Raw genomic sequence first — 57267 nt, forward strand, 5'->3', positions numbered from 1 at the left:
GTCGAGGTTCACGTACAGGGTCGAGGTTCACGTACAGGCCTTCGACCTTGAGCGTGACGGCCGAGGAACGGAAGAAGTTCAGGAACGAGTCGGTGGGGAGCGCGTACTCGATGCCACCACCAGCGGCCCAGCCGGTGCGGAAGTCGTCGTTGCCGCGGAAGCCGCCGAACGAACGCTCGTTGCTGCCGGCGCCGTAGGCGAAGCCGCCGGTGCCGTACACGAGGGTGCGGTCGAAGGCGTAGCCGAGGCGGCCGCGGACGGTGCCGAAGTAGTCGAGGCTGGCGGTGCCGCGCGGATCGACGAAGGTGACGCCGGGGACGGCGGTGAAGCCGGGGGTCAGGATCGAGTTGTTGCGGCTGCGGCCGAAGTCGACGTACTGGGCGTCAGCTTCGATACCGACGACCACGCCCGAACCCGGGGTGAACTGGTAGTTGTAGCCGATCTGACCGCCGCCCGTGAAACCCTCGTTGGAGTTGTTCGAGTAGGCGACCTGCGACGGACCGCCGGCGCCGACGAGGCCGTTCGGGCCACGCACGAGGCCGAACGAACGCTCGTTGCTGCCGGCGCCGTAGGCGAAGCCGCCGGTGCCGTACACGAGGGTGCGGTCGAAGGCGTAGCCGAGGCGRCCGCGGACGGTGCCGAAGTAGTCGAGGCTGGCGGTGCCGCGCGGATCGACGAAGGTGACGCCGGGGACGGCGGTGAAGCCGGGGGTCAGGATYGAGTTGTTGCGGCTGCGGCCGAAGTCGACGTACTGGGCGTCAGCTTCGATACCGACGACCACGCCCGAACCCGGGGTGAACTGGTAGTTGTAGCCGATCTGACCACCGCCCGTGAAACCCTCGTTGGAGTTGTTCGAGTAGGCGACCTGCGACGGACCGCCGGCGCCGACGAGGCCGTTCGGGCCACGCACGAGGTTCGGGAACACGTTGTTGTAGACGTTGGTGTCGCGGCTGGAGGCGTCGAAGCCGTAACCGGCGTTGAAACCGGCGTAGAAGCCCGTCCAGGTGAACACCGGCACCGGCACGAATACCGGCGGCGGAGCCTGGCGACGCGGCAGGTCGGCAGCGAAAGCGGAACCGGCGAGTGCGATGCCGGCGAGCGCGGTGGCGCCGCGAAGGAAGGATTTCATGGTCTGGTCCTCTAACCGTTGGACAACGGCACCACTTTTGCTGGTGGCGTCCGCTGCAGTTCCCCGTCTTTAATCCAGCAGCGTGCAAGAAGCTGTTGCGTTACGAACACGCCAGCCGCCGTGAACGCGGCCCCTTTGTGGCGATGCTCGTCTTATTCTTACCCACTCCGTGAACACCGAACGTCCGCGAATGGCCAAGGTTCATCTGCGGCCACGCTTTTCCGCGTTAACGACCCTGACAGATTGTCGCGGGGGGCTGGTCGGATCCGTCGGCGAGGGCGACGGCCGAGATCAGGCGGCCGTAATCCGGTTCCCGGCGGTGGGTGGTCCGGCGATAGCTGTAGAACAGCTCCGGGTCCGCGTAGGTGCAGCGCCCGAGATCGCCGGCCGTGCCGATTCCGCTCTCGGCGAGGCGCGCGGCGATGAAGCCGGGAAGGTCGAACTGCGCGTGCTCCGCGCGCAGCCCCGGCCTCAGGAAGCGCTCGAAACCCGGGGCTTCCGCATGGAAGCGCGCGATGAAATCCGGGCCGACCTCGTACGAAGCCTGACCGATCGTCGGACCCAGCACCGCGACGATGCGGCTGCGCTCGGCGCCGAGGCGCACCATGGCGTCGACCGTGGCACCGATCACCCCGGTGAGTGCACCCTTCCAGCCCGCATGGGCGGCGCCGACCACGCGGTTCTGCGCGTCGGCGAACAGGATCGGGCCGCAATCGGCCGTGGCGATTCCGAGCGCCAGGCCGGGCACGCGCGTCACCATCGCGTCCGCTTTCGGGCGCTGATCCAGGGGTATCGGCCCTTCGACCACCACCACCTCGGCGGAATGAACCTGATACAGGCTGATCAGCCGATCTTCCGCCACGCCGAGGCGGGCGCACATCCGGCGCCGGTTCTCGGCCACATGCGCGGGCGCATCATCGGAGCCGAGCCCGCCATTGAGCCCCGCATAGAGTCCCTCGGACACCCCGCCGCGCCGGGTGAAGAAGGCGTGGCGGATCCCCGGCAGGCCGGCGAGAGCGGAGGATTCGAGCGCGGAGGATTCGAGGACGGAGGAGTCGAGGGCATCGGCGGTGTCACGCGTCATGGCGTCTTCGGTCCTGAAGAGGGAAGGGGACGGGGCGCCGGAGCCGAGACCTGGGCGCTCAGACAGGAGCGGGGTGAAATCAGCTTCGGCACACCCTGACGGCGGCGTTCTTTACGCTTCGTTAAGCATGTTTTGATCGGATGATTCTCAAGAGTCGAGGACCAGCCGATGTCGGAAGCCGCCCGTCACCCATCCCCGTACGACCCGGCCGCCCGGCCTCAACCCGGGCCGCTGCGTGACTGGCTCGCGGCCATGAAGGCGGTCACCGAGACGCCCGCCGCCGCGACGCCCGTCCGCGAGGCTGCCCGCCTCGCTGAAACGGCCCCGGAAACCCGGGCGCCCGAGACTAACAAGTCGTGGACCCCACGGGTGGTGACGCCGGCACCGGCCAGTGCCGAAGATGCGGACGTCTCGGACCTGATGGCGGAGAACATCATGCTGAAGGCGAAGCTCAAGGTCGAGACCGACCGCTACGACGCGCTCCAGGGCGTCATCGCCCGCGAGCTGCGTAGCCTGCGCGCCCATGTCGAGGAGGAGATGCGCGATCTGGAGACGGTCCGGGGCGAGCGCGACCATCTCGTCGCGCTTCAGGCCGAGTTCGAGCAGGAAATCCGCGATCTGCGCGTCCGGATCACCGCCGATGCGGCGAATTTCAGCGAGATGCGCAGCGAGCGCGACCTGTGGGCGGCGCGGGCCGAGGCTCTGGCCCAGCCGATCTTCCAGCACCGCAGCGCGGTCTGAGACCACCCGTTTCGGGGGCCTGAAACACCGAAGGGCCGCCCCTCGCAGGGCGGCCCTTCCATTGCCGAACCACTCGTGTCCGGCCGAAACTGTCTCGTTCGCGTCGAGCGCTAGAAGGCTGCGCCGGAGGCGACGGTCCAGGTCCGGGGGGCCGGGGTGAGCGGCTGATGACAATGAGACACTGGATCACCTCCTTTCGTTCGTTGCGGGTGAGCCAAAGCTAGTGAGCCCCGGCGGGTTTGAAAAGGGGGTCGGCCGCGCCCATCCGCCGCTCCCCTCCCGACCCAGTCCGGGTCGGGCGAGCACTGCGCTGGCCTCGGCTTCACCGGAGGTCTAAAGCGTCAGGCCTTCTCCCCAGGGTGGAGCGGCCCCGTGTGTCGCCCACCGGCCACGGACCGACCCCACCCCATGTCCACAGCCCTGCGGATGCCGGCGCCCGACGAGGCGGCGCTCGACCCGGACGCCATCCACTCGGACGCCATCCACTCGGACGCCATCCACTCGGACGCCTTGCATCCGGATGCCATGCGTCAGCCGCTGCCCGACGCCTGGTACTGCGTCGGCCGCTCGGATGCCCTGAAGGCGGGTGCGTTGCGCGCCGTCGAGCTGAACGGGGAGCAGATCGTCCTCGGCCGTGAGGCCTCCGGCGCGCCCTTCGCGCTACGCGACCGCTGCCCCCATCGCGGCATGGCCCTGTCGAAGGGCCGCTTCGACGGCGACGCCCTGACCTGCCCGTTCCACGGCTGGCGCTTCGGCACCGACGGGCGCTGCCGCGACGTCCCGACGCTGTCGGCCCGCGACAACGCCGATTTTTCGCGCATCGCCGTGCAGCGCTTCCCGATCCGGGAGAGCGCGGGCTTCGCCTGGGTCAATCCCTATCTCGGGCCGCCGACCGGCTCACCCGCGGCCGCCCTGCCGGAACTCGGCTTCGCGCCGGCTGGCTGCGTGGTGGTGGAACTGGTGGTCGAAGCCTCGTTCGACCTGACGACGCTGAGCCTCGTCGATCCCGGCCACGTCGCCTTCGTCCACGATTCCTGGTGGTTCCGGCCCTCGAAGGAGCTGCGCGAGAAGGTCAAGACCTTCACGCCGACCCCGCACGGCTTCACCATGACGAGCCACGCCACCACCACGAGTTCCCCGGTCTACCGGCTGCTCGGCGGCGCGCCCTCCGTCGAGATCGAGTTCCGCCTGCCGGGGGTGCGCCTGGAGCGGATCGAGGCGGGCACCAAGCGGGTCGCGAACTACACCTTCGCCACGCCCCTGACCCAGAACCGCACGATGCTCACCAACGCGCTGTACTGGAACATGCCGGCCCTGAACCTGCTGAAGCCCATCGCCCGGCCGCTGATGCGCCAGTTCCTGACGCAGGACCAGCAGGTGCTCCAGCACGCCCAGGCCGGCCTCGATCGCAAACCCACCATGGTGCTGTTCGGCCAGGGCGACCTGCCGTCGCAATGGTATTTCCGCCTGAAGCGCGAGGCCCTGCAGGCCGCCCGTGAGGGCCGCGATTTCGTCACCCCGCTCGCCACGCAGGAACTGCGCTGGCGCTCGTGATCGAGCCGCGACGTTCCCCTGAATCTGCGATGCTCGGCCGCGCCGCTTGATCGCGGCGCCGCAGCCGCCATCTCGGGGGAATGAAACGGCATAGTTTGATCAAGGCGTTGAGCGCCGCCACCGTGATGACGCTCGGCGGGGTCGGCTATGCCGCGCACCGGCGGGGCCGCAATCCCTATTACCGGGGCCCCCGCAGCGACCATTTCGACGGTCTGCGCTTCCACGGCGTCGACCAGCCGGCCGATGCCAGCCTCGGTGATCTCGCCCGCTGGCGCACGCGGCGCGGCATCGACAGCCCGCCGCGCCAGACATGGCCGTCCTACCACCCGAGCCCCTTCGCGACGGACGTCCCGCCCGAGCGGCATGCAGGCCTGCGCGTCACCCTGATCGGGCACGCCAGCTACCTGTTCCAGGTGGCGGGCCGGAACATCCTGGTCGATCCCGTCTATGCCCGGCGCGCCAGTCCGGTGCGCTTCGCCGGACCGAAGCGGGTCAATCCGCCGGGGATCGCCTATGCCGACCTGCCTCCGATCGACGCGGTGCTGCTCACCCACAACCATTACGACCATCTCGACGGGCCGACGGTGGCGCGGCTCTGGCAGGCCCATCAGCCGCTGATCCTCGCACCGCTCGGCAACGACGCGATCCTGCGCGGCTACGACGACACCATGCATGTGGAGACGCGCGACTGGGGCGAGTCGGTCGATCTCGGCGGCGGTCTCACGGTTCACCTCACCCCCGCCAACCACTGGTCGGCGCGCGGGGTGAACGACCGGCGCATGGCCCTGTGGTGCTCCTTCGTCCTCACCACGCCGGTGGGCGTCCACTACCATTCGGGCGATACCGGCCTGCGCGACGGGGCGAGTTTTCGCGAGGCCCGGGCTCGGTTCGGCCCGCCGCGGCTCGCCACCCTGCCGATCGGCGCCTACGAGCCGCGCTGGTTCATGAAGGACCAGCACATGAACCCGGCCGAGGCGGTCGAGGCCGGGCTGCTCCTCGGCGCCGACCAGATGCTCGGCCACCATTGGGGCACCTTCCAGCTCACCGACGAGGGGATCGAGCAGCCGGTCGAGGCCCTCGCGGCCGCCTGCGCCGAGACCGGCCTCGCGCCGGAAAGGTTCCTCGCGATGCGGCCGGGGCAGGTCTGGCAGGCCTGAACGGCGCAGGCTCCCGACCTCCGCCCGGAATGCCGCGTCGTGACGGCTTTCCGCGAGCCTGCCGCTACAGAATAAACCGGCTCAGATCCGCGTTCGCCGCCAGGCTCTCCACCCGCGACCGCACGTACTCGGCATCGATCGGCACGGTCTCGCCGGAGCGGTCGGTGGCCGTGAAGGAGATCTCGTCGATGACGCGCTCCAGCACGGTCTGGAGGCGGCGGGCGCCGATATTCTCCACCGAGTTGTTCACGTCGACGGCGACGCGGGCGAGCGCATCCACCGCGTCCTCGCTGAATTCGAGGGTGACGCCCTCGGTCTGCATCAGCGCCACGGTCTGCTTCAGCAGGCTCGCCTCCGTCGAGGTCAGGATCTGGCGGAAATCCTCCACCGTCAGCGGTTGCAGCTCGACCCGGATCGGCAGGCGGCCCTGCAACTCCGGCAAAAGGTCGGACGGCTTGGAGACGTGGAACGCGCCGCTGGCGATGAACAGGATGTGGTCGGTCTTCACCGGTCCGTGCTTCGTCGCGACCGTGGTGCCCTCGATGAGAGGCAGCAGATCGCGCTGCACCCCCTCGCGGGAGACGTCGGCCGAGGAGCGCCCTTCCTTGGCGCAGATCTTGTCGATCTCGTCGAGGAAGACGATGCCGTTGTCCTCGACTTCGCGGATCGCTTCCTGGGTGAGGGATTCGGCATCCACGAGCTTGTCGGACTCCTCGGCCAGCAGCGGGGCGTAGGCGTCCTTCACCGTCATCCGGCGCGGCTTGCCCTTCTGGCCGCCGAGCGCCTTGCCGAGCATGTCTCCGAGATTGACCGCGCCCATGGAGGCCCCCGGCATGCCGGGAATCTCGAACATCGGCAGGCCGCCCGGCGATCCGCCGGCCAGTTCGATCTCGACCTCCTTGTCGTCCAGCTCGCTCGCTCGGAGCTTCTTGCGGAAGCTGTCGCGGGTGGCCTGGCTCGCGGTCGGGCCGACCAGGGCGTCGAGGATGCGGGCCTCGGCGGCCGCCTCGGCCTTGGCCTTCACCGAGCGGCGCTTCTCCTCGCGCTTGAGGCCGATGCCGACCTCCACGAGGTCGCGTACGATCTGCTCCACGTCGCGGCCGACATAGCCGACTTCGGTGAACTTGGTGGCCTCGATCTTGAGGAAGGGCGCGCCGGCGAGGCGCGCGAGGCGTCGGGCGATCTCGGTCTTGCCGCAGCCCGTGGGGCCGATCATCAGGATGTTCTTCGGCGCGACCTCCTCGCGCAGGGGGCCGGTGAGCTGCTGCCGGCGCCAGCGGTTGCGCAGCGCGATGGCGACGGCGCGCTTGGCGTCGCCCTGTCCGACGATGAAACGGTCGAGTTCCGAGACGATCTCGCGGGGAGAGAAGGTGGTCATCACGCTCCGATCGGATGAGGCAGCCGGACTGCCAGGGGGCGGGGGAGGGCGCGCAGCACGAGGGCGCGCAAGGGGTGCCATCCGGCGCTGAGCGCCAGGATGAAGGCCCCCAGCGTGAGCAGGCTCAGCGGGATCGTGCTGCCGGCGAACCCGGCGTCCCGCACCAGCGACCCGAGGGCGATCCCGGCATAGACGAGGCCGGAGACCAGCAGCGCGCGCCGGTCTACCGCGAGGGCGATGCCGGCGAGGCCGAGCACGATCGCCAGCACGCCGAGGGTCGCCGCCTGTCCGCCGCCGGCGGTCAGGTTGCCCAGGATCGGATGCACGATCAGGGGCGCGGCCAGGAGGTGGAGCCAGAAGGCGATATCGGTGCGGCGGGTGACGCGGGCCGGGTCGGACAGGTCGAACCGCATGGCCAGGGCGAAGACGCCGAGGCCGGCAGCGATGAACACGCCATTGTGCGCCGCAAGGGTCAGATCCGGCGCAACGGCGAGCAGAACTCCGAAGAGAAGGGCGCCGAGCGACGCCGCACCCGCCGCCACGGTGATCGGCACGGCGAAGCGCCGATAATGCAGGGTCACCAGCGCGAGGGTCGCGAGCCCGCTGCCGATCAGCGGGGCCGGGCCGAGGCGGTCCGCCGTCATCAGGTCGAACAGCGTCGGCCAGCTCGACCCGGCAAGGCCGGAACCGGCGAGCCCGAAGGCCACCGACGATTGTACCGCCAGGGCGAACAGGACCAGCAGCACGATGCTGGGCAGGGCCATGCGGCGACGGAGGGTGAAGAATTCGGCAAGGCCCCAGGCCAGGACGGCGATCAGGGCATAGCCCGCGGCCGGACCCAGCGCCGACAGTCCGAAATGCGCGCAGGCGCCGAGGAACAGGAACAGCCCGAGGGTGACGAAGATGTCGGCGAAGCCCGAGACGAAGCGCAGGCGCTCGTCGTCGCGCGGCTCTTCGAGGCCGGGTGGGAGCATCGCACCCGCCCGGGCCAAGCGATCGAGAGCGTTCGCCTGCACATCGGTGATGATGCCCTCGGCCACGGCGCGGCGGAGGTGGTCGATGGTGATCACGACGGAACCTCGCGGAGGGTCGCCCGGCGATGAGCAAGGGCGATGCCGCGTCGGGCAGGAAAGGGGTCGGGCTGGCGCACGGTCCGGACTTAAGCGCCCGGCGCCGTGCTTTCCAGTCGTGCCCGCCCCCTCATCGCGGTTCGATCGTCCGAGTCCGGTTGTTCCGGCGTCTCACGCGGCGCGGATCGACCCGACGAAGTGCGTGACCTCGGCGTCGAGGGTGTTCGAACGGCGGGCGAGTTCGGCCGCCGAGGCAAGGACCTGGGCGGCCCCGGCTCCGACCTCCACCGCCGCGCCCTGGACCTCCGCCATGGTCTGGGTCACGTCCTGGGTGCCCCGCGCGGCGTCGCTGACGCTGCGGGCGATCTCCTGGGTGGCGACCTGCTGCTCCTCCACCGCTGCCGCGACGCCGACCGCGATGCTGTGCACGCTGCCGATGGTGGTGCCGATCTCGCGGATCGCCTCCACGGTTTCGCGGGTGGCGGCCTGGATCATGGTGATCTGGGCGGTGATCTCGTCGGTGGCCTTGGCGGTCTGAGCCGCCAGTGTCTTCACCTCGGAGGCGACCACGGCGAAGCCACGGCCCGACTCGCCCGCGCGGGCGGCCTCGATGGTGGCGTTCAGCGCCAGCAGATTGGTCTGGCCGGCAATGCTGGAGATCAGCGCCACCACGTCGCCGATGCGGGCGGCGCCCTGGGCCAGGGCCTCGACCCGGGTGTTGGTCAGACGAGTGCTCTCGACGGCGTTGGCCGCGGCGGCGGAGGTCTGGCTCACCTGATGGCCGATCTCGTTGGCGGTGGCGGCCAGTTCCTCGGTAGCGGCGGCGACCGCCTGAACGTTCTGCGCGGTGTCCTCGGCGGCCTGCATCACCGCCGCCGACTGGCGGTTGGTGCGCTCGGCATTGGCCGACATGGCCCGGGCGGTCTCCTCCATCTCGGCGGCGGCGTTCGAGAGGTTGCCCACCAGGGCGCCGACGCTGCCCTGGAACCGGTCGGCGAGTTCGCTGCGCTCGGCGCGGCGGCGGGTGGAGGCGAGGCCGGCCGCTTCGTCCCGGGTCTGGCGCAGGGCCTCGGCCTCGCGCATCGAGTGGGCGAAGACCTGCATGCTCGACCAGATCGCGCCGATCTCGTCCCGGCTCGGCTTGACCGACGGCAGATCGAGGTCGCCCCCGGACAGGCGCCGGATCGCCGCCGTGACGCTGGCGAGCGGCGCTGCGATCTGGCGATGTCCGATCAGGCCGCCGAGCACGAGGCTCGCCAGGGTGCCGCCGATGGCCAGCGCGAACAGGAGGGTCAGGCGGTTGGCGTAGAGGGCGTCGGTGGCGGCGTCGATGGCCGTGACCTGCGCCTGGCCGCTCGCCACCAGCACGTCGATCGAATCCTGGAAGGCCTGCCGGTTGGCCCGGTTGGCCTCGTTGAAGCCCTGCTCGGCCGCAGCCGCAGGGGCGACCTCGGTGCCGAGGCGGGCGATCTCCTGGCGCAGGGTCGTGAAGGTGGCGGCGCCCTGGACGACGCGCTCGAACTGCGCCCGCTCCTCCGCCGGAATGCGGCCGCCCCACTCGGTGAGCAGGCGGTTCATGGCCGTCAGATTCTGGCGCAGCCGATCGGCGTATTTCCGTGCATCGGCCGTATCCTTGGCGGCGTAGACGCCCCGGGATTCGAGAACGACGTTGGTGACGAGGCGGTTGACGTTCGCGGCGTCAAGGGCGCGGCGGGCCGCCATCCGGGACGCCTCCATCGACCCGTTGAAGGCCGAGAGGGTGCTGATCCCGATCCCGGCGACCAGCAGGGTGATCGCCCCGCAAGAGAGAACGAACAACAGAATCTTCGTCTTGATCGTCATTTTCAAGAACCTGCCCCAACCTTGCACCCAAGGTGCTAGGCAGGTTCCTGAAAACTTCCGTTAACGTGTGGCGCTTGGTTAGTTTTCAGACGTTTCCAGCGTCTCGATCACGAGACTCCCATTGGTATAGACACAGATTTCAGCCGCGATCCGCATGGCGCGGCGCACAATTTCTTCGGCGTCGTGGCTGCTGTCTTCGAGCGCGCGCGCGGCGGACAGGGCGTAATTGCCACCCGAGCCGATCGCCATGACACCGCTCTCCGGCTCCAGCACGTCGCCGGCGCCCGAGAGCAGCAGGCTGACCTCCTTGTCGGCGACCAGCATCATGGCCTCGAGGCGGCGCAGGTAGCGGTCGGTGCGCCAGTCCTTGGTCAGCTCGACGCAGGCCCGGGTGAGCTGGCCGGGATATTGTTCCAGCTTGGCCTCCAGCCGCTCGAACAGGGTGAAGGCGTCGGCGGTCGCGCCCGCGAAGCCACCGATCACCGCGCCCTTGGCCAGCCGCCGGACCTTGCGGGCGTTGCCCTTGACGATGGTCTGGCCGAGGCTGACCTGCCCGTCGCCGCCGATCACCACCCGGCCGCCCTTGCGGACCATGAGGATCGTGGTGGCATGCATCTGCGGCGGGCCGTTCTGATCGTGCGCCAAGGCGGGCTCCTGAATTCGGTTGTGTGGGGAGGCAGGTAGGCGCGCCCGGGCCCGAATGCCACCGGGCCTACATCACCACGGTGATGCGCCGCGCCGCCCGGGTCAGCCCGGTATAGAGCCAGCGCGCCCGGTGCTCGCGGAAGGCGAAGGATTCGTCGAAGAGGACCACGTCGTCCCATTGCGAGCCCTGCGCCTTGTGGACCGTGAGGGCGTAGCCGTAGGTGAACTCGTCGGTCTCGCGCTTCAGGAAGGCCGGGATCTCCTCCTCGGAGCCCGACATCACGGCCTTGAGGACCTTGATGTCGACCGGGCGGCGCCGCAGGGCCGGATCGTCCTCCGGCACCACGTCGAGGCGCACCGTGTCGGAGCGTGGCGAGGAACGCTGGGCATGCACCGTCCAGGTCGAGCCGTTGAGCAGGCCCTTGGTGCGGTCGTTGCGCAGGCAGACCAGCTTTTCGCCCACCGCCGGCATCGGGTCGGTGTGGCCGGCCAGCTCGCGCAGACGGTTGTTGTAGAGCCGCCGGGTCTTGTTCATGCCCACCAGCACCTGGTCGGCCTGCAACACCACGGCCGGATCGATCGACCGGCGCGAGACGATGCGGCTCTCGCCGTAATCGCCGAGGCTGAGGCGCCCGCCCTCGCGCACCGTCATGGCCATGCGGACGATCGGGTCGTCGGCGGCCTGCCGGTGGACGTCGGTGAGCATCACGTCGGGCTCGGCTTCCGTGAAGAAGCCGCCGCCGCGCACCGGTGGCAGCTGGGCCGGGTCGCCGAGCACCAGCACCGGCTTGTCGAAGGACAGGAGGTCGTTGCCGAGGTCGGAATCCACCATCGAGCACTCGTCGATGATGATGAGTTCGGCCTTCGAGACCGGCCCGGTGCGGTTCAGGGTGAAGGCGGGGCCGCCCTCCTCGGTTTCCTTGGTGCGATAGATCAGGCTGTGGATCGTCGCCGCGTCGTGGCAGCCCTTCTGGCGCATCACGGAGGCGGCCTTGCCGGTGAAGGCCCCGAACACCACCGTGCCCTCGACATCGTCGGCGATGCGCCGGGCCAGGGTGGTCTTGCCGGTGCCGGCATAGCCGAACAGGCGAAACACCTGCTGGCCAATCGATTTGCGCCACTCCGCGATCGCCTTCAGGGCGGCGTCCTGCTGGGGGGCGAAGCGGGTCGGCAGATCGGTCTCGGCCATCAGAACACCGAGGCCCGGCCAAGGTCGAACAGATCGGTGCCGCGTCCGTCGAACACGTCCTCCAGGGCATCGCCGCCGGATTCCTGCGCGAAGGCGTACTCGGCTTCCGAGATCGGTACCGCCTGGAGAAAGGCGAGGGCCGTGTCGAACGCGGGAGGCGCCTGCAGTCGGGCCTCGAACGCCACCGGCGGCACGAACAGCACATGCGCGAGGGGGGTCGACAGGCCGGTGCCCGCGAGGACGCCCGGGAAGACGATGCCGGGGGCGAGGAACCAGCGCCCGTTGATCACCTGGAAGGCGCAGGCCGCCAGGATGCGCGCGAAATCCGGGTCGGTGCCGACGCCGAGGATCTCGCAGCGCCCGGGAAACTCCGCGCCGTCCTGGTAGAGCGGGTGATTGGCCAGGGTCACCGTCGCGCCGGCGGTGAGGCCGGGGCGGGGCGCCTCGCGGCAGATCAGGATGTCGACGTGGCTGCGCCCGGCCTCGTCGGCGTGGCGGGCGACGGAGGGGCGCCCCCCGAAGGCCCCAGCCAGCATCCGGGCCACGGCGCGGTTGGTCTCCGTGATGTCCGCCGGAGGGGCGCTCACGGCCAGCGCACCGTCGGGGGCAGCGACGACAGGATCGAGGCGACGTTGCCGCCGGTCTTCAGGCCGAAGATCGTACCGCGGTCGTAGAGCAGGTTGAACTCGACGTAGCGCCCGCGTCGGACCTGCTGCTCCAGCCGGTCCTGCTCGGTCCAGGGCGTCCCCATATTGGCGCGCACGATGGCCGGGTAGGCCTTCAGGAAGGCGCCGCCGACGTCGCGGGTGAAGGCGAGATCGGCCTGGGGGTCGCCGGTCCAGTGGTAATCGTAGAAGATGCCGCCGATGCCCCGCGGCTCGTTGCGGTGCTTGAGGTGGAAGTACTCCTCGCACCAGGCCTTGTAGCGGGCGTAGTCGGCGGCGGGCGCATGCGCGTCGCAGGCTTCCTTCATGGCCGCGTGGAAGGTGACCGAATCGGGATCGTCCTGTGTCCGTCGCCGATCGAGCACCGGGGTCAGGTCGGCGCCGCCGCCGAACCACGTCTTGGTGGTCACCACGAAGCGGGTGTTCATGTGCACGGTCGGAACGTTCGGGTTCCACGGATGCGCGATCAGCGAGATGCCGGTGGCGAAGAAGCGCGGGTCCTCGGCCGCGCCCGGCATCTGGGCACGGAACTCCGGAGCGAACTCCCCGTGCACGGCCGAGACGTGGACGCCGGCCTTCTCGAACACGCGGCCCTTGATCATCGCCATGGTGCCGCCGCCACCCGGCGCGCCGGTGTGGTCGGTGCGCTGCCAGGGGGTCTTCTCGAAGCGTCCCGGCGCGGTCGGGGCATCGGGATGAAACGGCCCGGTCGCCTCGGCTTCGATCGCCTCGAGCGCGGTCACGATCCGGTCGCGCAGGGTGGTGAACCAGGCCGTCGCCGCGCCCTTGAGGGCGTCGCGCTCAGCCTCGGGCAGGGGCGGGACGTTGGAATCTGGCATCGACATGCGGGGGATGTCCCATCCCGCCGCCCGCCCGTCAATTCGCCAGATCGCCATCAATCCTTGACGGACATCAGCAGCCGCTCCGTCTTGGCGTCTTCGATGCGGTTGACCATGCGCCGGCCCTCGTGGACGTCGCGGAGGGTCTTGGTGGCGGTGATGCAGGACTGCACCAGCATGATCGTGCCCATGGCGAGGTAGCCCTTGATCCAGATGTCGATGGGCATGAACAGGATGCCGAGGCTCACCATCGCGGCGGAGCCGATGAACGACGCGTAGGTGAAGGCAACCCAGGCGCCGGAATGCTGCGTGGTCTCGTTGGTCATGATGATGTTCCTTGGAGAGGGTGTCGTTTCGGGGAGCGGGAAAAGCGGATTTCGGGTTGGGTACGACGAAGGTCGCCGCGCTTCCTATTTCTTGCTGTGCCGGGCGATTCTCGCGGTGCCGGATGTTTTTGCGGTGCCGGAGGTTTTTGCGGTGCCGAGCGACCGCAGCAGACGTTTGGGGGCGTCGACCATCCCGGCACGCTTTGTCGTTCGGGAACCGCGCTGCGGAGCCCGAGATCGAGAAACACGGGTGGTGCCAGACAAAGCGCTGTCGGAGGACGTCAGCCCGCGTGGGCTCGGGCCGCCTCGGCCCTCGAGCGCAGGCGGTCGAGGATCGCCGACGAGCTCGGGCGGGTGCTCGGGCCAAAGCCCGCGCGCTCCATCCGTGCGGCCATGTCGATCCCGGGCTCGACCGCGCGTAAGGCCGCCTCGGTGTCCTCGGCCTCCGCCTGGAGGGTGCGCAGGCGCGCCAGCGTCGCCTCCGCTTCGGTCAGTGTGGCGCGGTCCTGCGGCGCGGAGGCGACCCGCAGGCGCCGGGCGGTCTCGGCCGCGGCGGCGAGGCGCCGGCCTCGTTCCAACTCCGCCTGCCGCCGCGTGGCGTCGGCCACCACGGCGCGGATGCGGGCCATTTCGACGGCGAACCGGGTCCGGGCTGCGCGGATGGCGTCGCGCTCCGATTCGAGTTCGGCGATCGCCTCGGCGGCTTCCCCCGCGAGGTCGTCGCGTCCCGCATGGAGCGCCGCCACCGCGCGGGTTTCCAGGTCGGCGGCGCGGGTCTCGACCGCGACGAGGCGACGTTCCTCGGCCCGATCCCCGGCCATCGAGGCCGCCAGGGCCTGCCGGCTGCGTTCCAGGGCCGCCCGGGTCTCACGGATCTGCTGGTCCAGGATCAGGAGGGCGTTGCGGTCGAAGAGGTCCTCTTCGGCCTTGGCGGCGGCGCCGCGGGCGAGGGTGCGAAACAGTCTGAGCATGATGGCCTCCGGGTGCGGGGACGCTGTCCACCACCCGGATGTCGCACGGTTTGAACAGCGTTCAAGTGCGATATTGCACGCCGTTCAATATGCCGTCGGAAAGCCGCCGGTCTGGCGCAGGGCCTCCCCGAGGATCATGGCGGCGCACACCGCGACGTTGAGCGAGCGCAGGTCCGGACGGATCGGCACCACGACCCGTGCGTCGGCGGCCGCGTGGACCGCATCGGGCACCCCCGCCGATTCCCGGCCCATCAGCAGGCAGTCGCCGGGCCGGTAGGCGAAGTCGGTATAGGGCAGGGCCCCCTGGGTCGTGGCGAGAACGAGCCGGATGTTCTCGGCCCGGCGCCAATCCGAAAACGCCTGCCACGAGCGGTGGCGGGTCACCGCCACGTGGTCGAGGTAGTCCAGCCCCGAGCGGCGCAGGTGCCGATCGGAGACGTCGAAGCCGGCCGGCTCGATGATCTCGACGGCGGCCCCGAGGCAGGCGGCCATGCGCAGGAGGGTGCCGGTGTTCTGCGGGATGTCGGGTTGGTACAGGGCGAGGCGGAGCATGGTGGCGGACACATCGAGCGGATTGGGCCGTGCGGCATCGCCCCCCGGTTGGCAGGCGGTCAAGACGGCTTAGCTAAGGAGCGCTGCAACGACCGGATGATCTCATGTTCCTCGATTGGCTCGAACGCCGAATCGACACCTTCGCGCCGTTCGACGACGGGCGCATGCCGCCGAAGACGGTGATGGGCTTCGCCGGGTTCTACCTGCGCCCGGTCCGGTCGGCGCTGATCGTCCTATTCGTGGTGGCGATCGTGGCCGGGACCGTCGAGGCCTCGCTCTACATCTTGATGGGCTGGTTCATCGACCTCCTGAACAAGGCGGATCGCGCCACCCTCTGGCAGGAGCACGGCACTGCTCTGATGCTGGCGGCCGGTCTTCTGATCGTGGTCCGGCCGATCACCATCTGGCTGCACGAGATCCTGTCGAACCAGCTTCTGGTGCCGCAATCCACCAACCAGATTCGCTGGCGCACCCACCTCTACACCCTCGGGCACTCGCTCTCGTATTTCCAGGCGGATTTCGCCGGGCGCCTCGCCAACCGAGTGGTGCAGGTCGGACCGGCGGTCCGCGAACTCGCCGTCGTGTTCATCGACACGCTGCTCTACGTGGCGATCTACGCTGTCACGGCGGTCGGCCTGTTCGGCTCGATCTCCCTGTGGCTCGCGCTCCCGGTGGTGGTGTGGATCGCCGCCTACGCCCTGCTGACCCGCTGGTTCGTGCCCCGCGCCCGCGCCCGATCGCTGGTCACCGCCGACACCCGCTCGGCCCTGATCGGGCGCATCGTCGACAGCTACACCAACATCCTGACGGTCAAGCTCTTCGCCCGCGATCGCGAGGAGCGGGCGGCGGTGCGCGACGCCGTCGACATCCACACCAAGGCCTACCTGCACCAGTTCCGGTTGGTGAGCAGCACCACGACCCTGCTCGGCCTCCTCAACAGCCTGTTGATCCTGTCGACGGCCGCCGTCTGCGTGGTCCTGTGGCAGCGCGGCGGCATGACCACCGGCGAGGCCTCGGCCGGCCTCGCCCTGGTGCTGCGCCTGATGGCGATGTCGGGCTGGGTCATGCAGACCGTGCGCGGCATCTTCGAGAATGTCGGCGTGATCCAGGAGAGCATGCAGACCATCGCGCGTCCGCACGCCATCACCGACCGGCCCGATGCCGGGACCCTGGCGGTCGCCGGCGGCGATATCCGCTTCGACAAGGTCGGCTTCCACTACGGCCGCGACGATGCCTCGATCATCGAGAACCTGAACCTGCATATCCGGGCGGGCGAGAAGGTCGGGCTCGTCGGCGTCAGCGGCGCCGGCAAGACCACCATCACCTCCCTGCTCCTGCGCCTGCACGACCTGGAGAGCGGCCGCATCCTGGTGGACGGGCAGGACATCGCAGGCGTCACGCAAGCCTCTCTGCGCAGCGCCATCGCGATGGTGACCCAGGATACATCGCTGCTGCACCGCTCCATCCGCGACAATATCGCGTATGGCCGCCCCGATGCCACGATGGCGGAGGTGGAGCGCGCCGCGCGGCTGGCCCAGGCCGACGGCTTCATCCGCGACCTCGTCGATCACAAGGGTCGCACCGGCTACGACGCCCAGGTTGGAGAGCGTGGCGTCAAGCTCTCGGGCGGCCAGCGTCAGCGCATCGCCATCGCCCGGGTGATCCTGAAGGACGCCCCGATCCTGATTCTCGACGAGGCGACCTCCGCCCTCGACTCGCAGGTGGAGGCGGCGATTCAGGAAAGCCTCGACACCCTGATGCAGGGCAAGACGGTGCTGGCCATCGCCCACCGGCTCTCGACCATCGCGGCCCTGGACCGGCTGATCGTCCTCGATGCCGGCCGCATCATCGAGGAAGGCACCCATGCCGAATTGATCGCCAGCGGCGGTCTCTATGCCCGCCTGTGGGAGCGCCAGTCCGGCGGTTTCCTCGGTGACGGTGCGACGGCTCGGACCTACGAGGCCGCTGCGGAATAGGGTTGCGGTTTGGCAGGCGCCCCATTGGAATCAGGTCTCGAGGCCGGCGTGCTGCGTCGCACATCGGTTCAGCCCTGAATGGCGCCGCATTTCGCTTTTCCGTTCAAGTGGGCGGCATCGGGGCGGAAATAACGCGTGTGCGTGGAGAGGGTTAGCGGAGATATGCTCAGAGGTTAATCAAACGCTGCCTGTTTCATGCCCACTCTGCATGGCAGCCCATCCGCATCCTCCCTCGTGCTGCGCTGCGGCAAAGCCTACATTCCGGTCATGGCGACGGGATCACACAGACCCGCCGCATCGACACGTTTGGACGTTCTCTCTCATGGTACACGCAATCCTCACCCATCTCCTGTCCTCCTGGAAGGAGAGCGCATCTGTTCGTCAGATCGCCGATCTCACCGACCAGCAATTCGCCGATATCGGCGGTGAGCGCCTCGATAGCCGCCTGCTCGACAAGGCCCGCCGTCATCGGGCGCGCGAGACCGGACACTTCCACAAGTCGGTGGGTGTGTTCTCCTACCCGACCGCCTAAACTGCCTCGCTGCCGCATCCTCCCGGTGCGGCAACGGGCAGGGGCGGGGGCGGCGATTGAGATCCTGGTGGCGACATGGCGCCGGTCTTCCTCGTCGTCGATGGGCGCTGCTGGCGATCGTCGGCTCCTTCCTGCTCTCGTCGTCCAGCCTCGTCTCGCCGGCCTGTGCTGCCGATCCCCTCGTCATCACGGTCGACCCTCAGGCCGTCGGAACGCCGCCGAAGCGAGCAGTCGACCAGGTCCGGGTCGCCAGTCTTCCCGAGGCACTGGCCTTGCGCCGACGCTGGCGCCGCGCCGATCCGCGTCAAGCGATTTCGATCGCGCTCGCTCCGGGCGTTCATCGTCTGTCCGAGCCGGTCCGGTTCGGCCGCGAAGATAGCGGCACAGCCGCGATTCCCCTGGTGGTATACGGAGCCGCAGACGGTTCGACGCGCCTCGTCGGATCCGTTCCGCTCGTGCCTGCGCCGGACGGAATTCCTCGTGACCTCGACGCGACCCTCTTGGTCGACCGAGGCGCGAAATTGCGTGTCTATCGCCTGCCCGCCTCGGTCACCGGCCAGCGCATCCAGGAGCCCCGCACCCTCGCGCGGCGCGATGCCCCGGTCCACCTCGCGCTGTTCGATCGCGCCGGTGCCCTGTGGCCGGCGCGCTGGCCGAACACCGGCTGGGCCAGGACCGCGTCCGGTTTAAGCGTCTCATCTCACAGCGAAACTAAGGCCCACTTCGCCCTGGCGGACGGCCGCTCCGCGCGCTGGCGGCGCGAGCCGGAACTCTGGGCCGAGGGCTACTGGCGCTGGAACTGGCTGTTCGAAACCTTTCCGGTCGCCGCCGTGGCACCCGACCACCTCACCCTGGAGGCCACACCCTACGAGGGCATCGCCTCGGGCGCCCGCTTCCGGATCGTCCACGCCCTCAGCGAACTCGACGCGCCCGGCGAGTGGTGGCGCGACGCCGGCTGGGGCGTCGTCCTTCTCTGGCCGCGCGATCCCTCCGACGCCGTCGAGGTGGCCGTTACCGACACCCTGCTGAGCGTGGAAGGCGCGTCACATCTCCGTATCCAGACCCTGACCCTGGAACAGGCTCAGGGCGATCTGGTTCGGATCAGCGAGGCGGCCGATGTGGTCATTTCCGGCTCACGGTTGCGGCGGACCGCCGGTCGGGCCCTGTCAATCGAGCGATCGACCGCCAGTGGCCTCGAACGCAGCACCGTTGCGGAAACTGGAATTGGCGGCGTGCGTCTGTCGGGTGGCGATCGACCCAGCCTGATTCCGGCCGGGCTCTTCGTCCGGGATTGTCGCATCAGCGATTACGCCCAGTCAGCGCGAACTCAAAGCCCGGCGATCATGGTCGATGGCGTGGGTCAGATCGTCCAGGGCAACTACATTCACGATACCGACGAGTACGCGATTCATTTGCGCGGTAACGAACACCGAGTCGCCTGGAACGAGATCACTCGTATCCTTTCGGAATCAACGGATAGTGGAGCGATTTATTCGGGTCGCGACTGGTCCGCCCGGGGTTCGGTGATCGAGCACAACTACCTGCACGATATTCGCGCAGCACCGGGCTTCGAGATCAAGGGGATCTATCTCGACGATATGGCGAGCGGCAGCACCGTCCGGGACAACCTGTTCGTTCGGGTCGATCAGCCAATCTTCCTCGGCGGTGGTCGCGACAATCGCATCATCGAAAACCTCTTCGTGGATTCAAGCCCTGCGATCCACGTCGATGCACGCGGCCGGACCTGGGCCCAGGATGCAATCACGGACCCGCTATCGGAATTGCGGGCCGCCTACGCGGCGATGCCGGTCGGCGGGAAGCTGTGGCGTGAGCGCTATCCAGGTTTGGCGACGATCCTGGCTGACAATCCGGCCGCCGCTCGCAACAGCCTAACGGACAATGTCTTTCTCAACAGCGAGCCGTTCCGTTTTGGGGATTTGGCCCGTTCCGGCGAGCAGAACCTCACGCGCAACATCGGTCCAGCCGGCCTTCGCCTGGCGCCCCTGACACGCAGCGACGAACAGGTCGCTTCACGGAAAGAGAGCGTAAAGCGATTTGAAAACGTGCTGGATGCCACGAACGCCTTGGTGCGCCGGAGAGACTACGATCGGATGGAACGTTCGATCCTACTCAAACCCTTCGAAGACAATCGACCGGGTCACCCGTAGATTTCCCATTGTTCCGGGCCAATTTCGTGAATTTTTCCAAGCTACGATGGGACTGTGCGTAACATCGTTAGCGTATGTTGAAGCGTTCTTGGCGGCACCTGCTATCAATAGGGGCAGCGACGAACGATAGGCATGTCCGATTTTTGAATACTTGGCAAAGTCTCATTGAGATCACCCTGCCGCAGCATCCCGGCGGCCTTCATGGGCTGTTTCCGAGCCGCGCCGATCGATTCCGTGATGGATCATCGCATCCTGGGCTGCTAGGCGCCACGGATCGCGGAGACGTCGGTTGCCGGGCATGCGCACCGGCAAGGAAAGGCTTGTCATGCACATCGTGATGGTTGGGTCCGGCTATGTCGGCCTCGTCTCGGGCACCTGCTTTGCGGATTTTGGCCACCAGGTGACCTGCGTAGACAACGACGCGGGTAAGATTGATCTTCTGAATGCCGGGCGCATGCCGATCTATGAGCCGGGGCTGGAAGCCCTGGTGGCCGAGAATGTTCGTCATGGGCGACTGAGGTTCTCGACCGATCTCGCCAGCGCAGTCGCTGCAGCGGACGCCGTGTTCATCGCTGTCGGTACGCCGTCCCGCCGCGGTGATGGCTTCGCTGATCTCTCCTACGTGCATGCCGCCGCGCGCGAGATCGCGCACGCGCTGAAGGGTTTCACCGTTGTGGTGACGAAGTCTACCGTGCCTGTCGGAACCGGCGATGAGGTGGAGCGCATCATCCGAAACGCCAGGCCCGACGCCGAGGTTGCGGTCGTCTCGAATCCGGAGTTCCTACGCGAAGGCGCCGCCATCGAGGACTTTAAGCGGCCCGACCGCATTGTTATCGGTGCAGACAGCGAACGCGGCGCGGCCATCATGGCTGAGATCTACCGCCCGCTCTATCTCAATCAGGCGCCAATCCTCTACACGGACCGGCGCACCGCGGAACTTACAAAGTACGCCGCGAACGCGTTCCTCGCCACCAAGATCACTTTTATCAACGAAATCGCCGATCTCTGCGAGCAGGTGGGGGCGAATGTTCAGCAAGTCGCCCGCGGCATCGGGCTTGATAACCGCATCGGCTCGAAATTTCTGCATGCAGGCCCCGGCTACGGTGGCTCATGCTTCCCAAAGGATACCCTCGCTCTTGTGAAGACGGCGCAGGACGCCGGCACCCCGGTTCGCCTCGTCGAGACGGTGGTCTCGGTGAACGACCAGCGCAAGCGCGCCATGGCCCGCAAAGTGATCCTCGCCTGCGGCGGATCGGTGCGTGAAAAGACGATTGCCATTTTGGGACTGACTTTCAAACCCAACACCGACGACATGCGCGATGCGCCTTCGCTCTCGATCATCACTGGCCTGCAAGACGGTGGCGCGAAGATTCGCGCCTATGATCCGGAGGGAATGGAAGCTTCTCGCGCGCTTCTGTCGAACGTCACCTACGCCGGGGACGCCTACGAATGTGCCACCGGGGCCGACGCAGTGGTGATCATTACCGAGTGGAATGCCTTCCGGGCGCTCGACTTCGTCCGCCTGCGCGCAGTGATGACTGCACCGGTGATGGTCGATTTGCGCAACGTTTATAAGGCCGAGGACCTTAAGCGCCGCGGTTTCCGCTACACCGGTGTTGGACAGGCGCACAGTCTGTCGCCGACCCCGGACGACGAACACGCCACCGTGTAATGCGAACAGGTTCGGGTCAGGCATGCGAGACGGCGAGACGAAGACGATTTTGGTCACCGGTGGGGCAGGTTTCCTGGGCTCCCATCTCTGTGAGCGCCTGCTGGAGCAGGGTCACGAAGTTCTCTGCGTCGACAATATGTTTACCGGATCACGTCGTAACATCGCTGCCCTGCTCGATCACCCGCGGTTCGAGTTCATGCGCCACGACGTGACGTTTCCGCTCTATGTCGAGGTCGACGAGATCTACAATCTCGCCTGCCCGGCCTCGCCGGTGCACTACCAATTCGATCCGGTCCAGACGGCCAAGACCAGCGTCATCGGCGCGATCAACATGTTAGGTCTCGCCAAACGTCTGAAGATCAAGATCTTTCAGGCGTCGACCAGCGAGGTTTACGGGGACCCTGAGGTCCATCCGCAGCCGGAGGAATATTGGGGTAAGGTCAATCCGATCGGATATCGGTCCTGCTACGATGAAGGCAAACGCTGCGCCGAGACGTTGTTTTTCGATTATCACCGCCAGCATAACCTCTCGATCAAGGTCGCACGCATCTTTAATACCTACGGGCCGCGCATGCATCCAAATGACGGCCGCGTGGTATCGAACCTTGTCGTGCAGGCCCTACGCAACGAGGACATCACCATCTACGGCGATGGCTCGCAAACCCGGGCATTCTGCTACGTCGACGATCTGATCGAGGGCTTTTTGCGCCTGATGCGAACCGATCCTGAAGTGACGGGGCCAATCAACCTCGGGAATCCCGGTGAGTTTTCGATCCGGGAACTCGCCGACCTCGTCATTGAATTGACTGGCTCCCGCTCTCGGATCGTTGCGCGCCCGCTGCCGCCCGACGATCCGCGCCAGCGCCGGCCGAACATCGATAAGGCCAAGGCCATCCTCGAGTGGGAGCCAACCGTCTCCCTGCGTGAAGGCTTGATGCGGACCATCGGCCACTTCGACCGCCATCTCGGAGCGAATGTGCCCGCCTGACAAGGGCACCCCAGTCCAATCAGTCCAGCGCCTCCGCGTCGGTGAGGACCATTCCGACGTATGGACGTCCGCCTATCGCTGCCAGAGCCTTGTCCAGGATCGCATAGCGACTCTCGCCGTTCCGGACGGTAACCAACACTGCCGTCACACGAGGGTCAGCCGCGAGCCGCTCCGCTGTGGCATCCGAGCCGATCAGTCCGGCATGGATCACGACGAGGTCGTAAGAGTCCTGAGCGCCCAGGATGCTGTCGACATAGACACGCATTTCGCTGCGTGCAGTCTGGCCGTCCTGCGGAATCATGGCGAGGCCCGAGCTGTGCCGCACAAGGACATCCGAGAGGTCTGCGCGCTTTGGCATTGAAGTTCCGCCATGACGCGGCGGCAGACCAATTTCGCGGGTAACAGTACCGTCAGCCGATGCGTCGACGAGAAGCACCCGCTCGTTCTCGTGGGCAGCCGAGGCAGCGTAGTCGAGGGCCAGACGTGAGCGACCGACGATATCGTCGGCGGACGTCACCAGGATGACGTGCGGACGCTTGGCTGGCAGATCGCGGCGAAGACGGTTCCGCAGCCGGGTGATCGCTATCTCGTAAGGGCCGCCGCTGAGACGGTCCGTTCCATTCGCGATGCCGCGGCGAAGCGTCGGCAGGAGGCCGATCACGAGACGCTGCGTCCGCGCCTCAAGGCGCTTCCGGGACCGGACGCGTCCGCTGAACTGCTCGACCGTCAGGCTTCCGCCGATGCCAAGCCCCACGCCTGCAAGCAGGGCGGCCGCGAGGACGAGGGGTGCTGGCGGACCCTGGCGTCGGGTCGGCGGAAGAGCCGGAGAAATGATGCGTGAAGTTGAAGTGTCGAGCTGCTGCTGCTCTTGCAGCTCACGGGTGCGCACGAGAAAAGCTTCATAGACGCCCCGCCGGGCATCGACCTGTCGCTCTAACTCTCGCAGCTTTATGAAGCTGTCGCCGACGTTGAGGGCGTCCGCCTTGCGCTTCTCCAGGGCCTGCGAGAGTTCGACTACATTCGCCATGTTCGCTCGATATTCGTTACGAATCGCGGCGGCGATGCGCTTTACCTCGGCTTCGAGCTGGTTGCGGGCGCTACGTAGCTGCACGTCGGATGCGTTCATTGCCGGGTGCCGCTCGCCGAGGCTCGCCGCCGCATCGGCCCGCTGGCGCTCGACCTGTGCGAGTTGTCCGCGCAACTGCCCAATGGTCTGCGACTGGAGAACCTCCTGGATCGAATCCAGCTTGGCCGGATCGCTGCTGCTCACGCTTTCGATCTGGCGCAGCTTCGCCTGCTGCTCAGCTGCTTTGGCCCGGGCAGCGCCGAGCTGATCACTCAACTGGCCAAGCTGCTGCTCGCTAACGAGTTGGGTCCGCGTGCCTACCAGATTGTTCTTGTTGCGGAACACCTGTGCAGCATTCTCGGCCTGCTGAACGCTGTCGCGCAGTTCTCCGAGACGGCTGTTCAGGCCCTCCCGAGCTCGCCGTATCGATTCGGACCGATTGCTGATTTCCGTCGAGAGGTAGGTCTCCGCAATACTCTGAGCAAGGCGGGCGGACTTTTCTCGGTCGTTGGTCGAAACGGAAACGTCGACGGCAAAGCTCCGTTCAAGGCGTCTGGCCGACATTCGGTCGCGCAAGGCTCGCAGGGCTGTGAGGGTCGGGTCGGATTCCGGCTCTGACGCTCGTCCTACCAGGTGCCCGACCCACGTCCGGAGTCGATCGATGGCGCTGGGCTCTACAAAGTCCTGATCGCTGGCAAGCTTCTGTGAAAGCACCACCCTGCGCAGGACGTCGTCCGACTGAAGCACGCGCAACTGACTATCGACCAGAAGCAGGGTCGATTCGTTCGCCTGACCTTGCGGATTGGCCTCGTCTTTCAGAACAGCGAGGCCACGTGGGTCGATGATGAGCTGGGTCGTTGCCGCGTACTGCGCCGGCAGCGCCAGATATCCAACCGCGAGAGCCGATAAAAGGAGAACCGGAAGGATTACGGTGACCCAGCGGCGGCGTAAAATACGGCCGACCTCGCTCATGTCCAGGAACCAGGGGAGGGGCGCGCTCGATACCTCGGTATCGGCACCGAAGTGCTTGAGGATTACGGGTGGGGCGCGTTCGATGACAGCCATTGACGCTTTCCGTTACGCAGTCGGCGGTGGGCAGGCCACCTGCTGGATAATATCCTGCTTCGGAACACCGAGACCCCGCGCGTCCCGGTCTGATTGTTCGATCCGGCCGATTTCGGAACAAGTTGCGGCGGAAGCAGCCTGTGTTTGAAGTGCTTTCACGAAATGCGCCACGCGTTTGCGACCGCCGCTTCGGGACGCAGATCGGTCGAGATGGGTGCCGGCCGGTAGGCCCGACCATCCGGAGGCAGCTGAACGCGAATGAAGGCGAGCAATCCCGCAAGCGCCAGAACATTGACGTTCCAGTCCTGGAAAATTCCAGGCGTTGTCATGCCGTTCAGCACCAGCATCAACACGCATGATGCGACGAAGCGGCGTCCCCCCAGATCAAGCTTCATGCCCCAGGACAGCGTCGTGAACAGGACGACCAAGGAGAAGCCGAGGCCGATCATGCCCGTGCCGGCCCAGGCGCTGAGAAACATGTTGTGCGAACTCGTGATGAACACGTCTTCCCGGCCCAAGGTTTCAGCAAGTGTCGTAGTCGGGATCAGGAGTTGGATGAACCGGTCGCCGGCCGAGAATCCCGAACCTGCGAGCCGATCCTGCGTCGCAGCGATGAAGGTGGGCCAGAAGGTCGACCGTCCAGTGCCATTCGCCAATTCGACAGCCGGCTTCTGCAGGATGGTGGCGAGGAGGTCGAGGAGAGCCGGGAATGCCGCAAGGTCGAGCATCAAAAGGACGAAACCGGCAATGGCCATGAGCGCTCCGACAATACCGAAGTTACGCAGGACCACATGACGCGACGACATCAGCATGGCCGGGCCGACTGCAACGAGTGCCCCCGTGCTGGCCGCCGACCCGGCGACGACGAAGCCAATAAGGGCCAGGCCAAGATAGGCGCCCCGCCGCTTTTGGGGCGGACGGAAGATGACCAGGAAGCCCAGCATCGCACAAACGTATGGCATCATATTATTTTTTGCTGCCGAGAAGATAGTTCCGTGCGCTAAACTCTCAAGGATAATCGGCAGTACAGCAGAGATCCAAGCTAGAATGATGATGGCCAAAATATCGGCGAAGCGGTATTCGATATCGGTCCGATCGAATATTACAATCGAAGCGTGATAAAAGATCAGCAGCTCTACGCTACGATAGAGTGTATAGGGTGGTACAATCGACCAGGCTGTGCTCAGTCCGTCCATGCCGATCATGAGAGTAAAGGGAAGGTAAGGCATTGCGAAGGGTAGCAATGCGATGCGACGGTCGAGACCGATCTTGCCAAGAAGGTAAAGTCCGGTAAGCCCAGTCAGCACCAGGGTGATGATGTTCGAAGCGCTTAGCCCTTCCTCCAGCACTGCGTTTCCGTCCTCGCGGGGGACTGTGAAAACGAGGGGCATGAAGGCGAAGGTGCAGACCAGCACCATTGGCAGGACAAGTCGGGCATCAAGCGGACGTACCGCCACCGCGAGGTTGCGGCGGGCAAGCGGATACAGCATCGTGAACCAAACTGGGATTCCCAGCACAAGAAACAGGTTCAGCAAACGTGTTCCTTCCTCAATGCTCGAGCAGATGCCGATCTCGACACTTTCCTCCAGAAGCGTTTAAGCGACGTGAATAGCCCCGGAATCGTGTTGGGACTTCAACATTATCGTAAAGGCCGGTAAAATGAGTCCGACGATGTCGGGTCACGCGGATTGGATGCGCCCAGCATTTTTGCCAATTGGCGATTAAGCGGCGTGCATCGCTGATCGGCTGTGATTTGCCGATCGTTGTCGCATAATTAGCATGAGGTGCGCCGCCGACATTGTGTGCCCGATCGTGATGACGAACGCAGCGCCGGTGATCCCGGCATAGACAATCATCGGGTACATGATCACGAGTGAGACCATGAGACTGATCACAAACGCTTGAAAGACCGGCCCAGTATCCTCGATCGCCCGAAAGTATTGGGTTACCATATCACGAATGAAAATGCAGGCGACTGCGACTGCCAGAACGCGGACATTGGTAGCATAGGCTGCGAAGGCTGGCCCGAAGACGAGGGTGAGCCAAGTCCCGGCTGGGAGCGCGATGGTGACGAGAAGAAGGCCGACCATTGGACCGAGCTTCAACGCCATTCGCTTCAGATAGGTGCGCAGGCCTTGCTCGCCGCCAGTCTCGAACGCTCGTGCCGCTGCGGTCGGCAGGATATTCTCGGTTGCAGTCAGAAGGATGATGACGAAGCCGACGAGGTACTGCGCTGCGCGCAGACCACCGATCGCTTCGTCACCCAACACGACACCGGCGATGATCCAAGCTAGTTGTTCCTGTCCGAACGTGACGAAGACCAAAGGGAACATCCAGCGTCCGATCCCCCAATGTCGGTGAGCGACAGGCCGAAAGCGCAGTCCACGTCGAGGTGTCCGCCAGATACCGTAAGCAAGGGGAACCACAGTGATGAGGGCAGTTGCCGCCAGGAGTGCGGTGGCTGACGCCGCATTGAGGACGAGTCCGCTCCACCACACTGCCACGATCGCAAAGGAAAAAACTAAGGCTCGAACGCTATCCATCGCGAAGGCGAGGAGACCGCGTCCACGGATGAACAGGATTCTGCGTACCGTGAGTTGCAGATTCTGCGCGACTGTCAGGGCCGCGCCCGAGACGACGATGTCGAACTCGACGGGATGGTGTCGCAGGGCGAAGATGGCGACGAGCGCCAGCGCTGTCCCGGTCGCTGCAACCAGCGAGACCAGCATGGCGCTGGCTAGGACGGTGGCCTCGTATGTGGAGGCTGCCCGGCGCCCACGTGCGACAAGCGTCATCATCGGTGCCGTCACCAGGGCGTTGTGCAGCCCCTGTGCGAAAGCCGTGATGATCAGGACCAGTACGAAGAGGCCAAATTCCTCGATGCCGACAAGGCGTGCAACAGCGATACCGCTGAGGAAACCGAAGCCGCTGACGGCAGCCTGATCCAGCACGGAGGCCAGGGCTGGACGCCGGACGAAGCGTTTCATCCGAGCGACGACCAGTTCGTTATCGCGCACTGGTTCGATCACAGGGACTCCGTGGCTCATCGTATGAAGCGGAATCGCAGATCAGCGATAGGCAAGGAACGCAGCGGCAGCGTCCCGCAGCCTCGGGGTACGGCCATAGATCCAGCGCGGGCCGCTGAGGGCCACCTTTTTGGTCAATCCATGCTTAAAATCGAAAACACCCCGGTTATCGGCTGGGTCTATCCCACCGAAATCGAATGTTTGCCGACCTTCCGCGTGAGCTTGCTCGACGAAGCGCCACACGGCCAACGTGGGTGCCGCGCAGGCACGCGCTCGATCGTTGGAGGCGGTGTAGAAGTCCGTAAAGCGTGTGTCAGAGACATGGGCGATCCGAATCAGCACGGGCTCGCCGTTTTCTCGGACTTCAAGCATGCGGTGATGTGGATCATGCGCGATGAGATCGCGGATAGCTGGACCGTTAAGGCTGTCTCGGAACCCCTTTCTGGCCTGAAGAGCACTGTACATCGTCCAGAACGTGTCGAATGCCGACAGGCGATCATTCGGATCGGTCAGGAAATGCGTGGTCACGTCGGGATTGCGTTGTGCCTTTTTCAAAGCCTTTCGCCAGCGCTGGTCCATTCTCTGCAGAATGGTCTCGGTACCCCCTGACACATCGATTTCCAGGGTAAAATATTTAGCCGACTGGACAGGTACGAATCGGTTTTGAAGCAGGGCCAGAATAACGGCGTCGCTCTGAAAGTGTTCGAAGCTGACGGCAAGCAGATCGAAGCGACTGAGTGCAAGGTGGTCCAGGAAGAGATTAATCGCTGCCTCAGCATGCTTCTCGCCCTGCTCCGTCAGGAGTGGCCCCCCCTGGACTAGGATGAAGCGGAGAAACCCCCGTCGCTTCACTTGATACTGTATCAGTGCGACGGGAAGGCCCTCAGTGTTACGCACTATGAGTCGGGTTACGGTCCAGCCGACTCGCGCCTTGTAAGCCCCCCACATCCACGACGAAAAGATGTTGCACCTGGGCAATGACCAGAGGGTGTCGTCCCAAATTTCGGGTACCAGGCAGGCATCGATCGCTAACGTCGTACTCATCGATTTTCATGCCTTCGACCGGCCTGTGAACGTCAGTTTGGAACGTCGTACGTCGAAACGATCGATATCGCCTCCCGTGTGGGAATGGATTTCCAAGAAAGACAGCAGGGATCCTTAATTTAACGATATGCGCAATCCGAGTTAAGGCGATCCGGCGGTTGGCTGAAAAATTTGAACGGAGGTAGTAGGATGCCTTCATGGCGAAAGCGCTCAAAACATTCATCCGCGACACGCCGCTTCTGCGCGAGATGGCATTGCGGGTACGTGCGCTCACTTATTCGATCGCTAACTCGTCCCCTGGCCTCTACACCCTTTGTTATCACCGTGTGCTACCCGAGCAGCAGAGGTCTTTTGCTCGACAGCTGGACTACCTAAGCGAACTCGGCGATTTTGTTACGGCGGATCGGGCGGCCGATCTTGTGAAGAGTAGCGCCATCCTTGATCGTCGCTACTTTCTCGTCAGTTTCGATGATGGCTATCTCGACAACCTTTCGGTAGCTCTCCCAGTCCTCAAGGCCTCTTCCACACCCGCCATCCTGTTCCTTGTAAGTGATTGGATTGATGCTCCTCCGAAGGCAAACAGGTATGGTGTGAGTTATATGGATCGTTCAGCCGTCGCTGCGTGGCAGTCCGCCGGTCTCGACATCGGATCACATTCTGCGACGCACAGAAATCTGCGCCACCTTAGCGAGACCGAGGTTACGGATGAACTCGGTCGATCGCGTCGGGACTTGGAGGAGATGACCGGCGTATCCATCCGGCACTTCGCCTGCCCATGGGGTGTTGCCAACGTCGACTTCGACCCGGCGCGCGATGTTACTCTTGCACGTCGCGCGGGCTATCGGACGTTTTATACGACAAGACGTGGTGTCGCGCTTGGGCCGGACGATCTCATGCTAATGCCGCGCCACGTCTTAGAGCCGAATTGGGGCCTCTATCAAGTCGACGCCCTGATGGGTGGACGGGCTCGTGACGCTCGATGAATTCTGATCAGGCCATTCGACTGCGAAACAGCGATCGCAGCGGCCCTATCGCGATCATTATCGGTGCACGCGCGCCCTACATGCATCGGCTCTATGAGCGTCTGGGCTCGGAACTGGACCGGCCGCTCCATGTTCTGGCGTGCAGTGCACGGGAGGCCGCGCGCCAGTGGGAGTTGCCCGATCCCAAAGCCTATCACTTTGAAGTGATCCCGGGCTTACGCTGGTATCGGAGCGCGGTCAGCAACCTCTACATCAACCCGTACATCGTACCCCGCATCATCACGCTCCGCCCGAGCTTGATCGTCGTCAACGACTTCGCTCCGACCATGCTGATGGCCGCTGCGACGGCCCGCTTGCTCGCCATTCCCTATGGTCTGCGCACCGATGGCGTGCCCGATACCGATCCCGGACAACGTTCGTGGTCACATCGAACGATGCGCCGTCTGCTGGTACCGAAGGCTCGGTTCGGTCTCGGAGCGAGTGACGGAAGTTTGCGGTTGCTAGAAGGCTATAGTTTGGCTGCCGAGCGTCTCGCCCTCGCTCCACTGTTTCCCGCCTGGGAGCCGGAAGGTCTTGAGGGCACAATGCAGTCCGACCGCGATCGACCGTATGACATCCTTTTTTGCGGGATCCTCAACGAAGAAGTAAAAGGCGCGCGCTTCTTCACGGAAGTCGTCCTTGCCTGTCACGCGCGCGGCCGGGAACTGCGGATCCGAGTCGCTGGAGACGGCCCATTGCGTGGCGAAATGCAATCGCGCTTCGCAGAGGCGGGGGTGAATGCGCACTTCGACGGCTTTGTTCAGCAACAGGGCCTGAATGCAATCTATGCGTCGGCGCGGCTCTTCCTCTTCCCGAGCCGTGGTGATGTCTGGGGGGTCGTCATCCAGGAGGCGCTCCAGTGTGGAACGGCCGTGCTGGCCTCACCGCATTCGGGGAGCGCTCGCGAACTTCTCGACGCCTATGCCTGTGGCGTTATTCGCCCGATGACCGTCGACGGGTGGGTTGCAGCGGCCCTCGATCTGCTTGACGATCCAGAGCGACGCACAAATCTGCGTCACCTGGCTGCGCCGGCGCTCGAGCGCTTTTCCCTTGCTGCTGCAACGGACGCCTACCGAAAAGTGCTGACCGATTTTCCAGATTGAGCGATGGTTCGTGTGCTGACCAGTCACGGTCGGGGGATCTGCTCCATTCGAGGCGAATAGACCTTAGTCGCGTCCTGCACGATTGAAGGCCACGATCGCTAGGAAGCGAGGGACGACCTGCGCATAGCGTGATCTGAGACGGCGCGGCTCACGGATCAGGCGATAGAGCCACTCCAACCCCCATCGCGTCATCATGCGAGGCGCTCGTGCGATCGCTCCGGTGTTGACGTCGAAAGCCGCTCCGACGCCCATGCCGATAACCCCCGGAAGGAAGGGTGTGTGGGTGTGGAGGAAGAGCTCCTGTTTCGGTGTGCTGAGCCCAATCCAGAGGATTTGGGTTCCGGCGCTTAACAGCCGTTGATGCAGATCCTGCGATTCCGGTTCGGTCAGCGGCCGATACGGAAGAGTTTCTGCTCCGGCTATGATTAACCCCGGTGCCCGATCGCGCATCTCAGCGGCCAAACGCTCGGCGACCCCGGGACCTCCTCCGAGGAAGAAGTGGCGCCACCCCGCTTCAAGACCAGCTCGACAGACGACCTCGACAGATTCGATTCCTGGGACTTGATCGATGCCCCTGTGTCCGCGGAGCCAGCCTACCCAGGCCAGGGGGCGGCCATCCGCACAGACCAGGAGGGCAGCGTCGTGCGCCGCTTTGACGGACGGCTCGTCCTGTGCCCGGACGATCCCATGTGCATCACGAAACACCACGAAGGTTCCCGGAGCGGCCGACCTGCGGGCCAAGCGACGCCGAATGGCGGATACGAGGCCGTTCATATCCGTAATGGAGATCGGAACGCCGCCGAGGTTGAAATGAGGAACATCCGGATCATGTCCCCAAGCGTAGGAAGATGGCGGACTGGATCGCGCAATGGGGCCGGTCATGCTGCGTCTCGAGCGGCGGTGTTTGCGCGACTGGCGATCGCTTCGCGATAAATCAGCAGGGCACGGGCGGTGACGACGTCAGCGGTCCATTCCTGTTCGTAGACCCGACGGGCTGCGCGCCCCATCTCCCGCGTGGCAACCGGTGCGTCGGCGATTTGGTTAAGTGCGCGAGCGAGGCTCACAGGATCGCCAGGCTCGACATGCAAACCTGTGCTCCCATCGACGATCAGGTCGGCGAGCGCTCCGATCCGCGATGCGACAACGGGCGTGCCGAGGCTGAACGCTTCGGCGATCACCATCGGCATACCTTCGTACCACTGTGACGGCACCACGAGAGCTTCAGCTCGTGCCATCATGGCCTGGACGGTAGCAGGGGGCTGTGGGCCGAGAAGAGTTACCCCAGGCGTATCGCGGAGCCGGCCTTCGAGAGGCCCTTCGCCGATCAGAGTGATAGGAATTCGGCAGGCACGAGCCGCCTCTGCGAGAGTAGCGACACCCTTCTCTGGAACCAAACGTCCGACAAACAGGACGCCGTTGCGCGGAGCTTCCCTATCGAAGCCTGGGTCCGCAAGCCCGTTGGGTTTGATCCGGATTCGATGGCCCGGAAGACCGGCTGCGAGGAAGCGCGTTCGCGCAAACGGTGTGAGTGCGATGAAACGATCGACGTCGTGCGTCCACGTCCCGGAGCGTCGATGCACGTCGATCATTCGCGCTACCGCAAGCGAACCCAAACGAGACCCTCGGTAGCAAGCGTGCCTTACTGCCTGATACGGAGAGCCATCGATGCAATCTTCGCACGGGCGCCCCTCGCGCATGAAAATACCGTTCGCACAGGTCACGCGAAAATTGTGAAGCGTCTGAACTGTTGCTACGCCTTCCGCCCGTATCGCTTGGTGCACGCCAGGGGATATCTGCGGAAAAACATTATGGGCGTGTACGACATCCGGCCTGAACGCTCGGACCGCGTCGACCACCGTGGCGATCCCACGCTGGGCGTAGGGCGCCTCATAGGCGGTTCGGAGACGGTCCCACCCTGTTCGGATGCCAGCGTTGTCGAAGAACAAAGTCTCTACGCGTTGACCCGAGCGCCGGAGGCTATCGACTTCCTGCGCCACCACTGAATCTTCACCGCCGCGAACCTGATAGCGATTGTGAATCACAAGGATCCGCAACTTGGGTAATCCCGTGTCGGTGCCAGGCTCGGCGATAGGATCGAAAGGTCCTTCGTCGGACTGGTCGAAATCGACTGCTGCCTTTGTCATCACAAGACGCCATGCTTCCGACGGCGGCGCTCTAGCTACCGGATCTCGAGAAGGAATGAGGGTAATTCTCTAAAGAAACGTCACTGCTTTCGGCCTTTTGCCACGCAGTCGCGGTCATTTGAATTACACATGCGCAGAGCAGACGCCTAGGAGGCTCGCCCATGCTGACAAATCCCAGACAGATTCCCAGTGTCCGCGCTGAGCGTTTCAGCTTAAATTCATTTAAAATTCGATAAATCTATCGTGTATCTCGAAAGTTAGTGATTACAACTGGGCGCGATGGCGTTTTCAATCTGATATCTATGTCGTTGTTCGACAAGGCTCGCCGGGCGTCATCTGGCTGAACGCAAGAGATGCCGTCTTGCGGGAATGGTCCATGCGCTCTGTGCATAGTTAGGAACATGGGCGAGAGCCTGTCGTTGAATAACAGACAGATCGAACGGGAGGCGCTGATCGCTGCCCAATCGTGATCACGTTCGGCCAAATTCCAGGCATCGTCGCATCATGCGCTCGGGATCTGAGTTTGGTCGTGTGCTCTTTGCGAAACTGAAGGACCATCCGAATGGCCGATTCCAAGTCCCAAGCCGGTAATCAGCGTCTCCATGAGACCCAGAACGGTACGAAGTCCAACGCGAAGAAGGTGTCGATCGATGTGCTGAACGCCCGTCTCTCAGATGGGATCGATCTAGCCCTTGATGTCAAACAGGCTCACTGGAACCTGAAAGGACCTCAGTTCATCGGCATTCACGAGATGCTCGATGGCTTCCGCACGGAACTCGATGACTACAATGACAAAGTGGCCGAGCGAATCACCCAACTCGGCGGGACGGCACGTGGCACCGCCACATCCGTGGCCTCAGGATCGCAGCTCGCGCCCTATCCCCTCGATGCCTATGCCGTCGCTGATCATCTTGCAGCGCTCATCGACCGCTATGGCGTTTATGCCAACGCAGTGCGCCAGAACATCGATGACACGGATGAGGCCGGTGATGCTGGCACGTCCGATCTCCTGACCGAAGTTTCGCGCGGGGTCGACAAGCAGCTTTGGTTCCTCGAGGCCCACGTGCAGGAACCGACTGGCAACATGCGCGACGGCGATCACGCTGGCCAGCGCTAAGGCAACGAGAGCGGCCTAGACGAAAACGGGGGAGCGCTGCTTGTCGCTTCCCCTTTTCACGTCGTGCTTCCGGTCGTCTAAGAGGCCGGGAATTCAGTCCCAATGTATTGAGAATGTAAGGGCAGATGCCTGCTCTCGGTATCACATACGACTTCGAAACGAATGAGGTATGTGGTGCCGCAAGAGGGATTCGAACCCCCGACCCCCTCATTACGAATGAGGTGCTCTACCAGCTGAGCTATTGCGGCTCGGTTCCGCGTCGGGCGTTGAAGCCAAGCCGAACCGTGTGGTGGAGGGTCATATCGGGCGGCGCTGCCGATGGCAAGCTTTCTGAATCCTGCTGCGAGGGTGAAAGGGCGGGAAACGATGCATCTCTGACACGGTCACGGGGCATTGTCCGATACGTCTGAGCTGATGCTTGACGGCTCATCGGCTGCCCCCAAAGGCTTCCAGCGACGCTTGAGGTTCTGATGTCCCTGATCGCCCGCCTTCGTGCCTACGCCGTCGATACACTCGGTCTCAAAGACCCTACGCACGCTGGCGGTGAGGCCGATGAGCGCCTCGCTGCGATCGCACTCCTTGTTCACGTCGCGCGCGCCGATGGCGTCCTGGCTCCGGAAGAGACGGAACGGCTTGCCCGCCTTGTCGAAGGTCGTTTCACCGAGACCCGGAGCGAAGCCGAGGCCTTGATCGCTCGTGCCGCCGATTTCGACGTCGAAACCCGGGATATGGCGCAACTGGTCGAGATGATCGGCCACGCCGTCGACAAGGAGCGGAGAGGGCGGCTGCTGGCGATGGCTTGGTCCGTTGCAGGTGCGGACGGCGTTGTTCACGAATTCGAAGAGGCGCTCGTGCACCGCCTGGGCGGTCTGCTCGGTTTCGACGAGGCTGCCATAGCCGATACGCGGCGCGCTGCCGCGGAAGGGCCCCTTGCCCTGAATTGACTGGGTTGCTGCGATGATCCTCTGCCTGACCCTGATTCTTTTCGCGCAACTTTGCGGCGAGGCCCTGGCCCATGCCACCGGGTTACCGGTGCCGGGACCCCTGATCGGAATGGCGCTGCTCCTGTTGTTTTTGATCCTAAGAGATCGGGCACCACGATTGGGTCCACGCCTGTTAGCGCTCCCGCTGATCGATGGCCGCCTGGAGGGGACCGGGAAGGGGCTCCTAGCCAATCTCTCGCTGATGTTCGTGCCGGCGGGAGCCGGCATTGTCGGGCGCCTTGACGTCCTTGCCGCACAGGGCGTGGCCCTCGGTGCGATCGTACTAATCTCGACGGTGGCAACATTGGCAGCCACTGCGGTCACGTTCGTCGCTGTCTCGTACGCGTTGGCGAAACCGAAGGCGCACCCGTGACCCCGGATTTTGCTGTCTGGGTCTATCTCTCGCGTACGCCGCTGCTTTGGCTGACGGTGACGCTACTGGCCTACGTCGTGGCCGATCGGATCGCTCAGGCAACCAACCGTCATCCCTTGGCCAATCCCGTATTGATCGCCATAGCCCTCACGGCGACGGTTCTTGAGACGACAGGCACACCCTACGCCACCTATTTCGATGGCGCTCAGTTCGTGCATTTCCTGCTGGGGCCTGCGACGGTTGCCCTGGCGATTCCGCTCTATGAATATCGCGCCACCGTGCTGCGTTCGCTCGCTCCAATGGCGGCAGCCCTCATCGTCGGCTCCGTAGTCGCTCTGGGCTCGGCTTTGCTTCTTGGCCAAGCGTTCGGCATTCCTCGCGAGGTCATCATTTCGCTCGCGCCGAAGTCGGTGACCACTGGCGTGGCCATGGGGATCGCCCAGACTTTGGGGGGCGACCCGACCTTAGCGGCCGTGATCGTCATGCTGACCGGAATGACGGGCGGTATCCTGGTCACGCCGCTGATGAACGTTCTGCGCATTCGGGACATGCGCGCTCGCGGCTTCGCGGCGGGCCTTGCTGCGCATGGGGTTGGAACAGCACGTGCTTTTCAGGTCAACGAGGTTGCCGGCGCCTTCGCGGGTATCGCCCTTGGCTTGAATGCCTTCCTCACTGCGATCCTGGCACCGATTGCACTGACCTTTCTGCGCTGACCTCTACTGAGCGACGACAGTCGAGGAAACCTCCCGAGGAGTGAACCGGCCGTCGTCGACCGGTTGCATGTCGATGCGCCGGTCGTGGAGGGCATGAAGGGTCGAGCGATGCCCGATGGACACGATTGTTGTGCCAGGAAGTCGCTCCCGCAGCATGCGATAGATCGCAGCTTCATTGGGCTCATCAAGGGCGGCCGTGGCTTCATCGAGGAACAGCCAATCCGGTTTGGTCAGGACAGCCCGGGCGATGGCGAGGCGCTGCTGCTCACCACCGGACAGGCGCCGGTCCCAGCTATCCACTTCGTCGAGCCGGTCGGCGAATTGCGGAAGCTGGGCCGCGATCAGGGCGTCTTGGATTGCCGCATCCGTGAATTGATCCGTTGTGTTCGGGTAGACCACCGCTCCACGTAACGTACCGAGCGGGAGGTAGGGCCGCTGTGGCAGGACGAGGGCTGATTGGCCAGCCGGGACGTCGACCCGACCTCGACCGAAGGGCCAAACCCCAGCGATCGCGCGGAACAGCGTCGATTTGCCGGAGCCGGATGGGCCGGTGACCAGCGTCGCTTTCCCCCGTTGGAGCGTCAGCCGTTCCGCCGTAACGATCTCGCGGTTGTCCGGAAGGGCGAGCGTGAGGTTCCGGGCGACCACCTCACCGGTGGTTTCGTTGCCTTGCACGAGGCCATAGCCCGCCGCTGAGAGGGCCTCCGCTTTCGTCATTGCCCGTTTGAACGAGCCAAGACGAATCGTATTCGCCCTGTAGGAAGCCAGCGTCAGATAGGAGGTGATGAAGAAGTTCAGCGATTCCTGCACGCTTCCAAAGGCGCTGGACGTCTGCTGCAAAGCGCCGAGGGTGATCTTCTTGGCGAAGAACGACGGCGCGGCGATGACCAGCGGGAAGATCGCGCTGGCTTGCCGATAGCTGAAGGTGAAGGCGATCAGCTTGATGCGTCGAAAGATGATGCCGACGTAGTTGTCGATGATTGCATGAAACAGGGTGGCGAGCCGCGTGCTCTCAGCCCGCTCGCCGCGCAGCAGCGCGATCTGCTCGGAGTAGATGCGGTTTCGAGCGAGCGAGAAGCGGAAATCCGCCTCGACCTGCTCCTGGCGGAAGTTGAGCCCGATGAGGGGACGCCCGATCAGATGGGTGAGCCATGTTCCGACCAACGCATAGGCGATCACCAGCCACACCAGGAAGCCCGGGATCACCATGTCGGTGAAGGGCAGGACGAAATCGCGGCTCAGGGTCCAGAGCACGACGATAAATGAGACGAGCTGAGCCGCCTGGGACAACAGGCGAATTGATACGCCAGCTGTCTGCTGGATGAAGGCGTTCACGTCGGATTGGATACGCTGATCCGGATTGTCGGCATCTTCGTCGGTGAAGGGAATACGGTAGTGCGTACCGGCGCCGAGCCAGCGCTCGTAGAGGCTGTGGGTCAGCCAGGTGCGCCAGCGGATGTGCAGCGAGGAATCGACGAACAGGTCGAACATGCCGATGGCGATGTTCAGGAGGGCCAGCGGGACGAAGATCCAGGCCAGCTGATACCAGAAAGCCTGCTGGTCGTATTCCTGGATGGAGTTGTAGAGGTCACGATAAAAAAAGTTGAACCGCAGCGTCAGCGCGACGTCCGCAAAATTGACGAAGATCGACAGCGCGACGAGCCGCTGGCCGATTTGACCCTCCGTGCGCCCGAACCACCGGAACAGGCCGATCTCCTTGGTCGGCTTGTCTCGGTTTGCAAAATACGGGTCGGCGATCAGGGTGATGTCGCGGACCGGTTTCCAATGTGAGATGGCGAGGACCACGCCGGCGAAGACCACGGCGCCCGTGGCAGCGAAGGCCGGGGGCAGCAGTGCCGCCACGACGGCGGGCAGGATGCCCATGGCGGCCAGCGTTTTCGAACCCGCGAGCAGCACGTAGCCGATCCCGTAGACCGACACGAAAACCTTCAGGTAGTCGGAGAGTTTGCCGGACGCGATGAGGATCGCCGCCATGGCGAAGCCGCTGAGGCTGACATACAGCGGCGTGGACACGCCCGGCAGGATCAGAAGAGCGAGAGCGAAGAGCGCCGTGATCCCGGCTTGCAGGCCGAGGCCTGTCCTCAATGCGGGCACGTGCGCCTCCCCTTGTCAGTGTTCTTATGGCTGGATGCCGAGACGGCACGGATTGCCGGTGGCATTGCCGTCCGGTCGTGGCGAGATCGTGGCGCTGCTCTGCGACCTCCGGCACCTCGGCTTCCGCCCGCGTCGACGGAACCGCTACCAGTCCCAGTCACCGAAGTCGGGCTCTCGGCAACGATAGCCGATGGGACATTCCGGGTTATCGCGTGTCGGAACGAAGCGCAGTTCTGCAATCTCCGTTAGATTGCACTGACTGCGGTCCCGTACGAAGCGCTCGGCGGCTGCGTTGCCGGGGTTGATCCAGAGCGATCTTCTGTCCTTCACCAAGGCCATGGCATCGGCGCAGGTCAAACGCTGGGTCGAGGGGAGGGGATTCTGAGCACTGGCCGGCGTCACCAGGATGGCGCAGAGGGCGAGTGCGAGGCATCTCGTCACGATACGCGGCGCCGTTCCTCTGTTTCGGTGCGGACAAGCATGGCAGTTTCCGTGTGACGCGGAAAGGGGTTGCCGTCCGCTTGCCGCAATCGCGCGCTCTATCCACCGAGATTGCGCCCCGCGGGCGCTCAACCCAGCGCGCGACCACCGGCTGACGGTTCGGTCCGCCGGAATGGACGAACGTCTGAGCCATGACGGGACTGTCGATCCTCAATCTCGATGCCGTGCGTGCCGCTCCCGTATCGCGGGAGCCCTACAGCTTCTTTCTCGGAAACGACGTTCTGAAGCCGGAAGCCGTCGATGAGATCCGCCAGGATTTTCCGGCGATCGCCAAGCCCGGCTATCTCACCGTCGACGAGGTCGACTTGAAGGGCCGCTTCAAAGCGCTGATCGAAGAATTGGAAAGCGACGCCTTCTCGCGGATCATGGGTGAGAAGTTCGGCATCGATCTCGTCTCATGTCCGCGCCTCACCACCATCATGAAGCGCAGTCAGCTGAAATACGGCTCGATCCACACCGATGGCCCGTCCAAGGTGATGACGATGCTGATCTACATGAACGACGCCTGGGACGCTCCGGCGGCCGGGCGCCTGCGGGTACTTTATGACGGCAAGAACTATGAACCCTTCGCGGTCGAGGTCCCTCCCACCATGGGCACGATGTTCGCGTTCCTTCGCGCTGACAATTCCTGGCACGGCCACGAGCCTTTTGAGGGCGAGCGTCGCGTCGTGCAGGTGGCCTGGGTCAAGGATGCGAACGAACTCGAGCGCAAGAAAAAGCGTAATCGTACCGCCCAGTTCCTGAAGGGCATCTTCGGCCGGTAAGGGCACCGTCCCGAAGGGTTGGGTCCAAGTTCGAAGGGGGGGGGCGACAGGTAGCAGGCGGTAGGCCACAATCTGGTTTCCGGTCGGTTTCTCCGCCGTGCCCGCCTTCTCCCCCGACATTCCACCGCCATGTTTCCTCGGCGAGTTGCACCTTGCGGATAAGCCGAAGGGGGCGACTCATGTTGAGGTTGTGTGACGCGGCGATCGTTCGCACCGCTCTCATTTGGGCAATCCTGACCTGTGGGCCGGTATTTGCAACGCCCGATGGGTCACCGTCGTCGGACCTCGCACTTCTCGACGCGCTGACCTGGGGAGCGACGCCGACGAGTTTCTCCGCGCTGCGGGCGCAAGGGCGGGAAGCCTGGCTGTCGGCGCAACTGCGGCCGTCCCACGCGATGGCACTCCCGCCCGTGGCTCAGGCCCAAATCCATTCGATCCAGCCACAGGGCGCCTTGATCGATCGCGTCGTCGCTTTCGACGCACAAGCCAAGGCCGCGAATGGGCTCGCCGATCTGAACGCCAAGAAGGCGGCTCAATCCGCCTATCAGGGCGCCTTGAACGACGCCTACCGGCAATCACTGACCGCCACGATCCTTCGAGCGCTCTATGCGCCGGATCAGGTTCGGGAGCGGATGACTTGGTTCTGGTTCAACCGCTTCAACGTGCATCAGGGCAAGGCCAATCTGCGCGTCCTCGTCGGCGACTATCTCGACACCGCCATCCGCCCCCATGCCCTTGGGCGATTCCGCCATCTCCTGACTGCGACGCTCGAGCACCCGGCGATGCTGCGCTACCTCGATAACGTCGAGAATGCTGCTGGTCGGCTCAACGAGAACTACGCCCGCGAACTCATGGAACTTCATACCCTCGGCGTCGGAGGGGGGTACGCGCAGCACGACGTGGAGGAATTGGCTCGTATTCTCACGGGGGCCGGTATCGATTCGCGGCCCGAAAACCCCAGGGTGAAGCCAGAGCTTCAGGGCGATCTCGTCCGAAAGGGGCTCTTCCTGTTCAACCCGGCCCGGCACGATTACGGCAGCAAGGTTCTGCTTGGTCATACCATCCACAGTCGTGGCTATGCCGAGATCGAGGAGGCGCTCGACGTTCTGGCCCGGCATCCCGCAACCGCCCGCAACGTCTCCCGGGCAATGGCCCTCTATCTGATGGGGCGTTCGCCCTCGAATGCTCTCGTCGATCGGCTCGCCGCGGTCTTCACTCGAACGGACGGCGATACCGCGGCAGTGCTGGGCGCGCTCGTCCACTCTCCGGAATTCGTGGACGCGGCCGGCTCGGGCTTCAAGGATCCGGTCCGCTATGTTTTTTCGGCCCTGCGGCTGGCCTATGACGACCGGGTCATTCTGAATACGACCCCAGTCCAGAACTGGTTGAACCGCCTCGGAGAGGGCCTCTTCAATCGCTCGACACCCGACGGGTACCCGCTCGACGCCGCTGCCTGGAGCGGCCCAGGCCAGCTCACGACGCGCTTCGAGATCGCGCGCCAGATCGGCTCCGGCTCGGCGGGGCTGTTCAAGTCTGGCGCCCTCGATGCGGTCGAGGAACCTGCCTTTCCGCTCCTGCAGAATGGTCTCTATTTCGGGCCGCTGATGGCGACCCTCACGCCGCGGACGAGGGACGCCTTGCGTCGGGCGGTCTCGCCCCAGGATTGGAACACGTTGTTCCTGCCCTCCCCCGAGTTCATGCATTGAGGAGGCGGATCGATGAACAGACGCGATCTCATCCGCGCTGCCGCCGCCTTCGGTGCCAGCACCGTCGCGGGCCGGGTGTGGGCGGCGCCCAAAGCCGATGCCCGCCTTCTCGTCGTCTTCCTGCGGGGGGCTTACGACGCCGCCAATGTGGTAATCCCGACCGGCAGCGACTTCTACTATCGAGCCCGGCCGAATCTGGCGGTGGCTCGACCCGATCCGGCGAACCCGGCGGCAGCCCTCCCGCTCGATGCCGACTGGAGCCTTCATCCGGCGCTGCGCGAGACGATCCTGCCGCTCTACGCGAAAGGAGAGGCGGCCTTCGTGCCGTTCGCCGGTACGAACGACCTCACCCGCAGCCACTTCGAGACGCAGGACACGATCGAACTCGGACAGCCGGTCGGTGATTCGCGAAATTACCAATCCGGGTTCATGGCGCGCCTCGCCGTGGAATTGACGCGGGTGCGCCCGATCGCCTTCACCGAGCAATCACCCCTGATCTTCCGGGGACCCGATCCCGTGCCCAACATCGCGATCCACGGGATCGGCAAGCCGGGGATCGACGAGAGGCAGGCTGCTCTGATCCGGGCTATGTACGCGGGCGGCCCCCTGGCGAGCGCGGTGAACGAGGGCTTTCGGGTCCGAGATGAGGTCTATCGGACAATCTCCGATCACCAAGCACAGGCGGATCGCGGCGCGGTTTCGCCCAAGGGGTTCGAATTGGCCGCCCGTCGCATCGGCCGCCTGATGCGGGACCAGTTCAACCTCGGCTTCGTCGATGTCGGTGGGTGGGATACGCATGTGAACCAGGGCGGTGCAACCGGCTATCTCGCCGACCGCATCGGAGAACTTGGCCGTGGCCTTTCCGGCTTCGTCCAGGAGATCGGCGCCGGCTGGACCGATACTGTCGTGGTCGTCGTTTCCGAGTTCGGTCGGACCTTCCGCGAGAACGGCAATCGCGGCACCGATCATGGTCACGGTAGCGTCTACTTGGTGCTCGGGGGCGGGGTACGGGGCGGTCGGATCGCCGGTCCGCAGGTTCGGGCCGACGAAGCTCATCTGTTCCAGAACAGGGACTATCCGGTGCTCACCGATTATCGGGCGATGCTGAGTGGTCTGTTGCAGCGCATCTACGGACTCGATGCAGCCAGTCTCGGTCGCATCTTCCCGGACGTCTCCCCAAGCGATCTCGGGCTGGTCTGAGCCCGTAGACCTCCGCGCGCTGCATCGTCGGTGCGCGCGTTTTCGTCCGGTCACGACATGGAAAAAGGGGCCGCCTTTCGGCGACCCCCTTGTTTTCGGTGTTCAGGTGTCTTGGACGTCTTAGAAGTCCATGCCACCCATGCCGCCGCCCATGCCGCCGCCGCCGCCCATGGGGGCGCCGCTGTCCTTCTTCGGAGCATCGGCGATCATGGCCTCGGTGGTGACGAGGAGGCCGGCGATCGAGGACGCATCCTGAAGGGCGGTGCGCACGACCTTGGCCGGGTCGACGATACCGGCCTGGATCATGTCAACGTACTCTTCGGTCTGGGCGTTGAAGCCGTAGGTGATCGAAGAGGTGTTGTCGGTAATCTTGCCGACCACGATCGAGCCCTCGACGCCGGAATTGGCGGCGATCTGGCGGATCGGCGCCTCAAGGGCCTTCAGCACGATCTTGATGCCGGCCTGGACGTCCGGGTTGTCGCTGGTGAGGGCGCGGACGGCCTCGCGGGCACGGAGGAGGGCGGTGCCGCCGCCGGGGACGATACCCTCTTCCACCGCAGCGCGGGTGGCGTTGAGCGCGTCGTCGACGCGGTCCTTCTTCTCCTTGACCTCGACCTCGGTCGCGCCGCCGACGCGGATGACCGCGACGCCGCCGGCGAGCTTGGCCAGGCGCTCCTGGAGCTTCTCACGGTCGTAGTCCGAGGTGGTCTCCTCGATCTGCGCCTTGATCTGGCCGACGCGGGCTTCGATGTCCGCCTTTTCGCCAAGACCGTCGATGATCGTGGTGGTCTCCTTCTCGATGCGGATGCGCTTGGCGCGGCCGAGCATCGGGAGGGTGACGTTCTCGAGCTTGATGCCGAGGTCCTCGGCGATCATCTGACCCTGGGTCAGGATCGCGATGTCCTCGAGCATGGCCTTACGGCGATCGCCGAAGCCCGGAGCCTTGACGGCCGCGACCTTGAGGCCACCGCGCAGCTTGTTCACGACGAGCGTGGCGAGCGCCTCACCCTCGATGTCCTCGGCGATGATGACGAGCGGCTTGCCGGTCTGCACCACGGCCTCGAGAACCGGCAGCATCGCCTGGAGCGACGAGAGCTTCTTCTCGTGGATGAGGATGTAGGGGTCCTCGAGCTCGGCGACCATCTTCTCCGCATTCGTGATGAAGTACGGGGAAAGGTAACCACGATCGAACTGCATGCCCTCGACGACGTCGAGCTCGGTCTCGGCGGTCTTGGCTTCCTCGACGGTGATGACACCCTCGTTGCCGACCTTCTGCATGGCATGGGCGATCATCTCGCCGATTTCCTTGTCGCCATTGGCCGAGATGGTGCCGACCTGGGCGACTTCCTCGGACGAGGCGACCTTCTTGGCGCGGCTCGTGATGTCCTTCACGGCAGCGGTGGTGGCGAGGTCGATGCCGCGCTTCAGGTCCATCGGGTTCATGCCGGCGGCGACGTACTTGGCGCCTTCGCGGACGATGGCCTGGGCCAGGACGGTGGCGGTGGTGGTGCCGTCGCCAGCGATGTCGTTGGTCTTCGAGGCCACTTCGCGCACCATCTGGGCGCCCATGTTCTCGAACTTGTCGGAGAGCTCGATCTCCTTGGCGACGGTGACGCCGTCCTTGGTGATGCGCGGAGCGCCGAAGGACTTCTCGATGACGACGTTGCGGCCCTTGGGACCGAGCGTCACCTTGACGGCGTCAGCGAGGATGTCGACGCCGCGGAGCATCTTCTCGCGGGCATCGGAGCCGAAACGGACTTCTTTTGCTGCCATGTTCAAATCCTTAAGTTGTTGAGAGCCCTGAGGCGCTCGAAACGAGAGCGCGCTCGAAGGACTCAGCTAGGATCGAGGGAAGAGGTTGGCCGCGCTTTAGGCGACGACGCCCATGATGTCGGATTCCTTCATGATCAGGAGGTCCTGACCATCGATCTTGACTTCGGTGCCGGACCACTTGCCGAACAGGACGCGGTCGCCGGCCTTGACGTCGAGCGGGTTGATACGGCCGGCCTCGTCGCGGGCACCGGGGCCAACGGCGACGATCTCGCCCTCTTGCGGCTTCTCCTTGGCGGTATCGGGGATGATGATGCCCCCCTTGGTCTTCTCTTCGCCTTCGATGCGGCGGACGACGACACGGTCGTGCAGCGGACGGAACTTCATGAGCTGCCCTCTTGCTTCAAATTCGTGGATGGCGTTGATGCGGCGCGGCAGCGCGCTCAACCCAGGCCGTTAGCACTCTCTTTGAGTGAGTGCTAACGATGGCGCCGAGTTAGGCGCGTGGCTCCGTCGAGTCAAGACTGTCGCAGGGTCCGACGACGTTCCGACGACAGGATCCTTCCTTCATTTCACACCCCGACGGAAAGTCCTTCGCGGATGATCGAGCTTCATGGACCGCAGGGTGCGGTCGAGCCTGCGGCGCCGGATACCGCCTATCCCTCCCATGCCGTCTGGATCGACCTCAACGATCCCAGCGCCGCCGAGGCAGAGCGGGTCCAACTTGCCACCGGTATCAGCGTGCCGTCGCGCAAAGCGCTGAGCGAAGTCGAGAATTCGAGTCGGCTGCGCCGGATGAAGAGCGGTTTCACGCTCTCCACGCCGATGATCACCTTCGACAAACTGGATTCTCAGCTCAAACCCCTCGGCTTCGTCCTGACGAAGGATCGCCTGCTCACCGTCCGCTTCCACGATCTGCGGGCCTTTGCGGAGGTCAAGAAGCGGATCGATGCCGGCGATGGGCCGGGCACCACCAGCACGGAGATCTTCCTTCTGCTGGTGGAGGAACTGGTCGACAGTCTCGCAGACGCCCTCGAGGACATGGGCGCGGACCTCGACGCCCTCTCGACGCGGATCTTCGATTTCGATGTCCGCAGCAGCGCCGCCACCGGGGACATCAGGCCCCCGCACCAGAACCCCCGCCGGCGCGACCTGGCCCTTCGCCGTATCCTGCGCGGCATCGGTCGACGCGGAAAGACGCTCGGGAAGATCCGCTCCAGTCTCCTCGGACTCGAGCGGATCGTGCCGTTCGTCGCAAACGAATGCGAGCATATCCTCGGGGAGGAGCAGGTGCCGAGATTCGAGGCGATGCGCCGGGACATCGCCTCCCTCGACGAGTTCGAAATTCGCCTGTCGGAGAACGTGCAGTTCCTCCTCGACGCCACGCTGGGCCTCATCAGCATCGAGCAGAACAACACCTTCCGGGTTCTCACCGTCGCTTCCGTGGTGGGTATCCCGCCGACGCTGATCGCCTCGCTGTACGGCATGAACTTCAAGCACATGCCGGAACTCGACTGGCTCTACGGCTATCCCTATGGCCTGACCCTGATCGCGCTCAGCGCCATCATTCCGATCGTTTTCTTTCGGATTCGAGGCTGGATCTGAGGGCGTGACGAATTGTTCGGTCGCGCGTGCGAAACCAACCCGGTTGCATCGCTGCCTGTCCAAGCAGCCTTCGAGGATGAAGTGTCCGCGCCATGGCCGTGATCGCTGCCTTCGTCCTCAATGCAGGTCTGAACTTCGTCCTCGGGCTCCTGATCGCCAAGCTGCTCGGGCCCGCCGATTTCGGCCTGTTCGCTTTGGCGACCGCCGGTGCGATCGTCGCAAACACCATCCTGTTCGAATGGCTTCGCCTGTCGGCGACGCGCTTCTATTCCGTTCGGGTGCGCGTCGATGAGCCTTGGATCCGCCACGGGCTCGACCATGCCTACGCGTTTCTGGCGCTGGCCCTGTTCGCTGCGGCTTTGCTCTGTGCCGTGTTCGGCGTCTCGCTTCAGCCGAGTGCGGACAGCCATTTCGCGATCACGGCCGGTGCTGCGGTGGCCGCGCTGGGCATCGGGGTTTTCGACTATCATGCCGCGCTCGTCCGCGCGCGCTTTGACGGTGCGCTCTACTTCAACCTCGTCGCGGTCAAGAATGCCCTCGCCTTTGTGCTGATGGCGGGGGCCGCCTGGTACTTTCCGCAACCGGTCTGGGTTCTGGTGGCGGCCGGTATCAGCCAGGCCGTTGCTGTCCTGCTTCTCTACGGTCCCATGCGCGACCCGGTCGTGCCGCGCCTGCAGGCCCGCGTCCGGGAGACTTGGCGGCTCTTCGTCGCCTATGGTCTGCCTCTGATTGCCGCGAATGCGATCTATCAGCTCCTTCCGTTTCTCAATCGGGGTAGCATCGCGGCCCATGCGGGTCTTGCCGAAGCCGGCTACTTTGCATTGGCTGCCGATGTCACCACCCGGAGTATCGGTACCCTCGGCACTGCCCTCGACCTGCTGTTGTTTCAACTCGCCGTCCGGGTGGAGGAGCAGGAGGGCCGTGCCGCGGCCGAGCGCCAGGTCGGGCTGAACGTCGGCGTTGTCGTCACCTTGCTTCTGCCCTGCGCCGTCGGGTTCTGGGCCGTGCTTCCCGCTCTGGAGACGCTGGTGGTGCCAGAAGCTTACCGTGGTCCCTTTTCCGCCTATGCCGGCGTGATGGTGCCAGGTTTCTTCTGTCTGGCGATGATGAATTTCGCGCTCAATCCGATCTTCCAGATCCGCAGACGGACTCGCCCGGTCATCGCGGCTGCCTGCGTTGGATTGGGTCTCAACGCCGCCGGGTTATCGTTCCTCCCACCCCTGCTGGGTCCCGAGGGCGTCGCGGTCGCGCAGACCCTGGGGCTGGCTGCCGCGACGCTGTTGCTGGGAATCCGCGCACTGACCGGCCCGGATCGGCTGCGCCTGCCCTGGTGGGAGATCCTGGCGGCCGGTGTCGCCTCCATGGCCATGGCGCTCTGCCTCCTGCCGTTGCGCCACATCGAGCCGACCCGCGCCCTCGCGCTCGGCGTACCGCTCGGCATCGCGGTCTACGGCGCCCTGGTCTGGTTCTTCGACATTGCCGGGTTGAGGGGCCACGCGATGGCACGCCTTTCCCGCAGCCTTCCCGGATCGCCCCGCCCCACCGAGCCGGCCTCGGTGGAATAGGACGGGCTCGGCGGAATAGACGGACTCGACTGGCTGTCATCGCCGTGATCCTCCTTTAAGGTGGTCGATGGCAGACAGGATCGAGGGCGCCGTAGAACGCTCCGAATCGGGCAGGAATCGATGCGTTCATATGAGCCTCACGATGAGGGCGCGGCGGCCGAGGTTGTTCGGGCCGCGGCCAGCGGTCCCGAGCGGCTTCGCCTCGTGGGTGGCGCGACCAAGAGCGCCATCGGGCGCCCGGCCCAGGACGAGGTGACGCTGTCCAGCGTCCGGCTCTCCGGCATCACCCTCTACGAACCCGCCGAGATGGTCGTCTCGGCTCGAGCTGGAACGCCGCTGGCGGAGGTTCAGGCCCTGCTCACGGAGCGCGGCCAGATGCTGCCCTTCGAGCCGATGGACCATCGTACCCTGATGGGGACGACCGGCGAGCCCAGTTTCGGAGCCGTGGCGGCCACCAACAATTCCGGCCCACGGCGGATCAATGCCGGCGCGGCGCGCGACAGCCTGATCGGCGTGCGCTTTGTCAATGGGCGCGGCGAGGCGATCAAGTCCGGCGGCCGGGTGATGAAGAACGTGACCGGACTCGATCTCGTGAAGCTGATGGCGGGCTCTTGGGGAACCCTGGGACTGCTGACCGAGGTGACCTTCAAGGTGCTGCCGCGGCAGGAGCGGGTGGCGACCCTGGCCTTCCCGGACCTCGACGATGTCCGTGCCATCGGGGCGCTGTCCGCTGCCCTCGGCTCCCCGTTCGAGTTGACCGGGGCCGCCCATCTGCCTGCCGGAATCGCGGGTGGAACCGCGCGGACGCTGATGCGACTCGAGGGTTTTTCGGAATCGATCGACTATCGGCTCGGCGAATTGCGCAGGCTGCTCAAGCGCTTCGGCGAGCCGGAGATCGTCGAGGGCGATCCAGGCGCCGAGCTATGGACCGGGATCCGCGATGTCGTGGCGCTGGCCGAGCCGCGCGAGGCTGCGATCTGGCGCATCGCGACCGCCCCGACCCATGCGCCCGCCGTGACGGCGGCGATCGCGTCGCGCCGCGAGGCCCGCTGGTTCTACGACTGGGGCGGCGGCCTGATCTGGCTTGCGACGGACGCGGCGGGAGATGCCGGAGCGGAGATCGTCCGCGCGGCCGTTCGAGCGGAGGGCGGACACGCCACCCTTGTGCGGGCGCCGGAAGCTGTCCGGGCGGCGGTCGCCGTATTCGAGCCGCTGTCGGAGGCTTTGATGCGGATCACCGCCGGTATCAAGGCGGCGCATGATCCCCAGGGGTTGTTCAATCCGGGTCGGATGTATGCCGGCCTTTGAGGCTGCGCTGCTGAGAGCGATTCCAAGGCTCGGAATCCGGCGCGATTGTCTTTAAACTGACGCCGGAAGAACGACGATGCCGACACGGGGCGGGCTGCGAGGCCGCCCCGATCGACGGCGCGAGGGTGGATCCGAGGACACGCCGTGCAGACCAATTTCAGCCTGACGCAGCTCGCCGATCCGGCCATGGCGGCGTCCGAGAAGATCCTGCGGACCTGCGTTCATTGCGGGTTCTGCACCGCGACTTGCCCGACTTACCTCCTGCTCGGTGATGAACTCGATTCTCCGCGGGGGCGGATCTACCTGATCAAGGATATGCTGGAAGGTGGAAAGCCGGCCGTGCCGGAGGTGGTCAAGCACGTCGACCGGTGTTTGTCCTGTCTGTCCTGCATGACGACATGCCCATCGGGGGTGCATTACATGCACCTTGTCGATCATGCCCGAGCGCATATTGAGGAAACCTATCGGCGTCCGCTGAGCGACCGACTGCTCCGCGCCGTCCTGGCCTTCGTCCTGCCCTATCCGAATCGCTTCCGGCTGGCGCTCCTGGGGGCGAAGATCGGGGCGCCGTTCCGGCCCCTGGTGGCGCGCCTGCCGCGCGTCGGCAACCGCCTCGCGGCGATGCTGGACCTCGCCCCGGCGCAACTGCCGAACCGCAACCCCACCGACCGTCCGGGCACCTTCCCGGCCGATACGCGAGCCCTCGAGGCCAGCGATGCGTTGCATGGGTATGCCACGCCGTCGCGTCGAGGTCGCGTCGCGCTGCTGCGGGGATGCGCCCAGAGCGTGCTGCGTCCCGATTTCAACGAGGCGGCGATCCGCCTTCTGACTCGGCACGGGGTCGAGGTGGTCCAGGCCGCGGGGGAGGGCTGCTGCGGTGCCCTGACCCACCACATGGGCAAGGCCGACGCGTCGCATGCCCAGGCCAAGCGCACCATCGACGCCTGGATCGCCGAAATGGACGGCGCCGGCCTCGACGCGATCCTGGTCACCGCCTCCGGTTGCGGCACGACGATCAAGGATTACGGCTTCATGTTCCGCGACGACCCGACCTATGCCGAAAAGGCGAAGCGGGTTTCGGCGATTGCCAAGGACGTCACGGAGTACGTGGCCGCCATCGGCCTGATGCCCCCGATCGTGGAGACCGACCTCGTGGTCGCCTACCACTCGGCCTGCTCGATGCAGCACGGCCAGGGCATCCGCACCGAGCCCAAGAACCTGCTGAAGACGGCGGGCTTCACCGTGAAGGACGTGCCCGAGGGCCATATCTGCTGCGGCTCGGCCGGAACCTACAACATCCTTCAGCCCGAGATCGCGAACCGCCTGCGCGACCGCAAGGTCGCCAACATCGAGCGCATGCGCCCCGACGTCATCGCCACCGGCAACATCGGCTGCGCCACCCAGATCGGGAAGGGCACGGCGATCCCGATCGTCCACACGGCGGAACTGCTCGACTGGGCCACCGGCGGCCCGAAGCCGGCGGCCTTGGAGGGGATCCGCGAACGGGCGCTGCTGGCGGCGGAATAGGCAGGTCGCCGCGGGAGCAGATCGCAAGATCGGCGGGCGATGCGCTTACGGCACGCGGCGTCCGACCTCGGCCAGCACGAACACCCGAATCGCCGATGACAGATTCTGGCCGTCGCGGCTGGCGTCGATGGTGCCGATCAGGGCCTGGACCGACTGGCCGCGCGCGGCCGCGATCCTGCGCAGCGCCTCCCAGAACGGGTCCTCCAGGGATACGCTGGTGCGATGGCCGGCGATCATCACGGAGCGCTTGGTGACCCCGGTGGTCATCGCCAGCAAACCCTCCCTGATGGTGTGACGGGCTTCCTGAAATGGCCCCTTGTCCCTGAGAGCCAGTCACTCTCCTCGGCTGATTTCGGGCTTACCCAACATCCGTCAAGCGTGTGGAGCAAGGGACGGCAGAGCCATCGCAGACGGCACCGCGCCGTCATTCCGGGGCGCCGTAGGCGAGCCCGGAATCCAAAGCCACCGACGGTGTAACGTTCTGCACCACCCGTGTTTCTGGATCCCGGGCTCCGGTGCGCGGCCCCGGGATGACGGGGTGCTCCACGAGGTTCTTCGGCGTGCAGAGGAACCGATGGGATTGTCCCGCCGTGGGGGTGTGCGGCGCGCACTTGTCTCGAAGTGGAATCCCGAAGCTTTGCGGAATACGAGAACCATTCTCCTCGCATCACTCCTCCGAATCCGGCCCCACCAATTTGTGCCCCTCGTGGCGCGAGACCTCGATGGCCTTCTTGGCCTCGGCCAGGGTCTTGGCCTTCTTCGGGCGACCGAAGGCGATGCGATTGTCCGCCGCCTTCGCCTCCCGTTCCCCCCGCGCCCGGTCCTTGCGGGCCTGGCGCAGGTTGATGATCTCCGCCATGCCGGTGGTCTCCCTCATTCGGCGCTGGGCGCCAGCATCGTCTCGGGGCGCACCACGCGCTCGAACGCCTCCGCCGTGACGTAGCCGAGGCGCAGGGCCTCCTCCTTCAGGGTGGTGCCGTTCTTGTGCGCGGTCTTGGCGATCTCGGCGGCCTTGTCATAGCCGATCGAGGGCGCGAGCGCCGTGACCAGCATCAGCGAGCGGCTCATCAGGTCGGCGATCTTGTCCTCGTTGGCCTTGATGCCGACGACGCAATTGTCGGTGAAGCTCACCGCCGCGTCGGCGAGGATGCGGATCGACTGCAGCACCGCGTTGGCGATGACGGGCTTGAACACGTTCAGCTCGAAATTGCCCTGGCTGCCGGCGAAGCTCACGGTGGTGCCGTTGCCGATCACCTGGGCGCAGACCATCGTCAGGGCCTCGCACTGGGTCGGGTTGACCTTGCCGGGCATGATCGACGAACCCGGCTCGTTCTCCGGCAGCGACAGCTCGCCGAGGCCCGAGCGCGGGCCGGAGCCGAGGAAGCGGATGTCCTGTGCGATCTTGAACAGGCCCGAGGCCAGGGCCGTGAGCGCCCCTTGGGTGAACACCAGGGCGTCGTGGGTCGCCAGGGCCTCGAACTTGTTGGCGGCCGAGGTGAAGGGCAGGCCGGTCAGCTCGGCGACCTTCGCGGCGAACTTCTCGGCGAAGTCGGGATGCGCGTTGAGGCCGGTGCCGACCGCCGTGCCGCCCTGGGCCAAAGCCAGCACGCCGGGCAGCGTCGCCTTCACGCGCTCGGTGCCCAAAGCCACCTGCGCGACGTAGCCGGAAAATTCCTGGCCGAGGGAGACCGGGGTCGCGTCCTGCAGGTGGGTGCGGCCGATCTTGACGATGGAGGCGAACGCCTCCGACTTCGCCTGAAGGGCGTCGTGCAGGTGCTGCAGGGCCGGCAGCAGCCGGTCGTTGATCTCGCGCGAGACCGCGATGTGCATGGCGGTCGGGAACACGTCGTTGGACGACTGGCCGCGATTGACGTGGTCGTTGGGGTGGACCGGCGACTTGCCGCCGCGCTTGCCGCCGAGCAGCTCGTTGGCAAGGCTGGCGATGACCTCGTTGGCATTCATGTTCGACTGGGTGCCGGATCCCGTCTGCCAGACCGCCAGGGGAAATTCCTGGTCGTGCTCGCCGGAGACCACCTCGGCCGCCGAGGCCGCGACGGCCTGGGCCACCTTCGGGTCGAGGGCACCGAGGTCCTGGTTGACCAGGGCGGCTGCCTGCTTGACCATGCCGAGCGCGTGGACGAGGGGCGCCGGCATCTTCTCGGTGCCGATCTTGAAATTCTGGATCGAGCGCTGCGTCTGCGCACCCCAGTAGCGATGCGCCGGGACCTCGATCGGGCCGAAGGTGTCGGACTCGGTGCGGGTGGCGGGCGTCTCGGTGGGCGACATCGTGGCCTCTTCGTCTGATCAATCCGGACCCTACTTAAACTGCACGCCAGCAAACCGCGATGCCGCATCGCGAGCGGGCCGTGTGCCCGGCGCCGAAATGTCATGGCTCCCCAGCCATACCCTGCCAGCCCTTCGCCGGGCCCGGAGTTGTCCTCGATGTCGCCTGCCGCCGCCCAGGTCTCCCCCCAAGCCCAGGTCTCTTCCCAAGCCGAGGTCCTTTCTGAAGCCCCGATCCGCTTCCGGCCGGCGGTGCCCAAGCCGTTGCGCCAGCAGCCGGGCCTGTTCGGATTCCTGAAGGCGGCGCGCGCCAACCCCCTCACCACCTGGCTCGACGTCCATTTCGAGAAACCGGTGGTGGCCGCCGACGGCGCTCTCGGGCGTGTCACGGTGGTCAGCGACCCGGCCCTGATCCGCTACCTCTACGTCGAGAACGCCGCCAATTATCGCAAGGACGACCTGCAGCGGCGCGTCCTCGCCCCCGGGCTCGGCAACGGATTGCTCACCGCCGAGGGCGACGAGTGGAAGCTCCAGCGCCGCACCCTGGCGCCGATCTTCTCCGCCCGGCACGTGCTCGGCTTCAACGCGCCGATGAACGCGGCCGGCGCCCGCATGGCCCGCCGACTGGCGCGCCGCGACGGCACCCGCATCGACGTGGCGCTGGAGATGACCCGCGTCACCCTCGACGTGCTGGAGCGGACGATCTTCACCCACGGCCTCGCCAGCGATCCCGATGCGCTGGGCCGGGCGATCACCCGCTTCCTCGAATCGGTCGGGCCGATCGATCCCCTCGACGTGTTCGGGGTGCCGGGCTTCGTGCCGCGCATCGGTCGCCTGCGGGCACGCCCCGCGATCCGGTTCTTCGCCGAAGTGGTGGATGAACTGATCGACCGCCGCCGCGCCTGGATCGCCAAAGGGGCGGCGCCCGACGACCTGCTGACGCTGCTGCTCAAGGCGCAGGACCCGGAGACGGGCAGGGGGCTGACCGACCTGGAGGTCAAGGCCAACATCGTCACCTTCATCGCCGCCGGTCATGAGACCACGGCGAACGCCCTGACCTGGGCGCTGTACTGCCTGTCGCAGGACCCGGCCGCCAAGGCCCGGGTCGAGGCGGAGGTCGATGCCGTCCCGGCGGACCAGGATTTCGATGCCGACGCGCTGCCCTTTACCCGGGCGGTGATGGAGGAGACCATGCGGTTGTTTCCGCCGGTGCCGTTCCTGAGCCGCCAGGCCATCGCGGAGGATCGCATCGGCCGGATCAAGATCCCCAAGGGCTCCCTGGTGATGGTGGCGCCCTACGTGCTCCACCGCCACAAGACCCTGTGGCCGGAGCCGGAAGCGTTCATGCCCGAGCGCTTCCTGCCCGAAGCCCGCGCGGCGATCCCGCGCTTCGCCTACCTGCCGTTCGGGGCGGGTCCCCGCGTCTGCATCGGCCAGAGCTTCTCGGTGCAGGAAGCCGTGGTGGTGCTGGCTCACATCACCCGTGCCGCCCGTTTTACGCTCGCCGACGACCACGCGCCGGTGACCCCGCTCCATCGCGTGACCCTGCGGCCGGAGCACGGGCTGCACATGACGGTGCACCCGCGGGGGTGAGGCCGGGACGACGGAGGTGGGACACGCGCAGATCGTCGCGCGCTGTCGTTCCGGGGCGCCGACCGAGGAAGACCTTGGGCCACCCGTGTTTCTGGATCCCGGGTTCCGCTGCGCGGCCCCGGGATGACGGGGTGATCAGGCGGCCTCTCGGCTCTTGATCCCGGAGATCTTCATCCCTGAGATCTTCAACCCCGAAATTTTCGTCCCGTCAGCTCTTCTTGCGGAAGGCGTCCAGGCTGACGACCTCGGCGCTGGTTTCCTGGCCGTCCTCGGACTTCTTGGCGCCGTCCTCGGATTTCTTGGCGGCCGGCTTCGCGTCCGAATCGGCCTTGGCCGTCGCCGCGGCGGTGCCGGGGGCCGCCGGGATCAGCTTCGGCACGGTGCTGCCGATGGTGGCGAGGCCGGTGCTCTTCGGCTTCATCTCGGTGGGCTCCGAGGCGGCGCCGCGCGGTGCGCCCTTGCCATTGTCGGCCGCCGACTCGTCGTCGATCGCCTCTGCGGCCATCTCTTCCGTGCCTTCGGTCAGGTCGAATTTCAGCCCGAACTGCACGGAGGGATCGAAGAAGCCCGTCAGGGCGTCGAAAGGCACGAGCAGCCGCTCGGGAACGCCCGAGAAGGACAGGCCCACCTCGAAGGTGTGCTCGTTGACGCCGAGGTCCCAGAACTGGTGCTGGAGCACGATGGTCATGTCCTGCGGGTATTTTTCGCGCAGGCGCTGCGACATCCGCACGCCCGGCGCCTCGGTGCGGAACGAGACGTAGAAGTGGTGCTCGCCCGCGAGGCCCTCGCGGGCCGCGTCGGTCAGCACCTTGCGCACCACGCCGCGCAGGGCGTCCTGCACCAGGAGATCGTAGCGGATCAGGTCGTCTGCCATCTGCGGTCGCTTATGCCCGGTCACTGCCCGCCGTCGCGCGCCGTGAGGGCGCCCCGGGTCGGATGAAAATCGATGGGGAGCGCCGGTGCCCGGCCCTCCCAGAACCTCGCCTGAACGGCTCGGGGCCGACAGGATCTCTCCCGGACGAAACAGGACATCTCGGTCCAGGACATCGCGGCCTGCGCCGTGATCTGCCGCGCGTCCGAGCTTCCGCCAAAACCTGCGGCCTGTCGAGCCTCGGGTCCTTGCGTCCAAAAGCCCGTGGTCCGGAGAGGCGCTGCCGGGTTACCCTCCGGTCGCACCATTCGCCCGACCGCGAAACCCGACCCGGCGATGCCGGATTTCCGTCCTCGCCGAGCCTCTCGGCCAACACTTTGATTATAGTGGGAGTGCCGCCGCTTTTGAAGCCCGATGATGGGGCGCCGCTGCCCGAAGCGCGGGCGGATGTCATCCAGGCAACGACCGAGCCTCCTGGGGCGCGTGCGTTCCCCGGCCGGACCGTTCTGGGCCGCGCGCGGGCCGTCGTCGGTCTGGCCTTCGCGGCGTGCCTCGCGCTGGTGGCGGCGAGCGTCCTCGCCCTGGTGATCGTGCGGGTCGGCGGCGACTGGCTCGACGGCGTGGCGCCCTTCGGCGGGGAGCGGCCGCGCCTGCATCCGCGACAGGTCGCCATGCGGGAGCTGGCCCTCGACGTGATCCGCCAGGTGATCCTGGCCGTCCTCGTCGTCGGGGCGGTGCGCTGGCGCCACGGCGCCGCCTGGCGGCGGACCCTGGCGCTTGCGCCACCGGGACCGCCGCCCTGGGGCGCGCCCGGCCTGTCGCCCGGGCGCTTCGCCCTGATCCTGCTGGCCTGGCCGCTGATCCACATCACCTGGGTGACCGGCAGCGCGGAGCTGTTCCGGATGCCGATCGGCCGGCACACGTCGCTGTCCCCGAGCCTGACCGCCGGGGCGGCGGCCCTGTGGTTCACCTACGTGCTGGTGCTGGCGCCGCTGGCCGAGGAGTTGCTGATGCGGGGTGCTTTGTTCGCTCGTGCGCGCGAACACTTCGCCCCGCCAGGCGCCATCCTGGTGACGGCGCTGCTGTTCGCCGGCGCCCATCTCACGCCCGCCGGCTTCGCCCGGCCGGTCTCCCTGATCCCGCTCGCCCTGATGCTCGGCTGGGTGCGCTGGCGCAGCGGCCGGCTGTGGCCCGGCATCGTGCTCCACGCCTGGAGCAACTTCGCGATGATCCTGTATGTGCTCGGGCCGGCCATCGGCTGAGCGGGCGCCGGCATGAAGGTGTTGACGCGCCGGTTGCCGATCTCGCCAGCTCCGGCGCGACGAGGTATTCCAAGCGCCCCGCCCCGGAGCCGCGATGCACGCCTATCACCAGCTTCTCGAACGCATCCTCCGGGAGGGGGTGCGCAAGGACGACCGGACCGGTACCGGCACGCTCTCGGTGTTCGGGCACCAGATGCGCTTCGACCTCGGGCAGGGCTTTCCCCTGGTCACGACGAAGCAGCTCCACCTGCGCTCGATCATCCACGAATTGCTATGGTTCCTCACCGGCAATACCAACGTGCGGGCGCTCCAGGCCAACGGCGTCAGCATCTGGGATGAATGGGCCGACGCGAACGGCGACCTCGGCCCGGTCTACGGCCAGCAATGGCGGTCCTGGGTGAAACCCGACGGCGGCAGCGTCGACCAGATCGCCTGGGTGCTCGACGAGATCCGCCGCAACCCGGATTCGCGCCGCCTCATCGTCTCCGCCTGGAACCCGGCCGATCTCGACCGGATGGCCCTGGCGCCGTGCCACTGCCTGTTCCAGTTCTACGTGGCGGAGGGGCGCCTCTCGTGCCAGCTCTACCAGCGCTCGGCCGACGTGTTCCTGGGCGTGCCCTTCAACATCGCCAGCTACGCCCTCCTCACCGCGATGATCGCGCAGGTGTCCGGGTTGATCCCCGGCGATTTCATCCACACCCTCGGCGATGCGCACCTCTACGTGAACCACCTGGAGCAGGCCCGGCTGCAGCTCACGCGCGAGCATCGCCGGCTGCCCCGGCTCGTACTCAACCCCGCCGTGACCGCGCTGTCCGACTTCCGCTTCGAGGACATCGCCGTGGAGGGCTATGCGCCGCATGCCGCCATCCGCGCTCCGGTGGCGGTCTGATGGCCGTGCCCCGCATCACCCTCATCGCGGCGGTCGCCCGCAACGGCATCATCGGCCGCGACAACGACCTGATCTGGCGCCTGCGCAGCGACCTGCGCCGGTTCAAGGCCCTGACCATGGGCAAGCCCCTCCTGATGGGGCGCAAGACCTTCGCGTCGATCGGTCGTCCATTGC

The 57267-nt window shown here is 65.6% G+C and carries 50 protein-coding genes, 1 tRNA gene and 1 pseudogene (1 of these 52 only partly in view); 25 read left to right on the forward strand and 27 right to left on the reverse strand.

Annotated elements, in window-relative coordinates; genetic code table 11:
- Positions 1-538: 538 nt before the first annotated feature.
- Positions 539-1129: pseudogene (locus ASF57_RS26150) on the reverse strand (porin family protein); the annotation flags it as partial.
- 226 nt (positions 1130-1355) lie between these two features.
- Positions 1356-2213 carry a peptidoglycan editing factor PgeF gene (gene pgeF, locus ASF57_RS00010; protein ID WP_056478668.1) on the reverse strand — a complete coding sequence of 286 codons (858 nt, stop codon included), beginning with the start codon at positions 2211-2213 and terminating at the stop codon, positions 1356-1358.
- Positions 2214-2381: 168 nt separating this feature from the next.
- On the opposite strand from pgeF, the gene ASF57_RS00015 reads away from it, so the two are divergent.
- From ASF57_RS00015 to ASF57_RS00025, 3 genes are all read left to right on the forward strand, one after another.
- Positions 2382-2954: a hypothetical protein gene (locus ASF57_RS00015; protein WP_082503595.1), complete on the forward strand. Its 573-nt coding sequence runs from the start codon at positions 2382-2384 to the stop codon at positions 2952-2954.
- A gap of 525 nt (positions 2955-3479) precedes the next feature.
- The gene (locus tag ASF57_RS00020; protein ID WP_056480030.1) at positions 3480-4508 is read left to right on the forward strand and encodes an aromatic ring-hydroxylating dioxygenase subunit alpha; all 1029 of its coding nucleotides are present in this window, start codon (positions 3480-3482) and stop codon (positions 4506-4508) included.
- Between the two features lie 80 nt (positions 4509-4588).
- The gene (locus ASF57_RS00025) at positions 4589-5665 is read left to right on the forward strand and encodes an MBL fold metallo-hydrolase (RefSeq protein WP_056478675.1); all 1077 of its coding nucleotides are present in this window, start codon (positions 4589-4591) and stop codon (positions 5663-5665) included.
- Between the two features lie 64 nt (positions 5666-5729).
- On the opposite strand, the gene hslU is transcribed toward ASF57_RS00025, so the two are convergent.
- The 10 genes from hslU to ASF57_RS00075 form a co-directional block, all read right to left on the reverse strand.
- Positions 5730-7043, reverse strand: coding sequence for an ATP-dependent protease ATPase subunit HslU (gene hslU / locus ASF57_RS00030; RefSeq protein ID WP_056189724.1), 1314 nt, complete (start codon positions 7041-7043; stop codon positions 5730-5732).
- Positions 7043-8113, reverse strand: a complete 1071-nt coding sequence (locus tag ASF57_RS00035) for a hypothetical protein (protein WP_056478677.1) — start codon at positions 8111-8113, stop codon at positions 7043-7045. Before ASF57_RS00035 ends, hslU begins: the two co-directional genes overlap by 1 nt.
- Positions 8114-8284: 171 nt before the next feature.
- Positions 8285-9955 carry a HAMP domain-containing methyl-accepting chemotaxis protein gene (locus ASF57_RS00040; RefSeq protein ID WP_056478680.1) on the reverse strand — a complete coding sequence of 557 codons (1671 nt, stop codon included), beginning with the start codon at positions 9953-9955 and terminating at the stop codon, positions 8285-8287.
- Between the two features lie 78 nt (positions 9956-10033).
- Positions 10034-10570 (reverse strand): ATP-dependent protease subunit HslV, encoded by a 537-nt coding sequence (hslV, locus tag ASF57_RS00045; protein ID WP_056478689.1) that lies wholly within the window; start codon positions 10568-10570, stop codon positions 10034-10036.
- Positions 10571-10667: 97 nt separating this feature from the next.
- Positions 10668-11789 carry an AAA family ATPase gene (locus tag ASF57_RS00050; RefSeq protein ID WP_056478692.1) on the reverse strand — a complete coding sequence of 374 codons (1122 nt, stop codon included), beginning with the start codon at positions 11787-11789 and terminating at the stop codon, positions 10668-10670.
- Complete coding sequence (locus tag ASF57_RS00055; protein ID WP_056478695.1) at positions 11789-12376, reverse strand: suppressor of fused domain protein; 588 nt, start codon at positions 12374-12376, stop codon at positions 11789-11791. Before ASF57_RS00055 ends, ASF57_RS00050 begins: the two co-directional genes overlap by 1 nt.
- On the reverse strand, positions 12373-13293 hold the full coding sequence (hemF, locus tag ASF57_RS00060; protein WP_200935802.1) for an oxygen-dependent coproporphyrinogen oxidase: 921 nt from the start codon (positions 13291-13293) through the stop codon (positions 12373-12375). Before hemF ends, ASF57_RS00055 begins: the two co-directional genes overlap by 4 nt.
- Positions 13294-13349: 56 nt before the next feature.
- Positions 13350-13619, reverse strand: coding sequence for a YiaA/YiaB family inner membrane protein (locus ASF57_RS00065; protein WP_056189740.1), 270 nt, complete (start codon positions 13617-13619; stop codon positions 13350-13352).
- A 281-nt stretch (positions 13620-13900) separates the two neighbouring features.
- Positions 13901-14590 (reverse strand): PspA/IM30 family protein, encoded by a 690-nt coding sequence (locus ASF57_RS00070; RefSeq protein ID WP_056478697.1) that lies wholly within the window; start codon positions 14588-14590, stop codon positions 13901-13903.
- 84 nt (positions 14591-14674) lie between these two features.
- Positions 14675-15142: a tRNA (cytidine(34)-2'-O)-methyltransferase gene (locus ASF57_RS00075; RefSeq protein ID WP_056189747.1), complete on the reverse strand. Its 468-nt coding sequence runs from the start codon at positions 15140-15142 to the stop codon at positions 14675-14677.
- Positions 15143-15246: 104 nt separating this feature from the next.
- On the opposite strand from ASF57_RS00075, the gene ASF57_RS00080 reads away from it, so the two are divergent.
- From ASF57_RS00080 to ASF57_RS00100, 5 genes are all read left to right on the forward strand, one after another.
- Positions 15247-17118, forward strand: a complete 1872-nt coding sequence (locus ASF57_RS00080; RefSeq protein WP_056478700.1) for an ABC transporter ATP-binding protein — start codon at positions 15247-15249, stop codon at positions 17116-17118.
- Positions 17119-17440: 322 nt separating this feature from the next.
- Positions 17441-17650: a hypothetical protein gene (locus tag ASF57_RS00085; protein WP_056189755.1), complete on the forward strand. Its 210-nt coding sequence runs from the start codon at positions 17441-17443 to the stop codon at positions 17648-17650.
- A gap of 830 nt (positions 17651-18480) precedes the next feature.
- Positions 18481-19818 (forward strand): right-handed parallel beta-helix repeat-containing protein, encoded by a 1338-nt coding sequence (locus ASF57_RS00090; protein ID WP_210166818.1) that lies wholly within the window; start codon positions 18481-18483, stop codon positions 19816-19818.
- A gap of 325 nt (positions 19819-20143) precedes the next feature.
- Complete coding sequence (locus ASF57_RS00095; RefSeq protein WP_056480037.1) at positions 20144-21490, forward strand: UDP-glucose/GDP-mannose dehydrogenase family protein; 1347 nt, start codon at positions 20144-20146, stop codon at positions 21488-21490.
- Positions 21491-21512: 22 nt separating this feature from the next.
- Entirely contained in the window at positions 21513-22478 is a 966-nt protein-coding gene (locus ASF57_RS00100) for a UDP-glucuronic acid decarboxylase family protein (RefSeq protein ID WP_056478706.1), read from the forward strand.
- Between the two features lie 19 nt (positions 22479-22497).
- Here the strand turns inward: ASF57_RS00100 and ASF57_RS00105 are convergent, their stop codons facing one another.
- The 4 genes from ASF57_RS00105 to ASF57_RS00120 form a co-directional block, all read right to left on the reverse strand.
- Entirely contained in the window at positions 22498-24609 is a 2112-nt protein-coding gene (locus ASF57_RS00105; protein WP_056478709.1) for an exopolysaccharide transport family protein, read from the reverse strand.
- A gap of 155 nt (positions 24610-24764) precedes the next feature.
- Positions 24765-26144 carry a hypothetical protein gene (locus ASF57_RS00110; protein ID WP_056478712.1) on the reverse strand — a complete coding sequence of 460 codons (1380 nt, stop codon included), beginning with the start codon at positions 26142-26144 and terminating at the stop codon, positions 24765-24767.
- A gap of 186 nt (positions 26145-26330) precedes the next feature.
- Positions 26331-27638, reverse strand: a complete 1308-nt coding sequence (locus ASF57_RS00115; RefSeq protein ID WP_162241530.1) for a lipopolysaccharide biosynthesis protein — start codon at positions 27636-27638, stop codon at positions 26331-26333.
- A gap of 39 nt (positions 27639-27677) precedes the next feature.
- Complete coding sequence (locus tag ASF57_RS00120) at positions 27678-28679, reverse strand: GNAT family N-acetyltransferase (protein ID WP_056478718.1); 1002 nt, start codon at positions 28677-28679, stop codon at positions 27678-27680.
- Between the two features lie 197 nt (positions 28680-28876).
- Between ASF57_RS00120 and ASF57_RS24240 the strand changes: the two genes are divergently transcribed.
- Together ASF57_RS24240 and ASF57_RS00125 are read left to right on the forward strand one after the other, a co-directional pair.
- The gene (locus tag ASF57_RS24240; RefSeq protein WP_082503596.1) at positions 28877-29662 is read left to right on the forward strand and encodes a polysaccharide deacetylase family protein; all 786 of its coding nucleotides are present in this window, start codon (positions 28877-28879) and stop codon (positions 29660-29662) included.
- Positions 29659-30804, forward strand: coding sequence for a glycosyltransferase family 4 protein (locus ASF57_RS00125; protein WP_056478722.1), 1146 nt, complete (start codon positions 29659-29661; stop codon positions 30802-30804). Before ASF57_RS24240 ends, ASF57_RS00125 begins: the two co-directional genes overlap by 4 nt.
- A 63-nt stretch (positions 30805-30867) precedes the next feature.
- Here ASF57_RS00125 and ASF57_RS24245 read toward each other — a convergent pair whose 3' ends face one another.
- Positions 30868-31686: a WecB/TagA/CpsF family glycosyltransferase gene (locus ASF57_RS24245; protein ID WP_082503597.1), complete on the reverse strand. Its 819-nt coding sequence runs from the start codon at positions 31684-31686 to the stop codon at positions 30868-30870.
- A complete protein-coding gene (locus ASF57_RS00130) occupies positions 31683-32948 on the reverse strand; it encodes a glycosyltransferase family 4 protein (RefSeq protein ID WP_244476749.1) in 1266 nt (421 codons plus the stop codon). Before ASF57_RS00130 ends, ASF57_RS24245 begins: the two co-directional genes overlap by 4 nt.
- A gap of 562 nt (positions 32949-33510) precedes the next feature.
- Here ASF57_RS00130 and dps point away from each other — a divergent pair.
- A complete protein-coding gene (gene dps, locus ASF57_RS00135) occupies positions 33511-34065 on the forward strand; it encodes a DNA starvation/stationary phase protection protein Dps (protein WP_056189785.1) in 555 nt (184 codons plus the stop codon).
- Between the two features lie 172 nt (positions 34066-34237).
- Here the strand turns inward: dps and ASF57_RS00140 are convergent.
- Positions 34238-34313: transfer RNA gene (locus ASF57_RS00140), tRNA-Thr, on the reverse strand.
- Positions 34314-34535: 222 nt separating this feature from the next.
- Between ASF57_RS00140 and ASF57_RS00145 the strand changes: the two genes are divergently transcribed.
- The 3 genes from ASF57_RS00145 to ASF57_RS00155 are packed head-to-tail and all read left to right on the forward strand — an operon-like array spanning position 34536 to position 36134.
- On the forward strand, positions 34536-35009 hold the full coding sequence (locus tag ASF57_RS00145; protein WP_056478725.1) for a TerB family tellurite resistance protein: 474 nt from the start codon (positions 34536-34538) through the stop codon (positions 35007-35009).
- A 13-nt stretch (positions 35010-35022) separates the two neighbouring features.
- Entirely contained in the window at positions 35023-35421 is a 399-nt protein-coding gene (locus ASF57_RS00150) for a CidA/LrgA family protein (protein WP_056189791.1), read from the forward strand.
- Positions 35418-36134: an LrgB family protein gene (locus ASF57_RS00155; RefSeq protein WP_056478728.1), complete on the forward strand. Its 717-nt coding sequence runs from the start codon at positions 35418-35420 to the stop codon at positions 36132-36134. Before ASF57_RS00150 ends, ASF57_RS00155 begins: the two co-directional genes overlap by 4 nt.
- Before the next feature lie 3 nt (positions 36135-36137).
- Here ASF57_RS00155 and ASF57_RS00160 read toward each other — a convergent pair whose 3' ends face one another.
- Positions 36138-38249, reverse strand: a complete 2112-nt coding sequence (locus ASF57_RS00160) for an ABC transporter ATP-binding protein/permease (protein WP_056478731.1) — start codon at positions 38247-38249, stop codon at positions 36138-36140.
- 144 nt (positions 38250-38393) lie between these two features.
- Positions 38394-38690 (reverse strand): hypothetical protein, encoded by a 297-nt coding sequence (locus ASF57_RS24250; RefSeq protein WP_082503598.1) that lies wholly within the window; start codon positions 38688-38690, stop codon positions 38394-38396.
- A 191-nt stretch (positions 38691-38881) separates the two neighbouring features.
- Between ASF57_RS24250 and ASF57_RS00165 the strand changes: the two genes are divergently transcribed.
- The 3 genes from ASF57_RS00165 (at position 38882) to ASF57_RS00175 (ending at position 42420) form a co-directional block, all read left to right on the forward strand.
- Entirely contained in the window at positions 38882-39514 is a 633-nt protein-coding gene (locus tag ASF57_RS00165; protein WP_056478734.1) for a 2OG-Fe(II) oxygenase, read from the forward strand.
- A gap of 179 nt (positions 39515-39693) precedes the next feature.
- On the forward strand, positions 39694-41220 hold the full coding sequence (locus tag ASF57_RS00170; protein WP_056478737.1) for a DUF1800 domain-containing protein: 1527 nt from the start codon (positions 39694-39696) through the stop codon (positions 41218-41220).
- 12 nt (positions 41221-41232) lie between these two features.
- The gene (locus ASF57_RS00175) at positions 41233-42420 is read left to right on the forward strand and encodes a DUF1501 domain-containing protein (RefSeq protein WP_056478740.1); all 1188 of its coding nucleotides are present in this window, start codon (positions 41233-41235) and stop codon (positions 42418-42420) included.
- 120 nt (positions 42421-42540) lie between these two features.
- On the opposite strand, the gene groL is transcribed toward ASF57_RS00175, so the two are convergent.
- Both groL and groES read right to left on the reverse strand, forming a co-directional pair.
- Positions 42541-44193: a chaperonin GroEL gene (gene groL / locus ASF57_RS00180; protein ID WP_056478744.1), complete on the reverse strand. Its 1653-nt coding sequence runs from the start codon at positions 44191-44193 to the stop codon at positions 42541-42543.
- A gap of 96 nt (positions 44194-44289) precedes the next feature.
- Entirely contained in the window at positions 44290-44577 is a 288-nt protein-coding gene (groES, locus tag ASF57_RS00185) for a co-chaperone GroES (protein ID WP_056094907.1), read from the reverse strand.
- A 213-nt stretch (positions 44578-44790) separates the two neighbouring features.
- Here groES and ASF57_RS00190 point away from each other — a divergent pair, with 213 nt between their 5' ends.
- The 4 genes from ASF57_RS00190 to ASF57_RS00205 all read left to right on the forward strand — a co-directional run bounded on the left by ASF57_RS00190 (position 44791) and on the right by ASF57_RS00205 (position 50195).
- Entirely contained in the window at positions 44791-45795 is a 1005-nt protein-coding gene (locus ASF57_RS00190) for a magnesium transporter CorA family protein (protein WP_056478748.1), read from the forward strand.
- A 92-nt stretch (positions 45796-45887) separates the two neighbouring features.
- Positions 45888-47360 (forward strand): lipopolysaccharide biosynthesis protein, encoded by a 1473-nt coding sequence (locus ASF57_RS00195; RefSeq protein WP_056478751.1) that lies wholly within the window; start codon positions 45888-45890, stop codon positions 47358-47360.
- 120 nt (positions 47361-47480) lie between these two features.
- Positions 47481-48668: an FAD-binding protein gene (locus ASF57_RS00200; protein WP_056478753.1), complete on the forward strand. Its 1188-nt coding sequence runs from the start codon at positions 47481-47483 to the stop codon at positions 48666-48668.
- A 144-nt stretch (positions 48669-48812) separates the two neighbouring features.
- Positions 48813-50195 carry a heterodisulfide reductase-related iron-sulfur binding cluster gene (locus tag ASF57_RS00205; RefSeq protein ID WP_056189818.1) on the forward strand — a complete coding sequence of 461 codons (1383 nt, stop codon included), beginning with the start codon at positions 48813-48815 and terminating at the stop codon, positions 50193-50195.
- Between the two features lie 45 nt (positions 50196-50240).
- Here ASF57_RS00205 and ASF57_RS00210 read toward each other — a convergent pair whose 3' ends face one another.
- From ASF57_RS00210 to fumC, 3 genes are all read right to left on the reverse strand, one after another.
- On the reverse strand, positions 50241-50462 hold the full coding sequence (locus tag ASF57_RS00210; protein WP_056478755.1) for a ribbon-helix-helix domain-containing protein: 222 nt from the start codon (positions 50460-50462) through the stop codon (positions 50241-50243).
- A gap of 400 nt (positions 50463-50862) precedes the next feature.
- Complete coding sequence (locus tag ASF57_RS00215; protein ID WP_056480043.1) at positions 50863-51054, reverse strand: DUF4169 family protein; 192 nt, start codon at positions 51052-51054, stop codon at positions 50863-50865.
- Between the two features lie 14 nt (positions 51055-51068).
- The gene (fumC, locus tag ASF57_RS00220) at positions 51069-52481 is read right to left on the reverse strand and encodes a class II fumarate hydratase (RefSeq protein ID WP_056478758.1); all 1413 of its coding nucleotides are present in this window, start codon (positions 52479-52481) and stop codon (positions 51069-51071) included.
- Between the two features lie 156 nt (positions 52482-52637).
- Between fumC and ASF57_RS00225 the strand changes: the two genes are divergently transcribed.
- Positions 52638-54071 (forward strand): cytochrome P450, encoded by a 1434-nt coding sequence (locus ASF57_RS00225; protein ID WP_082503599.1) that lies wholly within the window; start codon positions 52638-52640, stop codon positions 54069-54071.
- A 208-nt stretch (positions 54072-54279) separates the two neighbouring features.
- On the opposite strand, the gene ASF57_RS00230 is transcribed toward ASF57_RS00225, so the two are convergent.
- Complete coding sequence (locus ASF57_RS00230) at positions 54280-54945, reverse strand: SspB family protein (RefSeq protein ID WP_056478761.1); 666 nt, start codon at positions 54943-54945, stop codon at positions 54280-54282.
- A 401-nt stretch (positions 54946-55346) separates the two neighbouring features.
- Here ASF57_RS00230 and ASF57_RS24255 point away from each other — a divergent pair, with 401 nt between their 5' ends.
- The 3 genes from ASF57_RS24255 to ASF57_RS00245 form a co-directional block, all read left to right on the forward strand.
- Positions 55347-56204: a CPBP family intramembrane glutamic endopeptidase gene (locus tag ASF57_RS24255; RefSeq protein WP_244476750.1), complete on the forward strand. Its 858-nt coding sequence runs from the start codon at positions 55347-55349 to the stop codon at positions 56202-56204.
- 94 nt (positions 56205-56298) lie between these two features.
- Positions 56299-57093 carry a thymidylate synthase gene (locus ASF57_RS00240; protein WP_056478764.1) on the forward strand — a complete coding sequence of 265 codons (795 nt, stop codon included), beginning with the start codon at positions 56299-56301 and terminating at the stop codon, positions 57091-57093.
- On the forward strand, positions 57093-57267 hold the beginning of the coding sequence (locus ASF57_RS00245) for a dihydrofolate reductase (RefSeq protein WP_056478767.1). It continues 323 nt past the right edge of the window; 175 of the gene's 498 nt are visible here — the first part of the coding sequence; the start codon lies at positions 57093-57095; its stop codon lies off the right edge, out of view. Before ASF57_RS00240 ends, ASF57_RS00245 begins: the two co-directional genes overlap by 1 nt.

It is taken from the genome of Methylobacterium sp. Leaf117 (genome assembly GCF_001422985.1).
In the GTDB taxonomy this organism is placed as follows: Bacteria; Pseudomonadota; Alphaproteobacteria; order Rhizobiales; family Beijerinckiaceae; genus Methylobacterium.

Excerpts from the sequence above, each read along its gene's own strand:
- pgeF (WP_056478668.1), bottom strand. The coding sequence starts at position 2,213 with ATGACGCGTGACACCGCCGATGCCCTCGACTCCTCCGTCCTCGAATCC.
- ASF57_RS00015 (WP_082503595.1), top strand. The coding sequence starts at position 2,382 with ATGTCGGAAGCCGCCCGTCACCCATCCCCGTACGACCCGGCCGCCCGG.
- ASF57_RS00020 (WP_056480030.1), top strand. The coding sequence starts at position 3,480 with ATGCGTCAGCCGCTGCCCGACGCCTGGTACTGCGTCGGCCGCTCGGAT.
- ASF57_RS00025 (WP_056478675.1), top strand. The coding sequence starts at position 4,589 with ATGAAACGGCATAGTTTGATCAAGGCGTTGAGCGCCGCCACCGTGATG.
- hslU (WP_056189724.1), bottom strand. The coding sequence starts at position 7,043 with ATGACCACCTTCTCTCCCCGCGAGATCGTCTCGGAACTCGACCGTTTC.
- ASF57_RS00040 (WP_056478680.1), bottom strand. The coding sequence starts at position 9,955 with ATGACGATCAAGACGAAGATTCTGTTGTTCGTTCTCTCTTGCGGGGCG.
- hslV (WP_056478689.1), bottom strand. The coding sequence starts at position 10,570 with ATGCATGCCACCACGATCCTCATGGTCCGCAAGGGCGGCCGGGTGGTG.
- ASF57_RS00050 (WP_056478692.1), bottom strand. The coding sequence starts at position 11,789 with ATGGCCGAGACCGATCTGCCGACCCGCTTCGCCCCCCAGCAGGACGCC.
- hemF (WP_200935802.1), bottom strand. The coding sequence starts at position 13,293 with ATGCCAGATTCCAACGTCCCGCCCCTGCCCGAGGCTGAGCGCGACGCC.
- ASF57_RS00065 (WP_056189740.1), bottom strand. The coding sequence starts at position 13,619 with ATGACCAACGAGACCACGCAGCATTCCGGCGCCTGGGTTGCCTTCACC.
- ASF57_RS00070 (WP_056478697.1), bottom strand. The coding sequence starts at position 14,590 with ATGCTCAGACTGTTTCGCACCCTCGCCCGCGGCGCCGCCGCCAAGGCC.
- ASF57_RS00075 (WP_056189747.1), bottom strand. The coding sequence starts at position 15,142 with ATGCTCCGCCTCGCCCTGTACCAACCCGACATCCCGCAGAACACCGGC.
- ASF57_RS00080 (WP_056478700.1), top strand. The coding sequence starts at position 15,247 with ATGTTCCTCGATTGGCTCGAACGCCGAATCGACACCTTCGCGCCGTTC.
- ASF57_RS00085 (WP_056189755.1), top strand. The coding sequence starts at position 17,441 with ATGGTACACGCAATCCTCACCCATCTCCTGTCCTCCTGGAAGGAGAGC.
- ASF57_RS00095 (WP_056480037.1), top strand. The coding sequence starts at position 20,144 with ATGCACATCGTGATGGTTGGGTCCGGCTATGTCGGCCTCGTCTCGGGC.
- ASF57_RS00100 (WP_056478706.1), top strand. The coding sequence starts at position 21,513 with ATGCGAGACGGCGAGACGAAGACGATTTTGGTCACCGGTGGGGCAGGT.
- ASF57_RS00105 (WP_056478709.1), bottom strand. The coding sequence starts at position 24,609 with ATGGCTGTCATCGAACGCGCCCCACCCGTAATCCTCAAGCACTTCGGT.
- ASF57_RS00120 (WP_056478718.1), bottom strand. The coding sequence starts at position 28,679 with ATGAGTACGACGTTAGCGATCGATGCCTGCCTGGTACCCGAAATTTGG.
- ASF57_RS24240 (WP_082503596.1), top strand. The coding sequence starts at position 28,877 with ATGGCGAAAGCGCTCAAAACATTCATCCGCGACACGCCGCTTCTGCGC.
- ASF57_RS00125 (WP_056478722.1), top strand. The coding sequence starts at position 29,659 with ATGAATTCTGATCAGGCCATTCGACTGCGAAACAGCGATCGCAGCGGC.
- ASF57_RS24245 (WP_082503597.1), bottom strand. The coding sequence starts at position 31,686 with ATGACCGGCCCCATTGCGCGATCCAGTCCGCCATCTTCCTACGCTTGG.
- ASF57_RS00130 (WP_244476749.1), bottom strand. The coding sequence starts at position 32,948 with ATGACAAAGGCAGCAGTCGATTTCGACCAGTCCGACGAAGGACCTTTC.
- dps (WP_056189785.1), top strand. The coding sequence starts at position 33,511 with ATGGCCGATTCCAAGTCCCAAGCCGGTAATCAGCGTCTCCATGAGACC.
- ASF57_RS00145 (WP_056478725.1), top strand. The coding sequence starts at position 34,536 with ATGTCCCTGATCGCCCGCCTTCGTGCCTACGCCGTCGATACACTCGGT.
- ASF57_RS00150 (WP_056189791.1), top strand. The coding sequence starts at position 35,023 with ATGATCCTCTGCCTGACCCTGATTCTTTTCGCGCAACTTTGCGGCGAG.
- ASF57_RS00165 (WP_056478734.1), top strand. The coding sequence starts at position 38,882 with ATGACGGGACTGTCGATCCTCAATCTCGATGCCGTGCGTGCCGCTCCC.
- ASF57_RS00170 (WP_056478737.1), top strand. The coding sequence starts at position 39,694 with ATGTTGAGGTTGTGTGACGCGGCGATCGTTCGCACCGCTCTCATTTGG.
- ASF57_RS00175 (WP_056478740.1), top strand. The coding sequence starts at position 41,233 with ATGAACAGACGCGATCTCATCCGCGCTGCCGCCGCCTTCGGTGCCAGC.
- groL (WP_056478744.1), bottom strand. The coding sequence starts at position 44,193 with ATGGCAGCAAAAGAAGTCCGTTTCGGCTCCGATGCCCGCGAGAAGATG.
- groES (WP_056094907.1), bottom strand. The coding sequence starts at position 44,577 with ATGAAGTTCCGTCCGCTGCACGACCGTGTCGTCGTCCGCCGCATCGAA.
- ASF57_RS00190 (WP_056478748.1), top strand. The coding sequence starts at position 44,791 with ATGATCGAGCTTCATGGACCGCAGGGTGCGGTCGAGCCTGCGGCGCCG.
- ASF57_RS00195 (WP_056478751.1), top strand. The coding sequence starts at position 45,888 with ATGGCCGTGATCGCTGCCTTCGTCCTCAATGCAGGTCTGAACTTCGTC.
- ASF57_RS00200 (WP_056478753.1), top strand. The coding sequence starts at position 47,481 with ATGCGTTCATATGAGCCTCACGATGAGGGCGCGGCGGCCGAGGTTGTT.
- ASF57_RS00210 (WP_056478755.1), bottom strand. The coding sequence starts at position 50,462 with ATGACCACCGGGGTCACCAAGCGCTCCGTGATGATCGCCGGCCATCGC.
- ASF57_RS00215 (WP_056480043.1), bottom strand. The coding sequence starts at position 51,054 with ATGGCGGAGATCATCAACCTGCGCCAGGCCCGCAAGGACCGGGCGCGG.
- fumC (WP_056478758.1), bottom strand. The coding sequence starts at position 52,481 with ATGTCGCCCACCGAGACGCCCGCCACCCGCACCGAGTCCGACACCTTC.
- ASF57_RS00225 (WP_082503599.1), top strand. The coding sequence starts at position 52,638 with ATGTCGCCTGCCGCCGCCCAGGTCTCCCCCCAAGCCCAGGTCTCTTCC.
- ASF57_RS00230 (WP_056478761.1), bottom strand. The coding sequence starts at position 54,945 with ATGGCAGACGACCTGATCCGCTACGATCTCCTGGTGCAGGACGCCCTG.
- ASF57_RS00240 (WP_056478764.1), top strand. The coding sequence starts at position 56,299 with ATGCACGCCTATCACCAGCTTCTCGAACGCATCCTCCGGGAGGGGGTG.